Annotated in this window: 53 protein-coding genes (2 of these 53 cut by a window edge); 25 read left to right on the top strand and 28 right to left on the bottom strand. The window is 70.9% G+C overall.

Translation table 11 applies throughout. The features are described from left to right. Positions 1 to 1470 carry the 5' portion of a pyridoxal phosphate-dependent aminotransferase gene (locus tag IEZ04_RS19495; protein ID WP_189218173.1) on the bottom strand. Its footprint begins 210 nt before the window's first position, so the window shows 1470 of its 1680 coding nt (coding positions 1-1470); its start codon is at positions 1468 to 1470; its stop codon lies beyond the left edge, outside the window. 138 nt (positions 1471 to 1608) lie between these two features. Then, positions 1609 to 2124 carry a hypothetical protein gene (locus tag IEZ04_RS34920; RefSeq protein WP_229821128.1) on the bottom strand — a complete coding sequence of 172 codons (516 nt, stop codon included), beginning with the start codon at positions 2122 to 2124 and terminating at the stop codon, positions 1609 to 1611. An 886-nt stretch (positions 2125 to 3010) separates the two neighbouring features. Here IEZ04_RS34920 and IEZ04_RS34915 point away from each other — a divergent pair. Then, the gene (locus IEZ04_RS34915) at positions 3011 to 3205 is read left to right on the top strand and encodes a Scr1 family TA system antitoxin-like transcriptional regulator (protein ID WP_229821127.1); all 195 of its coding nucleotides are present in this window, start codon (positions 3011 to 3013) and stop codon (positions 3203 to 3205) included. A 591-nt stretch (positions 3206 to 3796) separates the two neighbouring features. On the opposite strand, the gene IEZ04_RS19485 is transcribed toward IEZ04_RS34915, so the two are convergent. Then, a complete protein-coding gene (locus IEZ04_RS19485; RefSeq protein ID WP_308429816.1) occupies positions 3797 to 4474 on the bottom strand; it encodes a type ISP restriction/modification enzyme in 678 nt (225 codons plus the stop codon). 509 nt (positions 4475 to 4983) lie between these two features. Between IEZ04_RS19485 and IEZ04_RS19480 the strand changes: the two genes are divergently transcribed. Next, positions 4984 to 5517: an NUDIX hydrolase gene (locus IEZ04_RS19480; protein WP_189218171.1), complete on the top strand. Its 534-nt coding sequence runs from the start codon at positions 4984 to 4986 to the stop codon at positions 5515 to 5517. On the opposite strand, the gene IEZ04_RS19475 is transcribed toward IEZ04_RS19480, so the two are convergent. Next, on the bottom strand, positions 5495 to 6841 hold the full coding sequence (locus IEZ04_RS19475; RefSeq protein ID WP_189218170.1) for an NsdA family TPR-like regulatory protein: 1347 nt from the start codon (positions 6839 to 6841) through the stop codon (positions 5495 to 5497). The genes IEZ04_RS19480 and IEZ04_RS19475 overlap by 23 nt on opposite strands. 124 nt (positions 6842 to 6965) lie before the next feature. Here IEZ04_RS19475 and IEZ04_RS19470 point away from each other — a divergent pair, with 124 nt between their 5' ends. The 3 genes from IEZ04_RS19470 (at position 6966) to IEZ04_RS19460 (ending at position 8798) form a co-directional block, all read left to right on the top strand. Then, positions 6966 to 7196, top strand: a complete 231-nt coding sequence (locus IEZ04_RS19470; protein WP_373296334.1) for a hypothetical protein — start codon at positions 6966 to 6968, stop codon at positions 7194 to 7196. A gap of 251 nt (positions 7197 to 7447) precedes the next feature. Then, on the top strand, positions 7448 to 7891 hold the full coding sequence (locus IEZ04_RS19465) for a glycine-rich domain-containing protein (protein ID WP_189218168.1): 444 nt from the start codon (positions 7448 to 7450) through the stop codon (positions 7889 to 7891). 118 nt (positions 7892 to 8009) lie between these two features. Beyond that, positions 8010 to 8798, top strand: a complete 789-nt coding sequence (locus IEZ04_RS19460; protein WP_189218237.1) for a protein kinase domain-containing protein — start codon at positions 8010 to 8012, stop codon at positions 8796 to 8798. A 207-nt stretch (positions 8799 to 9005) separates the two neighbouring features. On the opposite strand, the gene IEZ04_RS19455 is transcribed toward IEZ04_RS19460, so the two are convergent. The 7 genes from IEZ04_RS19455 to IEZ04_RS19425 form a co-directional block, all read right to left on the bottom strand. Next, a complete protein-coding gene (locus IEZ04_RS19455; RefSeq protein WP_189218167.1) occupies positions 9006 to 10154 on the bottom strand; it encodes an aldose epimerase family protein in 1149 nt (382 codons plus the stop codon). Between the two features lie 53 nt (positions 10155 to 10207). Then, the gene (gene mmsB, locus IEZ04_RS19450) at positions 10208 to 11452 is read right to left on the bottom strand and encodes a multiple monosaccharide ABC transporter permease (protein ID WP_189218166.1); all 1245 of its coding nucleotides are present in this window, start codon (positions 11450 to 11452) and stop codon (positions 10208 to 10210) included. Then, positions 11449 to 12999, bottom strand: a complete 1551-nt coding sequence (gene mmsA, locus IEZ04_RS19445) for a multiple monosaccharide ABC transporter ATP-binding protein (RefSeq protein ID WP_189218165.1) — start codon at positions 12997 to 12999, stop codon at positions 11449 to 11451. Before mmsA ends, mmsB begins: the two co-directional genes overlap by 4 nt. Positions 13000 to 13032: 33 nt before the next feature. Then, the gene (gene chvE / locus IEZ04_RS19440) at positions 13033 to 14145 is read right to left on the bottom strand and encodes a multiple monosaccharide ABC transporter substrate-binding protein (protein ID WP_189218164.1); all 1113 of its coding nucleotides are present in this window, start codon (positions 14143 to 14145) and stop codon (positions 13033 to 13035) included. 190 nt (positions 14146 to 14335) lie between these two features. Further along, entirely contained in the window at positions 14336 to 15304 is a 969-nt protein-coding gene (locus IEZ04_RS19435) for a hypothetical protein (protein WP_189218163.1), read from the bottom strand. Between the two features lie 183 nt (positions 15305 to 15487). Then, complete coding sequence (locus IEZ04_RS19430; RefSeq protein ID WP_189218162.1) at positions 15488 to 16492, bottom strand: zinc-dependent alcohol dehydrogenase; 1005 nt, start codon at positions 16490 to 16492, stop codon at positions 15488 to 15490. Next, entirely contained in the window at positions 16489 to 17652 is a 1164-nt protein-coding gene (locus IEZ04_RS19425; RefSeq protein WP_189218161.1) for a mandelate racemase/muconate lactonizing enzyme family protein, read from the bottom strand. The genes IEZ04_RS19430 and IEZ04_RS19425 overlap by 4 nt, the downstream gene beginning before the upstream one ends. A gap of 278 nt (positions 17653 to 17930) precedes the next feature. Here IEZ04_RS19425 and IEZ04_RS19420 point away from each other — a divergent pair, with 278 nt between their 5' ends. Then, positions 17931 to 18782, top strand: coding sequence for an SCO2400 family protein (locus tag IEZ04_RS19420; RefSeq protein WP_189218160.1), 852 nt, complete (start codon positions 17931 to 17933; stop codon positions 18780 to 18782). 486 nt (positions 18783 to 19268) lie between these two features. Here the strand turns inward: IEZ04_RS19420 and IEZ04_RS19415 are convergent, their stop codons facing one another. Next, positions 19269 to 19703: a MarR family winged helix-turn-helix transcriptional regulator gene (locus IEZ04_RS19415; protein WP_189218159.1), complete on the bottom strand. Its 435-nt coding sequence runs from the start codon at positions 19701 to 19703 to the stop codon at positions 19269 to 19271. Positions 19704 to 19839: 136 nt separating this feature from the next. On the opposite strand from IEZ04_RS19415, the gene IEZ04_RS19410 reads away from it, so the two are divergent. Then, positions 19840 to 20862: an NADP-dependent oxidoreductase gene (locus tag IEZ04_RS19410; RefSeq protein WP_189218158.1), complete on the top strand. Its 1023-nt coding sequence runs from the start codon at positions 19840 to 19842 to the stop codon at positions 20860 to 20862. A gap of 112 nt (positions 20863 to 20974) precedes the next feature. Here the strand turns inward: IEZ04_RS19410 and IEZ04_RS19405 are convergent, their stop codons facing one another. Both IEZ04_RS19405 and IEZ04_RS35620 read right to left on the bottom strand, forming a co-directional pair. Beyond that, positions 20975 to 22189, bottom strand: coding sequence for a serine hydrolase domain-containing protein (locus IEZ04_RS19405; RefSeq protein ID WP_189218157.1), 1215 nt, complete (start codon positions 22187 to 22189; stop codon positions 20975 to 20977). Between the two features lie 22 nt (positions 22190 to 22211). Continuing rightward, entirely contained in the window at positions 22212 to 22346 is a 135-nt protein-coding gene (locus IEZ04_RS35620) for a hypothetical protein (RefSeq protein ID WP_268245677.1), read from the bottom strand. 768 nt (positions 22347 to 23114) lie between these two features. Here IEZ04_RS35620 and IEZ04_RS19400 point away from each other — a divergent pair. Together IEZ04_RS19400 and IEZ04_RS19395 are read left to right on the top strand one after the other, a co-directional pair. Continuing rightward, positions 23115 to 23933 (top strand): hypothetical protein, encoded by an 819-nt coding sequence (locus tag IEZ04_RS19400; RefSeq protein WP_189218236.1) that lies wholly within the window; start codon positions 23115 to 23117, stop codon positions 23931 to 23933. Positions 23934 to 23993: 60 nt separating this feature from the next. Continuing rightward, positions 23994 to 24827, top strand: a complete 834-nt coding sequence (locus tag IEZ04_RS19395; protein ID WP_189218156.1) for an EI24 domain-containing protein — start codon at positions 23994 to 23996, stop codon at positions 24825 to 24827. A 31-nt stretch (positions 24828 to 24858) separates the two neighbouring features. Here the strand turns inward: IEZ04_RS19395 and IEZ04_RS19390 are convergent, their stop codons facing one another. Both IEZ04_RS19390 and IEZ04_RS19385 read right to left on the bottom strand, forming a co-directional pair. Then, complete coding sequence (locus tag IEZ04_RS19390; protein ID WP_189218155.1) at positions 24859 to 26178, bottom strand: PA0049 C-terminal domain-containing protein; 1320 nt, start codon at positions 26176 to 26178, stop codon at positions 24859 to 24861. 80 nt (positions 26179 to 26258) lie between these two features. Then, on the bottom strand, positions 26259 to 26870 hold the full coding sequence (locus IEZ04_RS19385) for a TetR/AcrR family transcriptional regulator (RefSeq protein WP_189218154.1): 612 nt from the start codon (positions 26868 to 26870) through the stop codon (positions 26259 to 26261). Positions 26871 to 27010: 140 nt separating this feature from the next. On the opposite strand from IEZ04_RS19385, the gene IEZ04_RS19380 reads away from it, so the two are divergent. Beyond that, positions 27011 to 29488, top strand: coding sequence for a glycoside hydrolase family 3 protein (locus IEZ04_RS19380; protein WP_189218153.1), 2478 nt, complete (start codon positions 27011 to 27013; stop codon positions 29486 to 29488). Positions 29489 to 29519: 31 nt separating this feature from the next. Here IEZ04_RS19380 and IEZ04_RS19375 read toward each other — a convergent pair whose 3' ends face one another. Next, complete coding sequence (locus tag IEZ04_RS19375; RefSeq protein WP_189218152.1) at positions 29520 to 30401, bottom strand: SGNH/GDSL hydrolase family protein; 882 nt, start codon at positions 30399 to 30401, stop codon at positions 29520 to 29522. Between the two features lie 302 nt (positions 30402 to 30703). Between IEZ04_RS19375 and IEZ04_RS19370 the strand changes: the two genes are divergently transcribed. Then, on the top strand, positions 30704 to 31198 hold the full coding sequence (locus IEZ04_RS19370; RefSeq protein WP_189218151.1) for a DUF3145 domain-containing protein: 495 nt from the start codon (positions 30704 to 30706) through the stop codon (positions 31196 to 31198). A 78-nt stretch (positions 31199 to 31276) separates the two neighbouring features. On the opposite strand, the gene IEZ04_RS19365 is transcribed toward IEZ04_RS19370, so the two are convergent. The 5 genes from IEZ04_RS19365 to IEZ04_RS19345 form a co-directional block, all read right to left on the bottom strand. Then, positions 31277 to 32548, bottom strand: coding sequence for a beta-ketoacyl-[acyl-carrier-protein] synthase family protein (locus IEZ04_RS19365; protein WP_189218150.1), 1272 nt, complete (start codon positions 32546 to 32548; stop codon positions 31277 to 31279). A gap of 118 nt (positions 32549 to 32666) precedes the next feature. Continuing rightward, entirely contained in the window at positions 32667 to 32915 is a 249-nt protein-coding gene (locus tag IEZ04_RS19360) for an acyl carrier protein (protein WP_152787270.1), read from the bottom strand. A gap of 81 nt (positions 32916 to 32996) precedes the next feature. Continuing rightward, positions 32997 to 34028 carry a ketoacyl-ACP synthase III gene (locus IEZ04_RS19355; protein WP_189218149.1) on the bottom strand — a complete coding sequence of 344 codons (1032 nt, stop codon included), beginning with the start codon at positions 34026 to 34028 and terminating at the stop codon, positions 32997 to 32999. Between the two features lie 16 nt (positions 34029 to 34044). Next, the gene (locus IEZ04_RS19350) at positions 34045 to 34992 is read right to left on the bottom strand and encodes an ACP S-malonyltransferase (protein ID WP_189218148.1); all 948 of its coding nucleotides are present in this window, start codon (positions 34990 to 34992) and stop codon (positions 34045 to 34047) included. 89 nt (positions 34993 to 35081) lie between these two features. Beyond that, positions 35082 to 36302: a PucR family transcriptional regulator gene (locus IEZ04_RS19345; RefSeq protein WP_189218147.1), complete on the bottom strand. Its 1221-nt coding sequence runs from the start codon at positions 36300 to 36302 to the stop codon at positions 35082 to 35084. A gap of 117 nt (positions 36303 to 36419) precedes the next feature. Between IEZ04_RS19345 and IEZ04_RS19340 the strand changes: the two genes are divergently transcribed. The 3 genes from IEZ04_RS19340 to IEZ04_RS19330 all read left to right on the top strand — a co-directional run bounded on the left by IEZ04_RS19340 (position 36420) and on the right by IEZ04_RS19330 (position 38587). Then, a complete protein-coding gene (locus IEZ04_RS19340; RefSeq protein WP_189218235.1) occupies positions 36420 to 37085 on the top strand; it encodes a pirin family protein in 666 nt (221 codons plus the stop codon). A gap of 66 nt (positions 37086 to 37151) precedes the next feature. Further along, positions 37152 to 37829: a chemotaxis protein CheB gene (locus IEZ04_RS19335; protein WP_189218146.1), complete on the top strand. Its 678-nt coding sequence runs from the start codon at positions 37152 to 37154 to the stop codon at positions 37827 to 37829. Further along, positions 37826 to 38587 (top strand): Crp/Fnr family transcriptional regulator, encoded by a 762-nt coding sequence (locus tag IEZ04_RS19330; RefSeq protein ID WP_189218145.1) that lies wholly within the window; start codon positions 37826 to 37828, stop codon positions 38585 to 38587. Before IEZ04_RS19335 ends, IEZ04_RS19330 begins: the two co-directional genes overlap by 4 nt. On the opposite strand, the gene IEZ04_RS19325 is transcribed toward IEZ04_RS19330, so the two are convergent. Together IEZ04_RS19325 and IEZ04_RS19320 are read right to left on the bottom strand one after the other, a co-directional pair. Then, positions 38553 to 39374 carry a serine hydrolase domain-containing protein gene (locus IEZ04_RS19325; protein ID WP_189218144.1) on the bottom strand — a complete coding sequence of 274 codons (822 nt, stop codon included), beginning with the start codon at positions 39372 to 39374 and terminating at the stop codon, positions 38553 to 38555. The genes IEZ04_RS19330 and IEZ04_RS19325 overlap by 35 nt on opposite strands. Before the next feature lie 10 nt (positions 39375 to 39384). After that, positions 39385 to 39873 (bottom strand): GNAT family N-acetyltransferase, encoded by a 489-nt coding sequence (locus IEZ04_RS19320; protein WP_189218143.1) that lies wholly within the window; start codon positions 39871 to 39873, stop codon positions 39385 to 39387. Positions 39874 to 39969: 96 nt separating this feature from the next. Here IEZ04_RS19320 and IEZ04_RS19315 point away from each other — a divergent pair, with 96 nt between their 5' ends. Next, positions 39970 to 40437: a MerR family transcriptional regulator gene (locus IEZ04_RS19315; protein ID WP_189218142.1), complete on the top strand. Its 468-nt coding sequence runs from the start codon at positions 39970 to 39972 to the stop codon at positions 40435 to 40437. Next, positions 40434 to 41450, top strand: coding sequence for an aldo/keto reductase (locus tag IEZ04_RS19310; RefSeq protein ID WP_189218141.1), 1017 nt, complete (start codon positions 40434 to 40436; stop codon positions 41448 to 41450). The genes IEZ04_RS19315 and IEZ04_RS19310 overlap by 4 nt, the downstream gene beginning before the upstream one ends. Positions 41451 to 41487: 37 nt before the next feature. Here IEZ04_RS19310 and IEZ04_RS19305 read toward each other — a convergent pair whose 3' ends face one another. Beyond that, positions 41488 to 42345 (bottom strand): DUF4429 domain-containing protein, encoded by an 858-nt coding sequence (locus tag IEZ04_RS19305; RefSeq protein ID WP_229821125.1) that lies wholly within the window; start codon positions 42343 to 42345, stop codon positions 41488 to 41490. A gap of 76 nt (positions 42346 to 42421) precedes the next feature. Continuing rightward, a complete protein-coding gene (locus tag IEZ04_RS19300; protein ID WP_189218139.1) occupies positions 42422 to 43639 on the bottom strand; it encodes an alpha/beta hydrolase in 1218 nt (405 codons plus the stop codon). Positions 43640 to 44028: 389 nt separating this feature from the next. Here IEZ04_RS19300 and IEZ04_RS19295 point away from each other — a divergent pair, with 389 nt between their 5' ends. Then, positions 44029 to 44337, top strand: coding sequence for a small hydrophobic protein (locus tag IEZ04_RS19295; protein WP_189218234.1), 309 nt, complete (start codon positions 44029 to 44031; stop codon positions 44335 to 44337). Positions 44338 to 44495: 158 nt separating this feature from the next. Here IEZ04_RS19295 and aceE read toward each other — a convergent pair whose 3' ends face one another. Continuing rightward, entirely contained in the window at positions 44496 to 47243 is a 2748-nt protein-coding gene (aceE, locus tag IEZ04_RS19290) for a pyruvate dehydrogenase (acetyl-transferring), homodimeric type (protein WP_189218138.1), read from the bottom strand. Between the two features lie 437 nt (positions 47244 to 47680). Between aceE and IEZ04_RS19285 the strand changes: the two genes are divergently transcribed. The 6 genes from IEZ04_RS19285 (at position 47681) to IEZ04_RS19260 (ending at position 52614) form a co-directional block, all read left to right on the top strand. Beyond that, positions 47681 to 48118 (top strand): DUF3052 domain-containing protein, encoded by a 438-nt coding sequence (locus tag IEZ04_RS19285; RefSeq protein WP_189218137.1) that lies wholly within the window; start codon positions 47681 to 47683, stop codon positions 48116 to 48118. A 518-nt stretch (positions 48119 to 48636) separates the two neighbouring features. Then, positions 48637 to 49095 carry a peroxiredoxin gene (locus IEZ04_RS19280; protein ID WP_189218136.1) on the top strand — a complete coding sequence of 153 codons (459 nt, stop codon included), beginning with the start codon at positions 48637 to 48639 and terminating at the stop codon, positions 49093 to 49095. 110 nt (positions 49096 to 49205) lie between these two features. Next, positions 49206 to 49781, top strand: a complete 576-nt coding sequence (locus IEZ04_RS19275; RefSeq protein WP_189218135.1) for a TerD family protein — start codon at positions 49206 to 49208, stop codon at positions 49779 to 49781. 107 nt (positions 49782 to 49888) lie between these two features. Further along, positions 49889 to 50464: a TerD family protein gene (locus IEZ04_RS19270; RefSeq protein WP_189218134.1), complete on the top strand. Its 576-nt coding sequence runs from the start codon at positions 49889 to 49891 to the stop codon at positions 50462 to 50464. Between the two features lie 49 nt (positions 50465 to 50513). Further along, positions 50514 to 51653, top strand: coding sequence for a DUF475 domain-containing protein (locus IEZ04_RS19265; protein ID WP_189218133.1), 1140 nt, complete (start codon positions 50514 to 50516; stop codon positions 51651 to 51653). A gap of 229 nt (positions 51654 to 51882) precedes the next feature. Then, positions 51883 to 52614, top strand: a complete 732-nt coding sequence (locus IEZ04_RS19260; RefSeq protein WP_189218132.1) for a TerD family protein — start codon at positions 51883 to 51885, stop codon at positions 52612 to 52614. Positions 52615 to 52653: 39 nt separating this feature from the next. On the opposite strand, the gene IEZ04_RS19255 is transcribed toward IEZ04_RS19260, so the two are convergent. Beyond that, on the bottom strand, positions 52654 to 53571 hold the full coding sequence (locus tag IEZ04_RS19255; RefSeq protein WP_189218131.1) for a TerD family protein: 918 nt from the start codon (positions 53569 to 53571) through the stop codon (positions 52654 to 52656). 200 nt (positions 53572 to 53771) lie between these two features. Here IEZ04_RS19255 and IEZ04_RS19250 point away from each other — a divergent pair, with 200 nt between their 5' ends. After that, complete coding sequence (locus IEZ04_RS19250) at positions 53772 to 54941, top strand: HpcH/HpaI aldolase/citrate lyase family protein (RefSeq protein ID WP_189218130.1); 1170 nt, start codon at positions 53772 to 53774, stop codon at positions 54939 to 54941. 71 nt (positions 54942 to 55012) lie between these two features. Beyond that, positions 55013 to 56383: the 5' portion of a phosphoribosyltransferase gene (locus IEZ04_RS19245; RefSeq protein ID WP_189218129.1), read on the top strand. The gene runs 1194 nt beyond the window's last position; only the first 1371 of its 2565 coding nucleotides appear in the window; its start codon is at positions 55013 to 55015; its stop codon lies beyond the right edge, outside the window.

The following is a 56383-nucleotide window of genomic DNA, read 5'->3' as shown; positions in this document are numbered from 1 at the left end:
CGCCGGGGCCGGGGCCAGTGGTACGGGTGCGGGCGCCGGTACGGGATAGGGCATCGGTGCCGATGCGGTTGCGGTTGCGGTTGCGGTTGCGGCTGAGGGGGCCGCCGACGGCTCCGGCACGGCCATCGGCCCCGTCAGCGGCTCCGGGCCGGAGACCGGGACCGCCAGCGGTCCCGGACCAGGCACCGGAGCGGGCCCCGGCACCGCTGCCGGGGCCGGCCCCGGCAGTGACGCCGCCTGCGCCGCGAGCCCCCGTGCCCCCGCCCCGTTCGTCTGGCTCATCAGCCGGTCCACGACCGCCGTACCCGAGCCGTGACCGGTCCCGGCGGCCGGCCCGGGTACGGCGGCTCCCCTCCTGGACCCGTACAGCACCGACTCCAGGCCGGACACCAGGCGTCGTACGTCCACCTCGGGCCGGACCACGAGCCGCAGGAAGCGACTGGACGAGCCGATCTTGTTGCCGCACTCCCGGACCAGGATGCGGTGTTCGGTGAGCAGCCGGTCCCGGACCACCGTGCCCTCGGCGCCCACGGGCAGCCGTACGAAGAGGAAGTTGCCCTGCGACGGGTACACCGTCAGACCGGGCAGGGAGGAGAGGCGGCGGGACATGTCGAGGCGGTCCCGGCGCACCTGGTGCAGGCTCTCCAGGTACTCGGCGCCGTGCTCCCTGAGCATGAACACCACGTGCTCGGCGAAGGAGTTGAGGTTCCACTTCGGCAGCATCGAGCGGACTCTCCCGGCGAGCGCCGGGTTGGCGACCAGGTAGCCGAAGCGTATGCCGTGCAGGCCGAAGTTCTTGCCGAGGCTGCGCAGCACGATGACGTTGGGCCGCATCACCGCCTCCTGGACGACGCTCGGCTCGGACTCGGCGTCGGCGAACTCCAGGAACGACTCGTCGACCACGATCAGGTCCAGGTCGGCCAGCGCGTCCATGAACTGCACGACCGCGTGTCTGTGCAGGAAGCCCCCGTCGGGGTTGTTGGGGTTGCAGAGGACGGCGACGCGGGTGCCGCGGGTCCTGATGAACTCGGCGTACTGCGCGAGGTCCAGGGCGAAGCCGCTGGACTCCTGGAGCGGGAACATGTCGACGCGCTTGCCGGTCTCCATCGGCTGGTCGGTCCAGCGGCCGAAGGTGGGGACGGGGACGGCGAGGGACTCCCGGACCAGCAGGTGGTCGATCCAGGTGATGAGCTCGGTGGAGCCGTTGCCCATCGCCACGCAGCTCGGCGGCAGCTGGAGGAGGTCGCACAGCTCGGCGGTGATCGTGTCGGCGCCGCTCGGGTAGTACGTGACGATCTCGCGCAGCCGGCCGGCCAGCTCGTCGAACATGGCCGGGGTGGGGAAGTACGGGTTGCACGGGATGCAGAAGTCGATCGGGCCGGCCCCCTCGCCGCCCTCGCGGGTCAGCGCCGCCATCGACGGGCTGTGCGCTGCCGTGCCGCGGAACAGCGAGGTGGCGTTGCCGGCCATGGGACCTCCGTAGGGGGCGGGCCCGCCGGGGGAGGGCGGGCCGCCCTTGCATACGGATGCCGTGCTGGTGTTGTTCAGCCGGGTGTTCGGCCGGTAACCGGGTCACCCGTCGCGGCGGCGGACCAGGCCGCCAGCCCGTCAGGGCAGCAGCGACGCCGACCCGGACCGCCCGACCTGGGGGCTTCTCGTCCCGATCGACGTGCTGCCGGTGCCGCAGCGGTCGGCTCCGGGCCGCTGACTGGCAGCGGGGGCTCCCAGACCTGGGCGGTGGGTCCGCAGGTCCGCAGCCCGTTGCGGTGTGCTGGCGGTGCATCGAGGGCACAGTGTCTCGTCGCCCACGGGACGGAACAGGCACGGCTGGATGTGACGGTCACCCTCGCACTCGCGCATGGCGGCGAGCCGGGCCGACAGGCGGGGGCCGGGCGCCGGGACCGGGGCAGAGGCCGGGGCCTCCGGAGCAGGCAGCGTTGTGCGTGCGCGTTCCTCCGGCGCTACCGGCCCGACGTCCCGGAGCAGATGTCGGAGCAGGCCGCCGGGCTTGCGGACGGGGCTGCCGTCGGCGGGCAGGCCGCGCAGGATGTGCGCCCGGATGGCGGCGGGCGTGTGCCCGGCCGCGAGCCAGCGGGCGGTGAGGTTCGTCAGTTCCTCCCGCATGGCCCGGGGAACGTGGCGAAGGTCGGGGGAAAGGTGAGGAAAGGACGCGACGAGGACGCGGGCTCCTGGCAGGGCGGGGGCCTCGCGGGTGTGGGCCGCCTCGCTGGCGAGGGCCGCGGGAGTCTCTGGCGCGTGCGGATGGTGGGAGGTGTTTCCCACAGGGTCTTTCTTTGGATGACCGTCGGTGGGCCGAGGGGTCGGAGCACCGACCGCCGGAATGCGGGGACTCGGTGCGGCCTGCGGTGACGTGGGTGACGTGGGTGACGTGGGTGTCCGCGCCAGCATCTTGGCTGCCTCGGCAGAGCTCAACGGGACGTTGGAAATGAGCTGTTGGGTCACCCAGAGACCCCCGGGTACCTGGACCCGGCGCTCGTGCACGAAACCCTCCTCCTTCAGCTGGCGCTTGGCGCGGGTGAAGGCGGTCGCGCCGATGCCGGCGCGTTCGGCGGTGCGGGACAGCGACTCGCGCGCTCCCTCCGGAAGGGAGAGCTGCCAGGTCAGGAGGCGCACGGCGTCGGAGGACAGGCGCGGGTGCCTGATGATGTCGTGGGAGAACTGGGTGTACGCACGTGAGGGCGCGATATGGTGCCGGTACATCACGGTGGAGTCTCGTTCCACTAGTGGTTCAGGCCCTCGCGAACGGTTGGCGCCGTCGCGGGGGCCGTCTTCGTGCTTGTTGTCGGGGCGACCGTACCGCACGGAGGGTGTACGTGTGGACACGTTGTGCTAGCGCCGCTCTTGTGGGCGATGCTCACTCGTACGACTCAACTCGGCTGCGGTGTGAGCGGTTTCAGCGCCTCGGTTTCCCTTATGCGCTCACGGGAAGCGATGCGCGCGGAGTCGAAGAGGCAGGACGGGACCGGGACGAAGGCGGGCGAGGATTCGAGTGCGCACCGGAGGAACTCCGACACGGTTGGACCGGCAGAGGCTTCTCGGGCGTTGCCCCGAGCCGCTCTTGAGCCTCGTCATCGACGAGAACGCCTTGACGGGGCCCCTCGGTGGGTTCGGAGCGCTACGCGCCCAATTGGGGCACCTGCTGCTCAGCGGTACTGGTGTACATACCGCTGTCTCACAGTGTTGATGAAGCCGCTATCAGGTCACAGACGCCCGACTGACGGCGCACGGCGGCACTACCCGAGCTGGCCCACAGGTCATCAACAAGACAGCGTGCGTCGGTCAGCGGGAGGAGCAGACCTCCCGGGCGGCGCCACCCGCATACTCGCAGCCGGCTGGGCATGTCAGGGACCTTCTGATCCGTAGGATCCGGCAGGTCGTTGAGCCGCCGCCTCACCGCCAGCCGGTCTCATCGCTGACGATTGTGATCGTCAGTCTCTGTGTGCCGTCGTTGCCGTCAGTGTTGCCGTCATCTCAGACCGCGTGAGGTTCTACGAGTCGGCTCCTAGCACACCAACGCGGACTCGGGACCGTCGTAACCACAGGCCGAATCCGGAGCGGGCGCCTTACCAGATCAGAACAGGCCAGGACCCTTCTGCTTCAGCGCCCGCTTACTGGAAGCAGGAACTGGAAGCACTCCGGCATGTTGCAGCATGTCGACAGCCAGAAGATCGCTATTGCACACATCATTCAATAGTCCTTCCTGATTATCCTCCTCACGCACCAACAATCCAATCACGTTCAGCAACTCGAGCAGCTCGGTCGTCCATTCAGGGAGTCAACTAGTGGACACCTCGAAGTCCAACACAAGACGCCGCTTACCGGCCGGATCTTTCTTGCGGTACCCGAACCACTTATCGATGACGTTCATGCCGGAGACCGCGTAGTCTCGAACTTCACGCGGGACAGGAGAAATACGCCCCGACCCAACAACCAAACTGCCTGTGCCTTCGTCGTACTCCAACACCTCAGGCATTGCATCAATTGTGTCCGGAATCTCTTCGACACAACGAGACCGCTCACTTAGCGGCAGCTTTGGAGCACCTTTCGGACGACCAGCCGACGGGTCGACGAATCGCTCACCGTACGTGTGGAGCCACAAGACCCTTCGGCCCAGATTCACGCTTCGCTCCCACATAACTCTATCGAGAGTCAACGGAACTCGCGCGCCTGGCACTTCTAGATATTCTCGGAAACGTGACGTATAGGCAGGGTGAGAGGTAATAGCGGCGACATACGCCAACAAGTCTTCCGCGCCGATGACGCATCCAAGCCTACGGCTAAGCTCCTCCAGTAGCCCCGGAGTTACATTCGGTATGACACTTGCTGCGTCACGGAAGAGAGGACGTGCGCATCCAGCCCGACCATCGTAGTAATTCATGTCGGGTATCAAGGCTGTGAAGACAAGCCCCGGGCCGCCCGTTATAGCCTTCGCGTTCTGCTCAACGGTGAATATCTAGTGGACCGCGAAGCTGGTCCTCGGGCCAGCCGGCCCCCCCCCGCAACTTGGGCTTCACCGCCCGTCCGAACTCCGACACTGCTGTGCGGACAGCTTCTTCATACGCCCCATGCGACGGCATGCATCCCCCCACGGACACCGGTCAACTGGCTCGCGGCTTAGTTGAGTCGTGAAGCAGAAGGATAAGACCTCATCGGATCTCAAGGTAGAGGTTGACCATCAACTAGCCACAACAGCAACTGCGGAGTGCACCGGGTCACAGTCGATCGATGCTTCCCGATCGAAGGTCCCCGCCCCTGCGTCGCAGACGCCCGCATGGACAGCAGGTCAGTCAGCAAAAGATGCACCCCTAGCTCGGCCACTCCGCTAACGCGTGGAAGCAAGACATGGGCATGTCTTCGGCAGCCGTGGGCCATTTCGTCAATGTGACATGAACAAGCGTCGAACCTGTACCTCAGCCCGTGCAGGTCTGAGACCCTGGAGACCGATCGAGAGGGGCCGCAGGTATGCAGTGGAAGACCCACGGTGAGCGACAGGTCTACACCAACAAGTGGGTGAATCTGTGTCTGGTCGACGTTCAGCAGCCTGATGGGCGCAGGTGGGAGTACCACGTCGTTCGCCTCCGGCACCTGGCCGTGGCCGCCGTGGTCAACGACCGGCAAGAGGTCCTGATGATGTGGCGGCACCGCTTCATCACCGACTCGTGGGCCTGGGAGTTGCCCATGGGCCTGGTCGAGGAGGGCGAGACCCCGGAGGAGGCGGTGGCCCGGGAGGTTCTGGAAGAGACCGGCTACCGCTCCGGCCCCGTCAAGCCCCTGATCTACGCGGAGCCGGCCAACGGCATCACCGACTCGCAGCACCACGTCTTCCGCATCGACGGCGCGACTTACGCCGGGCCACCCACGGAGAAGAACGAGTCCGATCGCATCGAGTGGATTCCCCTCTCCGAGATCCGGGGCATGATCGACCGCCGAGAAATCGTGAGCAGCGGTTCCCTCGTGGGCCTGCTGTACCTGCTCATGGATGAAGCGATCCGCTGATCGGTGGGAGGAGCTCCCGTAGCCTCGCCTCGAAGGCCAGGGCTACGGGCTCCTGCCGGTGGGGGGTCAGCTGATCGTAGAACTCCCTGAGATGACCTGTGACCCTCTCAGAGGCGACCGTCGACGCGGACTCCACAGCCTGAGTGGCGGTCCGGCACGCCTGATCGAGCTTGCCCTGTTCCAGTTGCGTACGAGCCAGCCAGAACGAGTGGAACGCGCGGCCCCGCTGGTTGGTGCGGTCCTCCCGCCGCAAGGCGTCTGCGATCAAAGGCTCGGCGGTCGCCGCTTCGCCCAAGCGGCCATGGGCAATGCCCGTGTCGACGATCAGCTTCGGCTCGTCGAAGTAGGTCACCCATGACGGGTCCGGGTCGCTCGCCCGGATCTCCTCGAAGTGGCGGTGCGCCTCCCCGATCGCCCGATGAGTCGAGTCCCGGTCTCCGAGCGTGGCGTGCGCGAAGGCTTCACGCATGGAGAGCATGGACAGGACCCGTGGGGTGTTCCCGAGGGCTGAGCGGGCCTGGTCCTGGGCCGCGGTCACGAGTGCCAGAGAGTCTGCGGGCTTGTCCTGGTAGGTGGCCTGCAGGCTCATGCACGCCAGGACGTTGGCCATGAACTGGCGGTCGTCGATCTCCTTGGCCAGTTGGAGCGCCTCAGTGAAGTACGCACGAGCCTGGCTGTACTGACGGGCGTCGAAGTAGGTCCAGCCGGTAAGGCGTGCGAGCTCGGCGGCGATGCCGTACAGACCGTTCTGGATGGACGGTGGTCGGCTCTCCTTCAGTAGACCGACCACGTATCGGAGCTGACCGACGACGGCCGGCCTCAACGCCTCGCCACCGTGTTGGTTGTCTCGCCTCCAGTAGTCCTCGATGGACGACCGGAACGCTGCCAGTGTGGCCGCGCTGAGGCTGGTTCGGGTGGCAAGCTCCAGGATGCTGTCCACGTCCGGGCCCGGCAGGGAAGCGGGTGCCTGCCTGTCCGGCTCGAGTTTCGGGCGTTCCTGGATTTGGCGCTCGGCCACTGCGAGAGCCTGCGGTGTCTCCCAAGACCGTCGGGCGAGCCCGAGCATGTGGCCCGGGATACGTAAGCCGTCCGAGATGCGCTCAATGACGTCCATGTGCAGCAGCTGCCGCCGTCCCGCGATCACTTCACCGACTCGGCTCGGGGTCAGCTCGCATCGCCTGGCGATCATTGACGGGTAGATACCCGCCCTGACCTTGACCAGCCGGAAGACTCTGGCGAAGTCCCGTACCCGACAGGCGTAGATCATCTCGGGATCGGTGAGCAGCCTGGCAGGCAGTTCCTGCGGCCGGTCGGCGTCAGGCATCGGGCGAGCTCCCACCTGCGATGGCTACACAACGTCGCTGGTCTGTACGTGCGGTGATGTTACCCAAGTTGGGTATCCCGCCTGGCCTTTCGGCGACGGTTGCCGGATCGCGATGCTCGTGTGCATGGCGAGCAACCAGCAGACCAGGCCAGGCATCGGTGAACCGGCGGAAGACCGCGCCAGCGGACGCATCGGCGTCGTCATGGGCAAGGTCGGCGGCCGTGTACAGATGAGGCCGATCCGCGGGGGCGTGGAGTGGGAGGCCATGCCGGACAACGTGGTGGCGCTCAGCGCCCAAGAGGCGGCGAACGCACGCCAGACTTCCAAGAGCGGCAGCAACCGGGGCGGGCTGTAATGCGTGCCGTCGGCCGATACGCCGGGATCCTGTTCATCATCTGCATCAGCGGATCGTGCGGCCTGGTGGTCGGCATGTCCCTCGCCATCAACCAGTAGACCGGCCGCCCCGGACGGGTGCCGAATTCCGGGCTCCCCCGGCTCCCCGTCCGGGGCCGGCCTTCAAGCTCGCTTTTGATCGTCTGCCAGCCGAGCGCGGCGATCAGCGCGGGAAGTACGTGCCACGCAACACCTCACACCAGGAGATTGCACATGACGGCAACGGCAAACGATCAGCGGACCGGTCGCGCGGTGGCTGGTGAGGAGCTGTTCGACAGCCTCGCCCACTTCGTGGTCGTCCACAACGGGCAGTCGCCCGAGCGAGCCGAGCGGATCGCGGACCAGGCGGTGGCCTTCCTGGTCACCGCGGCCACGGCCACCACCCCCATGGTCCCGTCGGACGACGTCGACCTCGGGCTCCATGCGCTCATCCTCCACACGAAGGAGTACGGCGAGCTGTGCGCGCAGTACGCGGGCCGCTTCCTCCATCACAATCCGAAGCCGGGTGGGGGAGGCCGTGATCCGCAGATGGTCGCGAGCTCGGCGCGTGCCGTGAAGGCGGCCGGGTTCATGGTCTTCGATGACCTGTGGACCGTGGACGGCGCCAACCTTGCGCAGTGCGACGCGGACTGCGGACGACCGTACGGTCAGCAGTAGTACCCGACGACAGCGACGCGGCCGGTCTCTTCCCGGGGTCGGCCCCGTTTGCCCGGAAGGAGGAGAGAAGTTGCCCGGAGCACCCTCTGAGCTGCCCACCGTGGTACTCAACGCGCTCATGCCGACGGCACGGCATCTGGTCATTGACCGTCGGGGCTCCACGGTCTGGGAGGTGGAGAGCGAGCGGGGTCACTACGCCGTGAAGCTCGGGTACGCGATCGAGGCCACGGCGGACTGGCCTGCCCAGCCCTGGACTGCGCTGGCGCCTGCGAGGGAGGGGTCCGTACTGGATCAGCTGGGCGTCACTGATGTCGGGTATGGCGAGTGGGAAGGCGGGACGTGGAACTTCCAGCCGTGGCGCGAAGGCCCGGATCTGTACAAGCTGTGGGCGCCATGCCGTAAGCCTGACCTGCCTGCCGAGCCACAGATGTCCGTGGCGGTGGAGTGCGCTGACGCGCTGTCCGAACTGCACTCGAAGGGCTGGGTGCACGGTGATGTGCAGCCTGCCCACTTCATCATCGGGCCGGAGCGGACGCATCTCATCGATCTTGCCCTTGCTCGTGGTGGACACGTACGCGAGAGGTACGACTTCCCGTTCCGCGGGTGCCTTGTTCACTACGAGGCACCGGAGGTCGCGCGCAGCGTGCTTGCGATCGGTGAGGCTGAACCGACGCAGGCGGCCGATGTCTACGCGCTCGGTGCCTCCCTGCTCATCTCGGCTACTGGCTGGCGGCCGGTCGAGTATCCGGACGACGCTTCTCGCTCGGTGCAGAGGAAGGCAGTAGCGGAGGGTCGGCGACGGCCCGTGAAGGTGCCTGGCGAACTGGGAGCTCTGATCGACGCCATGCTCAGCCACGCCCCGGAGGACCGACCCACCATCTACGAGGTGAGCAAGATCCTCCGCTGAGTCTCAGTCGGTGCTACTCGCGAGACTGACCCCGACAAGCGAAGACCGGACCACCCGCAGCCTGGACGGCATCGCGGGTGGCCCGGTCACGGAAGCCTTGATCAGGTCCCCGGTGCCGTTGGTACCGGGTCGATCGGCGTGCCCGTATGCAGGTGTAGCGGCAACCCCCGGGCCTCGTCTCACGCTGCCGCGGTGCGGTTCAGGAGCTCACGAACTGAACGAGTGCACCGTCGTCGACCGGTACGTCTCCCCCGGCCGCAGCACCGTGGACGGGAACGACGGCTGGTTCGGCGAGTCGGGGAAGTGCTGGGTCTCCAGGCAGAGGGCGTCGCCCTGGCGGTAGGCGCGGCCGCCGGTGCCGACGAGGGTGCCGTCCTGGAAGTTGCCGGAGTAGAACTGCACGCCGGGCTCGGTGGTGGCGATGCGCAGCGTACGGCCGGACCGGGGGTCGCGCACCGTCGCGAAGTGCTCGGGGCGGGAGGTGATGCCCTTGTCGAGGACGAAGTTGTGGTCGAAGCCCTGCCCGTACAGGATCTGCTGATGCGCCTCGCGGATGTCCTCGCCGATGGTCTTGGCGCGGCGGAAGTCGAACGGGGTGCCCGCGACCCGGGCCAGCTCACCGGTGGGGATGAGGCCGGCGTTCACGGGGGTGTAGCGGGAGGCGGCGATCTCCAGTTCGTGGTCCTCGACCGTGCCGCTGCCCTCGCCCGCGAGGTTCCAGTACGTGTGGTTGGTGAGGTTGACGACGGTGGCCTTGTCGGTGGTGGCCTCGTAGTCGACGCGCCAGTCGCCGCCGCGGGTGAGGGTGTATGTCACCTTCACCCTGAGCGTGCCGGGGAAGCCCATTTCGCCGTCTGCGCTCGTCCAGTACAGGTGCAGGCCGGTGTCGGAGCCCTTGGTGAACGGCTCGACGTCCCACACCCGCTTGTCGAAGCCCCGGTCGCCGCCGTGCAGGGTGTTCTCGCCGTCGTTGACGGAGAGCTGGTACGTGGTGCCGTCCAGGGTGAAGCGGCCCTGGTCGATGCGGTTGCCGTAGCGGCCGATCAGCGCGCCGAAGTACGGGCTCTTCGCCACGTAGTCCTCGAGGTTGTCGAAGCCCAGGGAGACGTTCGCGTACCGGCCCCGGCGGTCCGGTGTCTCCAGGGACTGCACGGCCCCGCCGTACGACAGGACCTTCAGCCGCGTCCCGCCGTTCTCCAAGGACCAGCGGTGCACTTTCGTGCCGTCCGCGAGGGTGCCGAAGACTTCCTTCACCGGTTTCCTGCCTCCTGTGGCGTGCGCGGTCCCGCTCGTCGCGGCGACGGCGACACCCGCTGCCGCCGCTCCCGCCATGACTGTACGTCTGCTCAAGTCCATTGCGGCTCCCGTAAATGAGAGGGGCCCCGCCTTCCGGCGGGGCCCCGTGCTGCCTACGAACCGACCCTGCGCTTGTTCCACACGTCGAACCCGACCGCCGCCAGCAGCACCAGTCCCTTGATGACCTGCTGGTAGTCGGTGCCGATGCCGACGAGGTTCATGCCGTTGTTCAGCACGCCCAGGACCAGACCGCCGATGATGGCGCCGAGCACGGTGCCGACGCCGCCGCTCATCGACGCGCCGCCGATGAAGGAGGCGGCGATGGCCTCCAGCTCGAAGTTGAGGCCGGCCTTGGGCGAGGCCGCGTTGAAGCGGGCGGCGAAGACCAGACCCGCCAGGGCCGCGAGCATGCCCATGTTCAGGAAGACCAGGAAGGTGACCTTCTTGTCCTTCACACCCGACAGCTTGGCCGCGGGCAGGTTGCCGCCGATGGCGTAGATGTGGCGGCCGATGACCGCGTTGCGCATCACGTAGCCGAAGCCGACGACCAGCGCGCCGAGGATCAGCAGGACGATCGGGGCGCCCTTGTAGCTGGCCAGCAGCAGCGTGACGACGAGCACGGCGGCGGAGAGGGCGACCAGCTTGAGCACGAACAGGTTCGCCGGCGGCACTTCGAGGGCGAACTCCTTCTGCCGCTTGCGGTCACGGACCTCCTGGAGCACGACGAACGCGATGAGCGCGAGGCCGAGCAGCAGGGTCAGGTTGTGGTAGTTGGTCTCCGGACCGACCTCGGGCAGGAAGCCGTTGGCCACCTTCTGCAGGCCCTCGGGGAACGGGCCGAGGGTCTGGCCCTCCAGGAAGATCTCCGTCGCGCCGCGGAAGACCAGCATGCCCGCCAGGGTCACGATGAAGGAGGGTATGCCGAGGTAGGCGATGAAGAATCCCTGCGCCGCGCCCGCGGCCGCGCCGATGGCCAGGCAGAGCACCACGGCCAGGGGCCACGCGATGTCGTTGTTCACCATGAACACGGCGGCTATCGACCCGACGAACGCCGTCAGCGAGCCGACGGACAGGTCGATGTGGCCCGCGATGATGACGAGCATCATGCCGATGGCCAGGATCAGGATGTAGCTGTTCTGCAGCACCAGGTTGGAGACGTTGCGCGGCAGCAGCAGGTCGCCCTCGGTCCACACGGCGAACAGCACCACGATCAGCCCGAGGGCGATCAGCATGCCGTACTGCCGCATGTTGCGGCGCATGCCGTCGAGGACCAGCTGCAGCAGGCCGCCGCCCGCGCCCGACCCGCCCTTGCCGGGCGGCGTCGGCGCCGGCGCCTTGGCGGTCACGTCCGTGCTCATCGGGTTACCTCTTTGTCCTTCGTCATCTGACGCATCAGCGATTCCTGTGAGGCCTCGGACCGCGAGAACTCACCGGTCAGCCGTCCCGCGGCCATGGTGTAGATGCGGTCGCACATGCCGAGCAGCTCCGGCAGCTCGGACGATATGAAGACGACCGCCTTGCCCTCGGCCGCCAGCCGGTCGATGACCGTGTAGATCTCGTACTTGGCGCCGACGTCGATGCCGCGCGTCGGCTCGTCCAGGATCAGCACGTCCGGACCCGCGAAGATCCACTTGCTGAGGACGACCTTCTGCTGGTTGCCGCCGGACAGCTTGCCCACCGGCTCGAAGACGGTCGGTGCCTTGATGTTCATGGACCTGCGGTAGCCCTCGGAGACCTGCCGCTCGTCGTGCTCGTCCACCACACCGCGCTTGGCGACCTTGTCGAGGGCGCTGAGCGAGATGTTGCGGTTGATGTTGTCGATGAGGTTGAGGCCGTAGTGCTTGCGGTCCTCGGTGACGTACGCGATGCCGTGCGCGACCGCCTCGGGCACGGTCCTCGTACGGATCTCCTTGCCGTCCTTGAGGACGGTGCCGCCCGTGTGCCGGCCGTAGGTGCGCCCGAAGACGCTCATCGCGAGTTCGGTGCGACCGGCGCCCATCAGCCCCGCGATGCCGACGATCTCCCCGCGCCGCACCTGGATCGACACGTCGTCGACCACCTTGCGCTGCTGGTCGATCGGGTGGTGCACGGTCCAGTTGCGGATCTCCAGGGCGGGCGCGACGCCCTCCTCCGGCTGGTGCGGGGTGCGCTCGGGGAAACGGTTCTCCAGGTCCCGGCCGACCATCCCGCTGATGATCCGGTCCTCGGTGGTCTCCTCGGACGACACGTCGAGCGTCTCGATGGAGCGTCCGTCGCGGATGATCGTCACCGAGTCGGCGACCCGGCGGATCTCGTTGAGCTTGTGGGAGATGATGATCGAGGTGATGCCCTGGGTCTTCAGGTCGAGGATGAGGTCCAGGAGCTTGCCGCTGTCCTCGTCGTTCAGCGCCGCCGTCGGCTCGTCGAGGATGAGCAGCTTCACCTTCTTCGACAGCGCCTTCGCGATCTCGACGAGCTGCTGCTTGCCCACGCCGATGTCGGCGACGCGGGTCTCGGGGTGCTCGTCGAGACCCACCCGGCGCAGCAGTTCGGCGGCGTGCCGCAGGGTGTCGTTCCAGTTGATGAAGCCGCGCGTGGCGTGCTCGTTGCCGAGGAAGATGTTCTCCGCGATGGAGAGGTAGGGCACCAGGGCCAGTTCCTGGTGGATGATGACGATGCCTTGCTGCTCACTGGCCCTGATGTCCTTGAACGCGCACACGTCCCCCTCGAAGAGGATGTCCCCCTCGTAGGTGCCGTGCGGGTGGACGCCCGAGAGGACCTTCATCAGGGTCGACTTGCCGGCGCCGTTCTCCCCGCAGATGGCGTGGACCTCGCCCTGCTGGACGGTCAGCGTGACGTCCGACAGCGCCTTGACGCCGGGGAAGGTCTTGACGATCGAGCGCATTTCCAGGACGGGTCCCGCCATGGTCGTGCCTTCCAATCCGTGTGGTGCCGTCGGTTACTTGAGGTCGCTCTCCTTGAGGTAACCGGAGTCGACGACGGCCTCCTTGTAGTTCTCCTTGTCGACGCTCACCGGCTCGAGCAGGTAGGCGGGCACGACCTTGGAGCCGTTGTCGTACGTCTCCTTGTCGTTGAGCTCGGGCTCCTTGCCGTCGAGCGAGGCCTGGACCATGTTCGTGGCGACCTTGGCGAGCTCGCGGGTGTCCTTGTAGACGGTCATCGACTGCTGGTCGGCGATGATCGACTTCACCGAGGCGAGCTCGGCGTCCTGGCCGGTGACGACCGGCAGCGGCTTGTCCGCGGAGCCGTAGTTGTCCGACTTCAGGGCGGACAGGATGCCGATGGAGATGCCGTCGTACGGCGAGAGCACCGCGTCGACCCGCTCGCTCTTGTAGGACGAGGTCAGGATGTCGTCCATGCGCTTCTGGGCGGTGCCGCCGTCCCAGCGCAGGGTGGTGACCTGGGTCAGCTCGGTCTGGCCGGAGCGGACGACGAGCTGCTTCTTGTCGATGTACGGCTTGAGGACGCTCATCGCGCCCCCGAAGAAGTAGCGGGTGTTGTTGTCGTCGTTGGAGCCGGCGAAGAGCTCGATGTTGAAGGGGCCCTTCTCGCTGCCGTCCTTCAGCCCGAGCTTCTCCACGATGTAGTTGCCCTGGAGCTCGCCGACCTTCTCGTTGTCGAACGACGCGTAGTAGTCGACGTTCTCCGTGCCGAGGATCAGGCGGTCGTAGGAGATCACCGGGATGTCGGCGTCCTTGGCCTGCTGGAGCACGTTGTTCAGCGACTTGTTGTCGATGGCCGCGACGATCAGGGCGTCCACACCCTGCGTGATCATGTTCTCGATCTGGGAGACCTGCTGGTCGGGGTCGTCCTCCCCGTAGACCAGCTTGGCCTCGAAGCCCTTGGCCTCCAGGTTGTCGACGACGTACTTGCCGTCGGCGATCCAGCGCTCGGAGGACTTGGTCGGCATGGAGACGCCGACGACTGCGCCCTCCGACCCGCCCTTGTTCTCCTCGCTGCCGCCCTCGCTGTTCTGGCCGCAGGCGGTGAGGGTCAGGGCGAGTGAGGCGGCGGTGGCCATGGCGGCGAGAGCGGCACTGCGATTGCGCATGATCATCTTCCTTGATGTGGTGGACCGTCATCGGTCCGGTGTGCAACGCGAGGGCAGTACAAGGGAGTTGGATGTCGGTCGGGCCGACGGGCCGACGCAAGTGTGTGGGATTGTGCGCGGCTGTGTCTGCTTCCGTGCGCCGACTTTGTTCGAACGTTATGCAGTGGCGTCCGTTATGCAGACACAGCCGTTATGCGGGGACGTCGAAACGGCGGAGCGGACCCGGCAGCCGGGAGCCCAGGGCGGCCATGTCACCGTCCGCGCCGTGCCGCGCGAGCAGGTCCAGGGCGAGCCGCCCGCGCCGCACCCGCTCCCGCGCGGTGGACAGGGTCAGCTCCCGCATGTGGTGCCCGTACGGGTAGATGCCGGGGGCCTTCGACAGGCCGAACTTCAGGTAGATCGGCGCCCCGCGCCGGATCAGCTCGGCGACCTCGTACATCCGCACGTACCCGCCGAGATCGTCGGGCGCCTCGATGTACATGTCCATCGGGGCGCCGGAGACCCGGCGGATCTCGGTCAGGTGGTCCAGGGTCAGGTCGCTGGGCACGTTGACCGAGTCGGCGCCGAGGTTCTCGTACAGCGCGTACGAGGCCGGGTTGACCGGGCCTATCAGCGCGGACACCTTCAGGGTCGTGTCGGCGGGGATGATCCCGGCGGTGCGCGCCCGGTGCAGCGTCCACAGCACGCCCTCGTCGGCGACGAGCAGGCACTTGACGCCCAGCTCCGTGGCGCGGACGGCGTCCTCGACGCAGCCGGCGACCGCGTCGTGGCCACGGGCGCGCAGGCCCGCGCCGCGCGAGTCGGTGCGGGTGGAGCCGCCGATGTCCCAGGTGCCCCGCGGACCGGTGAACAGGCACAGCTCGATGCCGCGTTCGGCGGTGGCCTCGGCCATCTCGGTGATCTCGGCGTCGGTCAGCATCCAGACGCCGCTGCCCTGGCTGATCCGGTGGATCGGCACATCGAGCCGCGAGGCCTCCTTGAGGACCACGGCCAGTGCCTCGGGACCCTCGCACGAGGGGATCTCGGTGCGCCAGCGGCCGCCGTCGGGGAAGGCGTGCGGCGAGGCGTCGTCGGGGTTCGGGGCGGGCGCGCCCAGGCCGAGCGCGGCGAGCGCCTGCTCGCCGGGTCGACGGGGCGACGTGGCGGAAGCGTCGGTCACAAGCTGTCCTTCGGTTCGGCGGTTGTTCGGCGGTTCGAGATTTCGGACGAGGTTCGCGGCTCTGGGGCTGTGCGGGGGCTGTGCGCGGGTGGAGACGTTGGATGTACGCCGGTACGGAGCGTCAGGGACTCCGTACCGGCGTACGGCTCGCGGGGTGTTCCCCGGCACCGGTCCCCGGTGGGTTCAGGGCCGCAGCAGGACCTTGCCCACCTTCGGGTCCCGGCTCCCCGCCAGCTCGATGGCCTGCGCGAACTCCGCGAGGGGCAGTTCATGGGTGACCAGCGGCAGCGGATCGAGGAGGCCCGCCCCGAAGACCCGCACCGTGTGCGCCCACGCCTCGGGCGGCGCACCGAACACGGTGTGCACCTCGAGCTGCCGTACGACGAGGTCGGTCGGGTCGAGTCCGTCGGCGCCCGGCGCGGGGATGCCGGTCAGCACCAGCCGCCCGCCGCGCCGCAGCAGCCCGGCGGCGACCCGGGCGGCGTCCGCGGACCCGGCGGTCTCGATCACCACGTCGAAGTCGCCGGGCAGCTCCTGGTCCTTGGTGCGGAAGTCCGTGGCGCCGAAGCCCCGGCAGAGCTCCGCTCGGTCCGGGCGGGTGCCCACCACCAGCAGCTCGGCCGGGCTGCCCGCGTTCAGGAACTGAACGGCGAAGACCCCGAGCGTCCCGGTGCCCACGACGGCCACCCGCTCACCGGGCCGGGCGTTCGCCTTGAGCGCGGCGGCCGCGATGCAGGCGGCCGGCTCCAGCAGGGCGGCGGCCGTCAGATCGGCGTCGTCGGGCAGAACGTGCAGCAGACGGGCGGGCAGCGTGAGCGTGGCGGCCATCGCGCCCGGCTGGGTGAACCCGGTCTCCTCGTACCCGGCCGTGCACAGCGTGGTGTCGCCCGCGTGACAGCGGTCGCACACCTGGCAGTTGCGGAAGCCCTCCCCGACGACCTTGCGGCCCACGAGAGTCGAAGGCACTCCCGCCCCGACCGCCTCCACCGTCCCGGACCACTCGTGGCCCGGTGTGAGCGGGTACCGCACATAGCCCTCGGGCCGGTTGCCCTCGTAGACCTCGCGGTCGCTGCCGCAGATCCCGGAGGCGTGCACGCGCACCAGCGCCTCGCCGGCCTCCGGCAGCCGGGGCTCGTGCGGGACGAGCCGGTGCTCGCCCGGCGCCTCGACGACGACCGCGGCGGTCACTTGGTCCCCTTCGGCCTGCGCTGCTCCCAGCCCTCGGCCCACAGGTCGAACCGGGCCTGCTGCTGCGGGAACTCGGCCGCCGCGTCCACGTCCAGCTCGACGCCGAGGCCCGGCGCGTCGGAGAGGTGGAAGCAGCCGTCCTCCGGGTCCACGTACGGCGCGCCCTTGATCACCTTCTTGATCTCCGCGTCCGCGAAGTCGTTGAAGTGCTCCAGGATCTTGAAGTTGGGCGAGGTGAAGCCGACCTGGAGGGAGGCGGCGGTCAGCACGGGGCCGCCCACGTTGTGCGGGGCCACCAGCATGTAGTGCGTCTCGGCGGTCGCGGCCAGCTTCCGGGTCTCCCAGATGCCGCCGATGTGACCGACGTCGGGCTGGAGGATGTCCACGGCCTGGCTCTCGAACAGCTCGCGGAACTCGATCCGGTCGTGGATGCGCTCACCGGTGGCCACCGGCATGTCGACCTTCGCCGCGACCTTCTCCAGCGCCTTGAGGTTCTCCGGCGGCACCGGCTCCTCCAGCCAGGCGGGCTTGAAGGGCGCCAGCTCGTGCGCGAGCCGCACGGCGGTGGCCGGCGAGAACCGTCCGTGCATCTCCAGCATCAGCTCGGCGTCGGGCCCGATCGCGTCCCGCACGGCCTCGATCAGCGAGACCGCGTACAGGGTGTCCTGGTGGTCGAGCTCGAAGTGCCCGGTACCGAAGGGGTCGATCTTCAGCGCCCGGTACCCGCGCTCCATCACGCCCTGGGCGGCCTTGTGGTACGCCTCCGGGGTCCGCTCCGTGGTGTACCACCCGTTGGCGTACGCCTTGACCTTGTCGGTGACCTTGCCGCCGAGCAGCTGCCAGACCGGCACCCCGAGGGCCTTGCCCTTGATGTCCCAGCAGGCCATCTCGATCACCGCGATGCCGGACATCACGATCTCGCCCGCGCGCCCGTAGTCGCCGTACTTCATCCGGCGCACGAGATCCTCGACAGCGAACGGGTCCGAGCCGAGAATGTGGTTGGCCTCCGCCTCCTTCAGGTAGCCGAGGAGAGCGTCGGTGTGTCCCAGCATCCGGGTCTCGCCGACCCCCGTGAGCCCTTCGTCGGTGTGCACCTGGACGTAGGTCAGGTTGCGCCAGGGCGTCCCGACCACGTGTGTGCTGATTCCGGTGATGCGCACGGCAGTGTCCCTCGCTGCTTCGTCGGTGCTGCTATGGCCGTTGGTCGAGTTCTGTGTTCTGTGTTCCGTGTTCGAGATTTCGTCACACGTTCGAAATGCTGGCGTGACAGTAAGGACGGTGTGAGGGGGGTGTCAATGGGTCGAACGCATAACGGTTTCGGCAAGGGGCGCGGTCCCGGCCTGGGTCAACTGACCAAACCGGAACGGGTACTTCCATACACAACATTCACAGCAGCCTGTGTGAGATTTGCAAGTGAAGAACCTAGTCTTCCCGCGTCATGGACTACTGCCACCCGTGCCGCAGGCACCTCGACGGCGCCCTCGCCTGCCCGGGGTGCGGAGCCCGAGCCGACCGTTCCACCCCCTCCGAGGAGGCAGAAACCGCCGGTGCCGCGGGCACCGCGGGCGAGCGTGCCCTCGCCGGGGACCGCTCGCGCCGCCGGGCCGCCCGGAACGGACGGGGCCGCGGTGGCGGGCGCGGCGACGACGGCACGGACGGCCGCGACGAGGACGGCGGCCGTTCCGGACGCCGCGATCGCAAAGCGGCCGCGCACCGCCGGCGCCGTCGCCGGGTCCTGTTCGTCGGCGCGGGGCTGCTGCTGGCGGCGGGCGGTCTGAGCCTCGCCGAACTCGGCATCGAGGCGCCGGGCTCGCACCCCGGCACGCCGACGGCCGCGGACGGCCCGACGGACACCTCGCCCGCCGACGGCTCGCCGTCCCGGCAGGGCGGCACCACGGGCGAGCTCGGCGGCGGGGACGGGGACCGCACCGCCCCCTCCGGCGACCCGGCCGCCCCGACGGACTCGACGTCCCCGGAGGACGGGGGAAGCGACGGGGACGGCAGGGGAGGCGAGGCGAAGAAGGGCGAGGAGGGCGAGGGGAGCGAAGAGCCCGGCGGCGACGGGCGGCAGGACGGGCGGACGGAAGAGGGAGAACACGGCGAACAGGGGGAGCAGCAGGGGGAGTCCCCCTCCGGCGGCTCCGGTCCCGGCCATACGTCTTCGCCGCCGGGAGCCACCGAGGCGCCCGGGACTTCTACGCCCCCCGGCCCCGGACCCACGGCCGAGGAGCCGCCCCCGAGCCCGTCGCCCACGGAGACGTGCGACTGGTTCCTGTGGTGGTGCGACTGACGCGTCCCGCGGCCGGCGTGCCGCCTACTTCTGACCTTGCGAGAGTGCTTCCCCCCTTCAGGGCGGGGGGTGAATCGCATCTCTGGACTGCTCCGACCCCAGCCGTGGGCACGGGTCCGCACTGTCCACCCGCGCCCACGGCGGTCCGCGCTCAGTCCGGGCGCTTCTGTTGCGCGATGTAGTCCTTGACCACCTGGAGCGGCGCACCACCGCACGAGCCCGCGATGTACGGCCCCGAGCCGCTGAACGTCCGTGTGCGGACGTGCGGGGCATGCGGAACCGTCCTCGACCGGGACGTGAACGCGGCGGTCGATGTCGCCAAGGCCGCCGAACCGGCGGTGCCGGCCTGTGGGGCGCAGGTGAGACGGGCACCTGTGCCCGCACCGCGCAGCGAAGCAGGAACCCACCCGAAGCGGACCACACGGCTTGTGCGGGAGCAGGCGGGAATCCCGGTCCTTCGAAACCGGGACCGGGACCGGGAGGATGTCAATGCTCCAGCATCTTGAGGAGCAGCTCCCGCAGACCCAGCCGTTCCTCCTCCGACAGCGCCGCCAGCGGCTCGCGCGCGAAGTCCAGGGACTCCCGCAGATCCCGCGCGACCCGGCGGCCCTCCTCGGTGGCCGCGGCCAGCTTCACCCGGCGGTCGCCCGGATCGGGCCGCCGCTCCGCCAGCCCTCGTGCCTCCAGCCGGTCCACGATGCCGGTGACGTTCGACGGCTCGCACTTCAGCTTCCGCGCCAGCCGCCGCATGGGCAGCGGCTCCAGGGACAGCAGGCTCAGCAGCCGCGCCTGGGCGCCGGTCAGCGAATGCCCGGCGGCGGCCTCCTCGTACTCCTCGTGGTAGCGGGCCACGACGGTGCCGATGAGCCCCACCACCTCCAGGGTGAGTGGGTCGATCGGGGCGTTCTTCCGTGTGGCCATGGGTACCAGGCTACCCACATGTTTGACATGCTGAAATATCCAGGAGCATTGTTGTTTCAGGTACTGAAACAAAGCATCTGAACAACACGACCGAAGCAACACGACCGAAGCAACACGACAGGAAGGTGTCCCCCACATGTCCGACGCCCCCGCCCTCCCCACCACCGGCCGTGAATGGCACCTGCTCAGCCGGCCCGTCGGCTGGCCGAAGCCCGAGGACTTCGACCTGGTCGAGGCGGAGGTCCGGCAGCCCGGCCCCGGCGAGGTCCTGGTGCGGAACGTGTACCTCTCCGTCGACCCGTACATGCGCGGACGCATGTCGGCCGCGAAGTCGTACGCCGCCCCCTACGACCTGAACGCGCCCATGACGGGCGGCGCCGTCGGCGAGGTCGTCGCCTCGAACGCGGAGGGCGTCGAGCCCGGCGACCACCTGCTCCACTCCGACGGCTGGCGCGAGTACGCCACCCTCGAGGCCGGGAAGGCCGCCAAGGTCGACCCGGACGCCGCGCCCCTGTCGACGTACCTCGGCGTGCTCGGCATGACCGGCCTCACCGCCTACGCCGGGCTGCTGCGCGTCGCCTCCTTCAAGGAGGGCGACGCCGTCTTCGTCTCCGGCGCCGCCGGTGCCGTCGGCAGCCAGGTCGGCCAGATCGCGAAGCTGAAGGGCGCCTCCCGGGTGATCGGCTCCGCCGGGTCCGACGAGAAGGTCGAGCTGCTCAAGAAGGAGTACGGCTTCGACGCGGCCTTCAACTACAAGGCGGGCCCCGTCCGTGAGCAGCTCAAGGAGGCCGCGCCCGACGGCGTCGACGTCTACTTCGACAACGTCGGCGGCGACCACCTGGAGGCCGCCGTCGGCCGGCTCAACCTGGGCGGCCGCATCGCGGTCTGCGGAATGATCTCCGGCTACAACGACACGGAGCCGGCCCCCGGCCCGAGGAACCTCATGCGCCTCATCGCCACCCGCGGCCGCATCGAGGGCTTCCTCGTCGGTGACCACTACGACCTGCGGCCGCAGTTCGTCGAGGAGGTCGGCTCCTGGGTCCGCTCGGGTGAGCTGAAGTACCGCGAGACCGTCGTCGAAGGGCTCGAGAACACGCTGGAGGCGTTCCTCGGGGTGCTGCGCGGTGACAACACCGGCAAGATGATCGTCAAGCTCTGACCGGTCGTCGCGGTCGCGTTCCGGTACCGGCACCGGTCGCCGGTTCCGGTTCCGGTTCCGGTCGCCGGTTCCGGTACCGGTCGCCGGTTCCGGTACCGGAACGCGGTGGACGTCAGTACGTCAGCGCCGCCGTGTGCACCGCCCGCACCAGCCGCGCGTTCTCCGGTGCCGCGCCGCCCGGGAAGGCCGTGCGGCGCCGGGTGTACCCGTACGCGAGACCGCTGCGCGGGTCCGCGAAGGCCTGGGTGCCACCCGCCCCGCTGTGCCCGAACGCCCCGGCGCCGAGGAACGGGTACCAGTTCTCGGCCGTGGCCTGGAAGCCGAGCCCGTACGCCTTGTGACCACGCATCACCAGGTCGAAGCCGATCGAGTGGATCTGCCCCACCTCCGCGACCGTGTCCGGCTTCAGCAGCGGCGGCTGCCCGTCCACCTCGCTCACGGCCGCCGCGTACATCCCGGCCAGCCCGCGAGCGGAGGCCACGCCGCCCGCCGACGCGGGACCCGCGGCACGCATGGGGCGCAGGTTGGCGTGGTCCAGCGGCCCCAGCGGGTCCGGCACGTGTGCGTTGAACGCGATCGAGGCGAGGGTGTGCGGGCCCTTCGGGGCGGCGTCCAGGACCGCCTGCTCCTCCGGCGTCGGCGCCATCGGCTGCGCGGGGCGGAAGCGCGGCTCGTGCTCCTCGGGCAGGCCCAGGAAGAAGCCCAGCCCGTACGGGGCGCGCACCCGCTCCTCGTACACCTCCTGGAGCGTCCGGCCGGTCGCCCGCCGCACCACCTCGCCGGTCAGCGCGCCGATGACCAGCGCGTGGTAGCCGAAGGCCGCGTCGGGACGCCAGTACGGGCGCTGCCCCGCGAGCCGTTCGGCGACGATCCGGTCGTCGGCCAGCTCCTCCCGCGTGAACCCGGCGTCGAGGCCCACCAGCCCCGCCCGGTGTGCCAGCAACTGCCGCAGGGTCACCGCGCCCTTGCCCTCGGCCGCGAACTCCGGCCAGTAGTGGGCGACCTCGCGGTCCAGCTCCAGGACGCCGTCCTGCACCAGGAGGGCCACCACGAGGTGGGCGGCCCCCTTGGTCGAGGAGAACACCCCGTACAGCGTGTCGCCGCCGTCGTCGCCGTCGCCGGCGTCCGGGCCCGCGGGCGACGCCCACAGGTCGACGACCCGCCGCCCGTGCACGTACGCGCAGAGCTGCCCCTCGTGGTCCGGCCGCTGCCCCGCGACCACGGCGGCGAACTCCTCGCGCACCGTCTCGAAGCCCTCGGCCACCGTGCCGTGGACGGTCACCGCCCCGGTGCCCGGCTCAGGGCTCCCCGGTGTCTCCCGTGTCATCCCGTACTCCTCACACTGTCGCTCACACTGTCAGCAACGCCCGCCCGGCCTGGGCGAACGCCTGCCCGGCGGCTGCCTCTGGTCCGCCGGTGCCGTCGTCCAGGGGCCGCCAGTGCCCGGAGACCAGCGGATTCCCGGTCCCGTACGACTGTTCCACGCGCACCCCCGGGACGAGTTCGGTGCACCACAGGGGTGCGTGGACGAGGCTGTGGCCGGGCGCCCCGGCCGTGATCCCGCCCGGGTCCTCCCCCCCCGTGATCCCGCCCGGGTCCTCCCCCCGTGATCCCGCCCGGGTTCCGCACCCGCACCACACTGCTGGCGTACGCGTCACCCTTGACCGGCTTCACCGCGAGCGGACCGGCGGCCGCGTTGAACACGGCTTCGGCGGAGCCGCCGCCGACGAACCCGTGGCCGTCCAGGAAGCCCTCCAGCGCGGTGCGCGCGGCCGGGGCCGGTCCGTCGTGGCCGAGCCGAGGGCACCGTCGGCACGTCCACCGAGGACCGGCCGAAGCCCTTGTCCGGGACGTCCGTCGACACCGGGACGACGTCGAAGGCCGTCTCCCGCAGCGCGAACAGCTCACCGGGCGAACCGGCCGGCGGTGGCGGCGACGGTCACGACGGTGAGCAGGGAACCAGGTCTCGCCAGGGGCACGCGTGTCTCCTGGTGGGGGAGGTGCTGACATGCTCGGTACGGCGAGGTCTGCCTGTTCGACTCCCTCGCAACAAGAGGGCTCAGGTACCGCGAAAGCCTCGAACGGGACGTGGCGGGCGGAGCCGACAAGGCATGCTGGGGACGGCACAGGTGAGGCTTCGCGCGAGGCGAGGAGGGCCCATGTCCCCGATACCGCTCCCCCTACCCGGCATCTCCGGCATTCCAGGCATCCTTGGTGTGGCCGGCCTGCCCAGCAGGGAGGACGTGGTGCGCATGGCACGCAGCACCACCGAGATGACCGGCCAGCTCCTCGACACGGCCGGGAACATCACGAGGATCGCGGTCAACACCTTCGACCCGCGCGCCGGTTCGGGCGCCGAGGTGCTGCGCGTCCTGAGCCAGACCACGGCGGACCTGGCCGAGGCCAGTGCGTCCCCGCAGGCGCAGGAGGCCTTCTCCCGCATCGTCGACACCCTGACCCGGCTCGGCACCAGCGGCGCTCCCCTCGCCGTCCACCCCGTCAGCGAACCGGCCCAGGCCCTGCTCACCGCGCTGGGCGACAGCGTGCTCCCGGTCCTCGACGCGGTGGAACCGGCGGTGGAGGAGACGGCGGACGCCCTGGGCGAACTGGTGGAGGCGACGTCACCGCTGATCCCGGCCGCGGCGGGGCTGGCCGCGGGCGCGCTGCTGGTGCTGACCCCGCTGATCCGGGCGAGCGCCGGCATCCTGCGCGACTCGGCGCCCGAACTGCGCCGCATCGCCGACGCGTTGACCGCGACGGTGGCCCCGCTGATACCGCTCCAGGTGACGCTCGCGGAGCGCGCGGCGGCCGCCGGCGCCGGAGTGGTCCGTACGGCCCTGCCCCCGCTGGCCGACCTCACCGAGGCGGCGGCCGCCACCACGAAGGCGGCCCGTCCGGTGCTGATCGCGGGGGAGGAGATCCTGGTCGCCGGTCTGGAGCAGCTCCAGCCGCTCCTGCTGACGACCGCCTCGCGGGCGGGCCGGTTCGCCCGCGAGGCGGCGGTACGGGTGCGAGCCGCGATGTCGCCGGCGGCCGGACCGGGCGTGGTGGTGGCCGTCGCGCCGGCGTGACGGACGGGGCCGTCCGGGGCGACGGGCGGAACACGTTCCCGCCTTGGCTAGAGTGCACGCATGCGCGATCTACGGGTGGGATTCACGTACTTGCTCCGCGGCCAGCGATGGGTCGCCCGGCACGGGAAGCAGTACGGCTTCGGGCTGGTCCCGGGCCTGATCACGCTCGTGCTGTACGTGGCCGCCCTCGTCGCCCTCGCGCTGTGGGGCGCGGACCTCGTCGGCTGGGCGACGCCGTTCGCCGACGACTGGTCCAGTCCCTGGCAGGGCCTCTTCCGCGGATTCCTGACCGTCGTCCTGTTCGCCCTCGGCCTGCTGCTCGCCGTCCTCACCTTCACGGCGGTGACGCTGCTCATCGGCGACCCCTTCTACGAGAGTCTCTCGGAGAAGGTCGACCGCGACGTCTCCCCGGACGGCACCGCTCCGGAGTCCGGCCTGTCGCTCGCCCGTGACCTGTGGATCTCGGCCCGCGACAGCGTCCGCATCCTCGTCCGCGCCCTCGTGTGGGCCGTACTCCTCTTCGCGCTCGGCTTCATCCCGGTCGCCGGGCAGACGGTCGTCCCCGTGATCGGTTTCTTCGTCACCGGCTTCTTCCTCACCGAGGAGCTCACCGCCGTAGCCCTCCAGCGCCGCGGCGTCGAGCTCCGCGAGCGCCTGACCCTACTGCGCGCCCGCAAGACGCTGGTCTGGGGCTTCGGTACGCCGCTCGGCCTCGCCTTCCTGGTCCCGTTCGTGGCCGTCTTCCTGATGCCGGGCGCGGTCGCGGGCGCCACCCTGCTGGCCCGCGACCTGCTCGGCGAGGAGATCCGGGAGGACGGTGACGAGGACGGCGACGAGGACGCCGCGGGCCGGACACGGTACGACGACCAGTCACCGGAGACGGCGACGCCCTGACCCGTGCCGTCCTGACCCGCGGCCCGGTCCGCTACGCCCCGTCCGCCTCCGCGGCCACCCGCACGATCTCCCGCACCTGGTCGATGATGTCCAGCCGGTTCCGTACGAACTCCGGATCGGTGACCGTTCCGGTCTCCGGGTCCGTGTTGTCCGCGCCGAAGTCGAGGATCGGCGTGTGCACGTGGCCGCCCGGCAGTTCGTCGTGGAGTCCCAGACGGTCGCGCAGCAGCGTCGCGCGGTAGGCGATCTCGTTGGACAGGTAGTTGCCGCCGCCACCGGAGCGCGCCGTCGAACCCGGGGTCGGTCCCTCCGGCCGCGTGACGGACTGCGTCCCGCCCGCCGGGATCTCGGTGACGCTCGTGTTGTCGTACACCGGGAAACGGCCCGTCTCCGCCGCCACGATGTCCGCGTACGGCAGGGTCGTGGACGTCCACTGCGGCTGGGACGCGGGGTCGGTCACCGGGACCGTCTCCGCGCGGGAGACGTTCTCGTTGTCGGGGGAGCCGCCGCGCCAGGCGCCGTTGGTGCGCTCGATGTCGAAGCGGCCCGCCCGGCCCTGGCTCACCGTCGTGAACACGTCCACCTGCGGCAGCACCGGCCGCAGCGTCCGCTCCACCTCCCCGGCGGCGAAGTCGTCCCAGCGCACCGGGAAGACGGCCGCCTCGATGCGCGCCGGGCCGTCCGCGGTCCGGATCACCGTGCCGTCGAGGGCGAGCGCGGTGGCGCCGGACGGGTTGGAGATGCGGGCGTCCCGGTCCAGGGTGAACGGGTCGAAGCCGGTGACGAGAACGCGTTTCACGCCGTCCCCGGCCCGCGGGAAGTCGAGGGAGTCCTGCCCGCGCGAGGTCCGCTCCACGGCCTCCAGGAGCCGCTCCCGCTGGGCGTCCGTCAGCCGGAACCTCGCCGGCTCCCAGCCGCGCACCTCCCGCGTCATCCCCAGCCGGGCCCAGTACAGCGGCCGGTCGTCGTCACGGCTGATGCCCGCCCGTCGCCCACCACCACCCTCCAGGGGAGGCGCTTCGCGCTCTTCGTACTGCGCCGGACCGCGCCCCTGCGCCCGGTCCACGGCCCGCTCCCACAGCCGCGTGCCCTCGCGCTCGGCGATCCGCTCGGCCTGGGCGTACGAGCGGGCCTTCGACAGCGCCCGGGCGAACGCCGGCGCCACCGAGTCGAACCCGGAGCGCCGCAGGATCTCCTGGGGCGCGGCCCGGTCGAGACGCTGTTCCTCGACGGTGGGGGAGGCCGCGGAGGAGGGCGGCGCGACCGGGGCCGCGACGGCGGTCGTGGGTGCTGTGATCGCGGTGAGCAGGGCCGTGCCGGCTATGCCGATCCGTGTGCGCAGGGAGGTCAAGGGAGTTCGGCTCCTTCTGTCGCCGTGGCGTGGGGGACGGCGGCAGTATCGCGTGACGGCAGGGGCGTACGCCAGGAAGATCAGTCCGCTGTTTCCTCCTGTTCACAGGGAGCCTCGGCCGCCCCGCCCAGCAGCTTCACGAAGTCCGAGAACGCCCCCGGCATGTCCACCGCCTCCGGATCCAGCAGCCACTGGTACTGGAGCCCGTCCATCACCGCCACGAGCAGCGGGGCCGCCCGCTCCGGAGTGAGCCCGCCAGGCAGCCGCTCCCCGTACCGGTCGCGCAGCACCCCCGTCATGCTGGCGCGCACCCTTTCGTACCGCTCGGTGAAGAACCCGCGCGCGGGATGGTCCTCCGTGACGCTCTCGCCGAGCAGCGCGGAGAACGTCTGTACGATCCCCGGCCGCATGGCGTTGTACTCGACGAGCGCGGCCAGCAGATCGAGCCGCCACGGGCTGTCGGGCACCGCGTCCCACTGGTCCCGCTCCTTCAGCACCGCGACGAGCAGCGCGTCCTTGGTGGGGAAGTAGTGCAGCAGGCCCTGCTGGGTGAGCCCGACCCGCTCGGCGATCGCGGCCATGCTCGCGCCCCGGTAGCCACGCTCGGCGATCACTTCCAGGGCGGCCCGGACGATGTCGGCACGCCGTTCCTCGCTTCTGGCCCTGGTGCTCATGGCGTCACCGTACGGCAACCGGGCGTGGCGCCCTCACGCATGAGCACTCGTGAGATAACGACAAGATAACAAAAGCTAATGCTGTACAGGCTCTGGGTGCAGGATGGAGACCCGCGCGGACGTCACCGCTCCACCGCTTCACCGAGGAGGCACCCCGTATGACGCACCCCCGCTCCGCTCCCGCCGGGAACACCCCCGTGACCTCGGCGGACGAGGCCCGCGAGGCAGTCGTCGAGGCCGCCCTCGGCCGGCTCGGTCTCGACGCGAAGGCACGGCTGCTCGCCGGACAGGACATGTGGTCGCTGCCCGCCCTGCCCGAGATCGGCCTCAAGTCGCTCGTCATGTCCGACGGCCCGATCGGCGTACGGGGCGTCCGCTGGACCGCCGACGACCCGTCCGTGGCGCTGCCCTCCCCGACCGCGCTCGCCGCCGCCTGGGATCCCGACCTCGCCCACCGCGCCGGAGTGCTGCTCGCCCAGGAGGCCCGCCGCAAGGGCGTCCACGTCCTCCTCGCCCCCACGGTCAACCTGCACCGTTCCCCGCTCGGCGGCCGCCACTTCGAGGCGTACAGCGAGGACCCGTACCTGACCGGGCGGATCGGCACCGGGTACGTGCGGGGCGTGCAGTCCGGCGGGGTCGGCACCACGGTGAAGCACTTCGTCGCCAACGACGCCGAGACCGACCGCTTCACGGTGGACAACCTCGTCTCCGGACGCGCACTGCGCGAGCTGTACCTGGCGCCCTTCGAGGCCATCGTCGGGAACGCCCGCCCCTGGGGCATCATGACCGCCTACAACACCGTCAACGGCACGACGATGACCGAACACCACCACCTGGTGAACGAGGTCCTGCGCGGCGAGTGGGGCTTCGACGGCTTCAACGTCTCCGACTGGATGGCCGCCCGGTCCACCGCGGGCGCGATCGAGGGCGGCCTCGACGTCGCGATGCCCGGCCCGCGCACCGTGTACGGCGAGGCCCTCGCCAAGGCGGTCAGGGACGGCGAGGTCGAGGAGGCGAAGGTCGACGAGGCCGTGCGCAACGTCCTCCGCCTCGCCGCCCGGGTCGGCGCCCTCGACGGCGCCGAACCCGCCGTCACCGACCTGCCCGCCCCCGTCGACGGCCAGGCCCTCGCCCGCGAGATCGCCCGCCGCTCCTTCGTCCTGGTCCGCAACGAGGTCCGCGACGGGGCGCCCGCCCTGCCCCTGAGGCCCGGTGGAAAGGTCGCCCTGATCGGGGCCGCCGCCCGCGACGCCCGCGTCCTCGGCGGCGGCTCCGCCACCGTCTTCCCCGACCACGTCGTCTCCCCGCTCGACGGACTCACCGCCGCCCTCCCCGAGGGCACCCTCACCTACGCCCTCGGCGCCGACCCCAACGAGGAACTCGCCGCCGCCGACCGGGGCTTCGAGCTGCGGGCCGTGTGCCGCGACGCCGACGGCACGGTCATCGGCACCGGCTCCGCACCCAACGGACACCTGCAGTGGATGGGCTCCGACCGCCCCGACGGCGTCACCGACGACCGGCTGCACACCGTCGAGCTGACCGGCACGTTCACCCCGCGCGAGAGCGGCGCGCACGCGTTCGGCATCAAGGGCATGGGGGCCTTCACCCTCACCGTCGACGGCACGACGTACTTCGACGACGTCCAGCGCCCGGCCAAGGACGACCCCTTCGAAGCCTTCTTCGGTGCCCCCGTGCCCCGGGCCCGGGTCGAGCTCGCGGCGGGCGAACCGGTCGAGGTCTCCCTGCGTCACGTCGTCGCCCTCCCCGAGGACCTCCCCATGAAGGTGATCACCTTCGAGCTCTGCCACCAGGAGCCGCGGCGCGACCCCGACGAACTGATCGCCGAGGCCGTGGAGGCGGCCCGCGCCGCCGACACCGCCGTCGTCGTGGTCGCCACCACCGACCTCGTCGAGTCCGAGGGCTTCGACCGCGAGGACCTGAGGCTCCCCGGCCACCAGGACGACCTGGTGCGCGCCGTCGCCGCCGCCAACCCGAACACGGTCGTGGTCGTCAACTCCGGCTCCCCGGTGGAGCTCCCCTGGCGGCACGAGGTCGCCGCGGTCCTCCTCACCTGGTTCCCCGGCCAGGAGGGCGGCGCCGCCCTCGCCGACGTCCTCACGGGCGCGCACGAACCGGGCGGCCGGCTCCCCACCACCTGGGGCTCGCTGACGGACGCCCCGGTCACGCAGGTCACCCCGGACAACGGCGAACTCCCGTACACCGAGGGCGTGTTCATCGGCTACCGGGCCTGGGAGAAGGAGGGCCGCACCCCCTCGTACGCCTTCGGCCACGGCCTCGGCTACACCGACTGGATGTACGAGTCGATCGACGTGACCGGCCGGTCCGTCACCGTCCGCGTCCGCAACTCCGGGGAGCGCGCGGGCCGCGAGGTCGTCCAGGTCTACCTGGCACCGGCCGCCCCGGGCGCGGACCGCCCGGCCCGGCAGCTCGCCGGCTTCGCGTCCGTCGAGGCGGCCCCCGGCGAGAGCGTGGAGGCCGTCGTGGAGCTCCCGGCCCGTGCCTTCGAGATCTGGGACGAGGCCGCCGGTGCCTGGACGCACGTGACGGGCGCGTACGAGGTCGAGGCCGGCCGCTCGGTCGCGGACCGCCGTCTGACGGCGACCGTGGTGGCCTGACCGGCACACGCACCTCGTCGCCGCCGCGCGGTCACGGCGCCTCCTCCGCCGTGACCGCGCGGTACGCGATCTCCGCGAGCCGCGCCTGGCCCTTGACGCTCGGGTGGAACCAGTCCCACGGGCTGAGCTCCGCCGTCCCGAACCGGTAGTCGAACACCGCGCCCCCGTCGAAGCGGCACCGCCGGTCCTTCGCGCACACCTCCTCCAGCACCCCGTTGTACGCCTCCACCCGCTCCCGCACCGCGTCGCGCCGCGTGTTCGCCGCCGCGTCCAGGGCGTCCGGATCGGCGAGCATCGACGGGCAGATGCCCAGCTTCCACACCTGCTTGCCGAGCGGATTGGCCCGGCCCTCGGACCACAGCCGCTTCAGGTCCGGCACGCTCGCCACGTACACCTGCGCCTTCGGGGCGTCCTTCCGCAGCGCCGCCATGGCCTCCTCGAAGGAGGACCGGAAGGCGTCCACCGGCGTCATGGCGTCCGTCGTCTCGCGGCACGCGTCGTTCGCGCCGGCCATCACCGTCACCAGCTCCGGCCGCTCCGCCGCCGCCTTCGTCATCTGGGCCGGCAGATCCGCCATCCGCGCCCCGCTCACCGCGTGGTTCCAGCTCCGCCCGGCGGTCCCGTCCGCCCCCAGCAGCCGCACGGCGAGGCTGTCGACCTCGGGGTCGCTCCCGGTCGCCCACGAGGCCTCCGGGCAGTCCGACAGCACCGAGCAGGCGTCGAAGCCCGTGGTGATGGAGTCCCCGACGGCCGCCACGGACCGGGGCGCACGGTCCCACGCGGGCGTCGGGGACGCCGAGCTGCCGCCCGGGGCGGGCGAGCCGCCGCCCGAGGCGTCGCAGCCCACCGCCCCCAGCACGGCCGTCGTCAGGGCCGCGAGCACCGCCCGCGACCGATGGGGTCTTCCGCGCATCCCCAGGTCCCCTCTTTCGTATACGGCACCGCCGGAGCGGCCCGTCCCGGCCCGTGCCGCCGCCACCGCCCGCCACCGGGCCGTCGCGGCCGGTCAGCACGGGTCCGCGAGGACGGCCACCACACCGGGGGACATTTCCGGCCTCCGGCCGGAAACCCGTTCACACGTCTCGCCGGGTGAAACCTCGTCGTTTCCCGGCATCGGCTCCGACGGTACGTCACACTCCTCGGCCCGCCGCACGGTAGCCTCGCCCCGTGGCTGCCCTGCCGCTCCCCGTTCCGCCAAGTTACTAGGGAGGCCCGGTGACGACACGTGGAGTTCTGTACGTGCACTCCGCACCGCGCGCGCTCTGCCCGCACGTCGAGTGGGCCGTGGCGGGCGTCCTCGGGACGCGCGTCAGCCTCGACTGGATCAGGCAGCCGGCGGCACCGGGCACCTGGCGCTCGGAGTTCTCCTGGCGGGGCGAGCCCGGCACCGCGTCCCAGCTCGCCTCCGCGCTGCGCGGCTGGCACCTGCTCCGCTTCGAGGTCACCGCGGAGCCCAGCGCGAACGCCGAGGGCGAGCGCTACAGCTGCACCCCCGACCTCGGCATCTTCCACGCCGTCACCGGCATCCACGGCGACATCCTGATCCCCGAGGACCGGCTGCGCGCCGCCCTGCTCCGCTCCCAGCGCGGCGAGACCGACCTGGAGGCCGAGCTCGCCCGCCTCCTCGGCAAGCCCTGGGACGATGAACTGGAGCCCTTCCGCTACGCGGGCGAGGGCGCCCCGGTGCGCTGGCTGCACCAGGTGGTCTGAGGTCCCGTCAGGCACGCGGAAGGCCCCCACCGGACGGTGGGGGCCTCCTCATGTGCCCAGGCGCGCCTCGCGCGGTCCTCAGACCGTACGGAACGCCAGCACCACGTTGTGCCCGCCGAACCCGAACGAGTCGTTCAGGGCGGCGATACGGCCCTCCACGGGCAGCTTGCGGGCCTCGCCGCGCACGATGTCCGCGTTGGCCTCGGCCTCCGGGTCGAGGTTCTCGATGTTGATCGTCGGCGGGGCGATCCGGTGGTACAGGGCGAGGACCGTCGCCACGGTCTCCACGCCGCCCGCGCCGCCCAGCAGGTGGCCCGTCATGGACTTCGTGGCGGAGACCGCCATGTGGTCCGCGTCGTCGCCGAAGACCTTGCGCAGCGCCTTCAGCTCGGCGATGTCGCCGGCCGGGGTCGAGGTGGCGTGCGCGTTGACGTGCACGATCTCGGCCGGGTCCAGGTCCGTGTTGTCCAGCAGGGCCCGCAGCGCCATCGAGATGCCGCGGCCCTCGGGCTCCGGCTGCACGATGTCGTGGCCGTCGGCGGAGATGCCCTGGCCGACCGCCTCCGCGTACACCCGGGCACCGCGCTTCGCGGCGTGCTCGGCGGACTCCAGGACGACCACACCCGCGCCCTCGCCGAGGACGAAGCCGTCCCGGGCGGTGTCGTACGGACGCGAGGCGCCCTCGGGGTCCTCGTTGTTCTTGGACATCGCCATCATGTTGCCGAACGCGGCGATCGGCAGCGGATGGATGGCCGCCTCGGTGCCGCCCGCGACGACCACGTCGGCGCGGCCGGTGCGGATCATCTCGATGGCGTAGCCGATGGCCTCGGCGCCCGACGCGCAGGCGGAGACCGGGGTGTGCACACCGGCGCGGGCGCCGACGAGCAGGCCCACGTTGGCGGACGGGCCGTTCGGCATCAGCATCGGCACGGTGTGCGGGGAGACCCGGCGTACGCCCTTCTCCTTCAGCACGTCGTACTGGTCGAGGAGCGTGGTCACACCGCCGATGCCGGAGGCGATCACCGCGCCGAGCCGGTCGGGGTCCACGCCGCCGTCGTCGGCGGCCTTCTCGTCGAAGTCGGCGTCGGCCCACGCCTCCTTGGCGGCGATCAGCGCGAACTGCGCCGAGCGGTCGAGCCGGCGGGCCTGGGGCCGCGGGATGACCTCGGACGGGTCCACGGCGGCCGGAGCGGCGATCCTGACCGCCTGCTCGGCGGCCCACTCCTGCGTGAGGGGGCGGACACCGGAACGTCCGGCGACCAGGCCCTCCCAGGTGGTGGCCGCGTCGCCACCCAGCGGTGAAGTTGCGCCGATACCGGTGACGACCACGGTGCGCTTGGTCGAGCTCACGGGAATTCTTCTCCAACGATTACGAGGATTCGTACGGCGCCACCGCCGGGCGGCGGGGCAGGGCACCGGGCCGACCACGGGATCGGACCCGGCGCCGGGGCCCGGGTCGATCCGGGGGTCAGGCCTGGTGCTTGAGGATGTACTCGGTCGCGTCGCCGACCGTCTTGAGGTTCTTGACGTCGTCGTCGGGGATCTTGACGTCGAAGCGCTCCTCGGCGGCGACGACGACCTCGACCATGGACAGCGAGTCGACGTCCAGGTCGTCGGTGAAGGACTTGTCCAGCTGGACGTCCTCAACCGGGATGCCGGCGATCTCGTTCACGATGTCGGCGAGACCGGCGACGATCTCTTCCTGAGTGGCGGCCATGTGGGCGCTCCTTCGTTGTTGTCAGGGGGTATGGCGGTGGTTCCCGTGCCGGACCGTGAAGCGTGGTCCGGCACGGAGTGCCTAGGGGAGGGTAACGACCGTCGCTGCGTACACGAGACCCGCCCCGAAGCCGATGACGAGCGCGGTGTCGCCGCTCTTCGCCTCGCCGGACGCCAGGAGCCGCTCCATCGCGAGCGGGATCGAGGCGGCCGAGGTGTTGCCGGTGGTGCGGATGTCACGGGCGACCGTGACGTGCTCCGGCAGCTTGAGAGTCTTCACCATCGAGTCGATGATCCGCACGTTGGCCTGGTGCGGGATGAAGACGTCCAGGTCGTCCGGGGTGATCCCGGCCGCGTCCAGCGCCTGCTGGGCGACCTTCGCCATCTCGAACACGGCCCAGCGGAACACCGCCTGGCCCTCCTGCGTGATCGCGGGGAACTTGACGTTGCCGGCGCTGTCCAGCGGCAGTGAGCCGAGGTCGCCGATCCGGTATTCGTTCCACGGGATCGTCTGCTTGATCGTCTCGGCCTTGTCGCCCTCGGAGCCCCAGACCGTCGGGCCGATGTGCGGCTCGTCGGAGGGGCCGACCACGACCGCGCCGGCGCCGTCGCCGAAGAGGAAGGCCGTGGCCCGGTCCTCCAGGTCGGTCAGGTCGCTGAGCCGCTCCACGCCGATGACGAGCACGTACTCGGCGGAGCCCTCGGTGACCATGCCCTTGGCGAGCGTCAGCCCGTAGCCGAAGCCCGCGCAGCCCGCCGACACGTCGAACGCGGCGGCCCTGTCCGTGCCGAGCTTGTCCGCGATCTCGGTGGCGACGGCCGGGGTCTGGCTGAAGTGCGAGACGGTCGCGACGACGACCGCGCCGATCTGCTCGGCCGTGATGCCGGCGGCCGCGATGGCCTTGCCGGACGCCTCGATCGACATCGCGGCGACGGTCTCCTCGGGGGAGGCCCAGTGCCGCGTCTCGATGCCGGAGCGGGAGCGGATCCACTCGTCGGACGAGTCGATCTTCTCCAGGATCACCTCGTTGGGCACCACCCGGGTCGGGCGGTAGCCGCCGACACCGAGGATGCGCGCGTACGGGGCGCCCTTGCTGGGCCTGATCTTCGACATGCTCTCGGGCTCCTTGTCAGGCGCCCGCCGCGTCAGCGGCAGGTGTCGACGCCTCTGCGATCAGCTCGCGGGCGGCGTCGAGGTCTTCGGGGGTCTTGAGGGCCACGGTCTTCACTCCGGGCAGGGCGCGCTTGGCGAGACCGGTGAGCGTACCGCCGGGGCACAGCTCGACGAGCGCGGTCACCCCGAGCTCCTTGAAGGTCTCCATGCACAGGTCCCAGCGCACCGGGTTGGCGACCTGCCCGACCAGCCGGGACAGCACCTCGGTACCCGTGGCGACGGCCTGGCCGTCCTTGTTCGACACGTAGCGCACGGCGGGGTCGGCCGGGGTCAGCTCCTTCGCGGCCTCGGCCAGCGCGTCCACGGCGGGGGCCATGTGCCGCGTGTGGAAGGCGCCCGCCACCTTGAGCGGCACCACACGGCGTACGCCCTCGGGCTTGTCCGCCGCCAGGGCGGCCAGCTGCTCAAGGGTACCCGCTGCCACGATCTGGCCCGCGCCGTTCACGTTCGCCGGGGTGAGGCCCAGCGCCTCCAGGTGCGGGACGGTCGTCTCCGGGTCGCCGCCGAGCAGCGCCGACATGCCGGTCTCGGTGACGGCCGCGGCCTCGGCCATCGCCAGGCCCCGCTTGCGCACCAGGGTCAGCGCGGCCGTGTCGTCGAGGACGCCCGCGAGCGCGGCGGCGGTGATCTCGCCGACGCTGTGACCGGCGACCGCGCCGGGGGCGAGCCCGGAGATGTCACCGAGTGCCGCGGCGGACAGCAGGCCGGCCGCGACCAGCAGCGGCTGCGCCACGGCGGTGTCACGGATGGCGTCGGCGTCGGCCTGTGTGCCGTAGTGGGTCAGGTCCAGCCCGATGGCGTCCGACCACGCGCCGAGGCGGTCGGCGGCTTCTGGGAGATCGAGCCAGGGAGTCAGGAAGCCGGGCGTCTGGGCGCCCTGGCCGGGAGCGACGAGTACGAGCACTCTCACACTCTCTCTTGGGGACGGCCGGAGCCGCCCGTGAGGACAGGGACGAAGAACATGGAACCGTTTTGTGGGCCTTCGACAAAACGCTAGGACTGAGGATCTCCATCGACCAGGCGTCCCAGGATCAGCGCGATCCGCAGCGTGAACGCGGAACGCACATCGGAGGGCGACCAGCCGGTGACGTCTGTCACACGTCGAAGCCGGTAGCGCACGGTATTGGGGTGGACGAACAACATTCGTGCCGCCCCCTCCAAACTGGACGCTTGTTCAAGATAAACGCTGAGAGTCTCCAGCAGTGCCGAACCGGCCTCCTCCAGCGGTCTGTAGATCTCCTCCACCAACTGCTCGCGAGCGCTCGGGTCACCGGCGATCGCACGCTCCGGAAGGAGATCGTCCGCCAGAACCGGACGGGGCGCGTCCTGCCACGCGGAGCACGCCTTCAGCCCGGCCGCCGCGGCCTGCGCCGAGCGGGTCGCCGCCAGCAGGTCGGGCACGATCGGCCCGGCCACCACGGGCCCCGCCGCATACGGCCCGATCAGCGACTTCGCCACCTGCAGCGGATCCTGGCTGCCGCCCGCGATGACGACGAGGCGGTTGCCCAGCACCCCGGTGAGCACCTGGAGCTTGGCGTGCCGGGCGGCCCGGCGGATCGCCTCCACGGTCAGCTCGCTGTCGCCGTCGGGCGCGGTGCCGAGGACGACGCACACGTTGTCCGGCGAGTTCCAGCCGAGCGCGGCGGCCCGGGACACGGCCCCCTCGTCGGCCTCGCCGGACAGCACGGCGTTCACCACCAGCGACTCCAGGCGGGCGTCCCAGGCACCGCGTGCCTCGGCGGCCTGTGCGTACACCTGGGCCGTGGCGAAGGCGATCTCGCGGGCGTACACCAGCAGCGCCTCGCGCAGCACCGACTCGTCGCCGGGCGCCGCCACCTCGTCGATGGCGCTCTCCATCACCTCGATGGTGGTGCGCACCATCTCGACGGTCTGCCGCAGGGTGATGGCCCGGGTCAGCTCGCGCGGGGCGGTCCCGAAGACGTCGGTGGAGATGGCCTGCGGGGCGTCCGGATGCCGGAACCACTCCGTGAAGGCGGCGATGCCCGCCTGGGCGACCAGCCCGATCCACGACCGGTTCTCGGGAGGCATCGCCCGGTACCACGGCAGCGTCTCGTCCATGCGCGCGATGGCCTGCGCGGCGAGGCGTCCGGACGACTTCTCCAGCCGCTTCAGCGTTCCGGTGTGCGGATGGGCGTCGTACGGGCGGGCGTCGCGCGGAGGGGGTCCGGAGGAGCCGGCTACGGGTTCGGGCACGGGGACAAGACTGCCTCATCCGGACGGCGGTGTGCGGAGCCGGGTCGCGGGCGGGCTCCGGGAGCCCGCCCGCGACCGGGGGCGCGACCGCGTGGACGGACTACCGTGGAGCCCGTGATGGACGTACGGCGCGCCGCCGAGCGCTACCCGGGAGGCGACCCGGCGGCCGGGATCGAGTCCCGGCACGCCTTCTCGTTCGGCCCCCACTACGATCCGGACAATCTCCGCTTCGGCGCCATCCTCGCCTGCAACGAGGAACGGCTCGCCCCCGGCGCGGGCTTCGACGAGCACCCGCACAGCCACACCGAGATCGTGACGTGGGTGGTCGAGGGCGAGCTCACCCACCGCGACTCGACGGGCCGCGAGACGCGGGTCCGCCCCGGGGACGTGCAGCGCCTCAGCGCGGGCGGCGGGGTCCGCCACGTCGAACGCAACGACGGCGACGCGCCCCTGACCTTCGTCCAGATGTGGCTGGCACCCCGCGAGCCCGGCGGCGACCCCGCCTACGGGGTCGTCCGCTCCCTCGCCGACTCCGCGCCGTACCCGGTCCCGGAGGCGGGCGCGACCCTGCGCGTACGGCGGCTGGACGCGGGGGAGCGCACGACGGTGCCGGGAGCGCCGTACGTGTACGTCCACGTCGTACGGGGACGAGTGCGCTGCGGTGAGGAGGGGCTGGGTCCGGGGGACGCGGCCCGGCTCACGGACGAGCGGGACGTGCGGCTGGAGGCGGCGGCGGACGCCGGGCCGGCCGAGGTGCTGCTGTGGGAGATGACGGGGGACTGAACCGCGTCCGCCGGCGCCTCGCGCCGGGGAGTTCCTCTGTCCGGTGGCGGGCAATAGGCTGGCGCTGTGCCCGGTACCGTGCGAAGGGCCGAAGCCGCCTTCGACGTGGTCTGTCTGGTCGCGTCGCTGGGTGGTGTGACGGCGTACTGCGAGCTGCTGGCGTCGCTTCCCAGGACGTTCCCGGCCGCCCTGATCGTGGTCCAGCACCGTCCTGTACGGGAGTCCGACCAGTTCGTCGAGGTGCTGGACTTCTACTCGACGCTCCCGGTGCGGTTGCTGCGCCACGGGGACCTGCTGACGGCCGGCCAGGTGCACGTGGTCCCGGCCGGGCGCCGGGCGGCCTTCACCTCCGCCGGGGACGTGCTGCTGCACCACGGCGACAGCCGCCGGGTCGCGGACGCGGTCCTCGCCTCGGCCGCCGCCGCCTTCGGCCCCCGGCTCCTCGCCGCCGTCCTCACCGGCCAACTGGACGACGGTGCCCTGGGGACGCGGCACGTCCGGGGCGCGGGGGGACGGGTGCTGGCCCAGGACACCGCCACGGCCAAGGCCTCCGGCATGCCGAGCGCGGCCACGGCCACCGGCTGCGTCGACTTCGTACTGCCCCTGCCGGTACTGGCGCACGCACTGGTCGGCCTGGTGATGGTGCCGGGCGCCGCCGGCCTGATGAGGGTCTCGCTGCCGCCCTGGGCGGCGGTGATCCCGCCCGCGGCCGCCGACACGGCGGTCGAGGAGGACGCGTCATGACGGCCCCCGCTGCCGATCGCCACGACCCGCGCGGCAACCGCGTCCTCGCGGCCCTGCCGGAGGCCGAACGGCAGCGACTGCGGCACGACCTGGAACCGGTCCGCACACAGATCAGGGAAGTGGTCCACCGGCCCGGCCGCCCCGTCGAAGCCGTCCTGTTCCCGCTGCGGGCGGTGTTCAGCATCCTGGCCGACCTGGACGGGGGGACCGTCGAGGTCGCCACCGTCGGCGACGAGGGCATGGTCGGGCTCTCCGCCTTCCTGGGGGTCACCGCGCCGACCGAACGCGCGGTGTGCCAGGTGGCCGGCTGGGGACTGCGCATGGACGCCGACCGCTTCCGGCACGAGATCGGCGTGCTGGACGGGGCGCTGCAGCAGGTGCTGCAGCGCTACACGCAGTTCATGTTCACCCAGCTCGCCCGGAACGCCGCCTGCAACCGCGGCCACCGCATACCCCAGCGGTGCGCCCGCTGGCTGCTGATGACCGCCGACCGCATGCACAGCGACCGGTTCGCCCTCACCCAGGAGTTCCTGGCCCAGATGCTCGCGGTCCGCAGGACCTCCGTCAGCGAGGCGGCCGGCGCCCTGGCCCGGGCCGGCTGCATCCGCTACAGCCGCGGCGTCATCACCGTGCTCGACCGTACCGGCCTGGAGTCCCACGCCTGCACCTGCTACCGCGTGCTCCGTGAGGCCGCCGACACGGTCCTGCCGCCGGCAGCCGACGTCAGCCGCGCAGCTCGGTCAGCACCGCGTCCGTGAACGGTGTCCACGCCTCGACCGCCCACGGCCCGAAGGCCCGGTCGGTCAGCGCCACGCAGGCCGCGCCCGCGACCGGGTCGACCCACAGGAACGTGCCCGACTGCCCGAAGTGACCGAAGGTCCGCGGCGAGGACGAGGTCCCCGTCCAGTGCGGGGACTTGCCGTCGCGGATCTCGAAGCCGAGGCCCCAGTCGTTGGGGTTCTGGTGGCCGTAGCCCGGCAGGACGCCCTTCGTGCCCGGGTACTGGACGGTCATCGCCTCCGCGACCGTGCGCGCGTCCAGCAGCCGGGGCGCCTGCACCTCGGCGGCGAAGCGCACCAGGTCGTCCACGGTCGAGACGGCGTCCTTGGCGGGCGAGCCGTCGAGCGTCGTCGCCGTCATCCCCAGCGGCTCCAGCACCGCCTGGCGCAGGTACTCGGGGAACGGGATCTCGGTGGCCTTCGCGATGTGGTCCCCGAGCTGCTCGAACCCGGCGTTGGAGTACAGCCGCCGCTCACCCGGCGCGGAGGTGACCCGGTGCTCGTCGAAGGCGAGGCCCGACGTGTGCGCGAGCAGGTGGCGGACCGTGGCGCCCTCGGGCCCGGCCGGCTCGTCGAGCTCCACCGCCCCCTCCTCGTACGCGACCAGCACGGCGTACGCGGCGAGCGGCTTGGTCACCGACGCCAGCGGGAAGCGGTGACCGGTCGGGCCGTACGACCCGGCGACGGTGCCGTCCGCGCGGACGACGGCCGCGGCGGCGGTGGGGACGGGCCAGTTCTCGATCTGCGCGAGGCTCTGCAGAGACATGCCTGCGAGCCTAAGTGCCGGACAGCTTCAACCGCATCGAGGGGTCGGGGTGGCGTACGAAGCCGAGGGAGACGTACAGCGGCTCGCCCTCCGCGGAGGCGTTGAGGTCGACGTGGACCGCGCCCCGCTCGCGGAACCAGACCAGGAGCCCCTCCATGCAGGCGCGCGCGTACCCCCGGCGGCGCATCCCCGGGTCGGTGGCGACGCTGAAGACGTACCCCACGGCGCCGTGCGGATTGTCCGCGCGCCCTATCCGGTACTCCAGCGTGCCCGCCGCCAGCGCGGCGAGCGCGCCGGGCCGGTCCGGGTGGTCGACGACGAGCGCGGCGAAGGAACCGTCCGGCTCGGCGAGCCGGGCGCGCAGCGTCGGCAGGGACAGCGCGTGCCAGTTCGCCGACTGCTCGGACGGATCGGCGGAGTGGACCGAGTCGAGCATCACCTGACGCAGACGCAGCACTTCCTCCGCGTCCCCTGGGCCGGCACGGCGTACGAGTGTCATGATCTGCACGGTAGCCACACCCGCCCGTCCGTGTCCCGGCGTTTTCCCCGGCTGCCGCTTGCCTGGAGCGCACTCGAAGGTTCTAGCGTGGGGGCCATGACGGTGATGGACACCACAGGCACCCACGTCGACAGCTGTGCCGGCCCGCCCCACGCCGACCGGCGCCCGGACGGCCAGGACAGGTACACCATCAGCGAGGTCGCCGCCCTGACCGGCCTCACGGCGCACACGCTGCGCTGGTACGAGCGCATCGGGCTGATGCCGCACATCGACCGCTCGCACACCGGCCAGCGCCGTTACAGCAACCGCGACCTGGACTGGCTCGGCCTCGTCGGCAAGCTCCGGCTGACCGGCATGCCGGTGGCGGACATGGTGCGGTACGCGGAACTCGTCCGCGAGGGCGACCACACCTACGGCGCCCGCTTCGAGCTGCTGAAGGCGACCCGGGAGGGCGTACGGGCCCGGATCGCCGAGCTCCAGGACACGCTGGCCGTGCTCGACCGCAAGATCGACTTCTACGGTGACGCCGGGCGGGCCCTGGCGTCGGAGGGAGCTGTGCTGTGACCGGCGACAGGATCGCGACGACACGGCTGGGCGAGACCGGCCCGGAGGTCGGCGTCCAGGGCCTCGGCTGCATGGGCATGAGCTTCGCCTACGGGCCCTCGGACGCGGAGGAGTCACGGGCCACCCTGGAGCGGGCACTGGAACTCGGCGTCACGCTCTACGACACGGCGGACGTGTACGGCGCCGGGGAGAACGAACGGTTCCTCGCGCCGTTCCTCGCGGCGCACCGGGACGAGGTGGTGATCGCCACGAAGTTCGCCATGGCGATCCCGCGGGAGGACGTGACGCGGCGCATCATCCGCAACGACCCGCCCTACATCCGCGACGCCGTCGAGGCCAGCCTGAAGCGCCTCGGCGTGGACGTGATCGACCTCTACTACATGCACCGCCGGAACGTGGACGTGCCGATCGAGGAGTCGGTCGGCGCCATGGCCGAGCTGGTCCGCGAGGGCAAGGTGAAGCACCTCGGGCTGAGCGAGGTCACCGGCGACGAACTGCGGGCCGCCCAGGCCGTGCACCCCATCGCCGCCGTGCAGTCGGAGTGGTCGCTGTTCAGCCGGGACATCGAGGCGGGCGTGGTGCCGGCCGCCCGCGAGCTGGGCGTGGCCCTCGTGCCCTACTCGCCGCTCGGCCGGGGCTTCCTCAGCGGGTCCTTCGCGGACGCCGACAAGGACCTGACCGCCGACGACTTCCGCCGCCGGATGCCGCGCTTCACCGGTGACAACGCGACCGCCAACGCGTCCCTGCTGGAGCCGGTCCGCGCGGTCGCCGAGGCCCACGGCGCCTCGCCCGCGCAGGTCGCGCTGGCCTGGGTGCAGCAGCGGGCGGAGGTCCACCGCCTGCCCGTCGTGCCGATCCCGGGCACGCGGAAGCCCGGCCGGGTGACGGAGAACGCCGCGGCCACCCGCATCGTCCTCGGCGAGGAGGACCTGGCCCTGCTGGAGCCCCTCGCGGACCGGGTGGCGGGCGACCGCTACGCCGACATGAGCTTCACCTCGGCGGGCCGGGAGTAGACACGGGCGACACGGACGAGAGGTTCCCGCGTCCCGGTCACAGCTCCGCCAGCAGCTCGGCCTTCTTCGTCGTGAACTCCTCGTCCGTCACCAGCCCCGCCTGGTGCAGCTCGCCGAGGTGGCGGATGCGGTCGGCGATGTCGGCCGGGTCGCGGCGGCGCGCCGCGGCCGGCCCCACGGCGGGGGCCGGTTCGGCGGCGCGCACCGCGGCCAGCACGGCGGCGGCGAACGGCAGCGACTCGTGCACCGGGCCGTAGCCGAGCCCGAAGACGACGGCCGCCGGGTCCTGGTCGGCCTGCCCGGGCGGCGCCGTCGCCGCGTCGCGGTGCAGCAGCCGCAGATGTCCCTCGAACACCTCGGGTGAACGCCACTCGACCCCGCTCAGCTCATTGACCGGGAAACTCTGGTCACCGGCCTTCCACTTCGCCGAGGACGCCCCCGTCCAGAACCACCGGAACGACACGGACGAACCGTCGAAGGACGCCTTCCCGTCGTACGCCTTGAACTGCCGCGGCCCCTCGGGCGCGGCCACCAGATGGCGTTCGGCCGGGCCGTCCGTCTCCGGCAGCCGTGCCCGCAGCTCGTCCGCGTAGTACTCGGCCAGGACCTCGCGTTCGGCCGGCAGCACCAGCCGGTACGGATCGCCCGACTCCCGCAACTGGCCCGCGGCGGCGTCCATCAGCGGGTCGGCGCCCGGCCGTGGCTCGGCCCGCAGCACCACGGTCCCGCGCCGCCCCGGCGTCAGCGTCACCCCGGCGATCGCCTCCAGGGGGATGCGGCGTTCGCCGAGCGCCTGGAACAGCTTCGGCGTGCGGATTCCCCGTTCGAAGCGGATGAGCACGGAGTCGGACTCGAACTCCCAGGCGGCATGAAATCCGGCCAGTACGTCACCCATGCGGCTCATCGTATGCGTGAGGCGCGTCTTCGTCCCCTCCTCGGGTCGGCCGTCGTTCCTTCGATTTCTACGCGCGTCAGGCGGCGGTGGTGACGGGCAGGTCCTTCCGGCACGCGTCATCCTCGTGTTCGGCGTGTGCGCAGCGGACCGCGCGATACGCGCCAACACCGATCTCGGCGAAGTTGCGCAGGCTCTCCGTGCCGGGCGCGAAGTAGCCGGCGTGCCCGACGGCGCCGTCCGCGGACAGCACCCGCGCGCCGAACGCGGCCGACACCGGATCGGCCCCGTGGCCCAGCCCGCCGACCTCCATGTACGGCACGTCCGCGATCCAGTCGTCGGCGTCCCGCGTCGCCCAGACCCGGGCCGAGGTGCGCAGTTGGGACGCCCGCTCGACGCGCATGCCGGGGCTGCCCGCGACCGCCACGTCGGTCACCCGTGCCGGCAGGCGGGGCGCGGCGATCCCGCACACCACCGAGCCGTAGCTGTGGCAGTACAGCGCGACGGTCGACCGGCCGGGCAGCCCGCGCACCAGCGCGTCCAGCCGGACCGCGCCCCGCTCGGCGCGCAGCGCGGTGGCCGCCTCCATGCCGAGCCCGCTGGGCGCCGTGTAGTCGGCCCAGGCGATCACGGCGGTACGGACCGCGGGGGCGGCCGCGCGCTCCGCCCCGTACAGGGCGCTCGCCATGCCGACGGGCGCCGACCAGGAGCGGTAGGTGCGCTGGAAGGTGAGTACGTCGGTGTCGACGCCGGGCACCACCACCGAGATCCGCTCGGCCCGGTCGAGGTCGCCGAAGACCTCGGCGACCCGGCCCGAACCCTCGGGGTCGAAGGCGAGGATCTGCCGGTCGTGCCGCATCAGGTCCGCGAAGCGGTTCGCACGACGGCCCGCCTCGTACTGGCCGAGCGCGGACAGCCGGGAGTCGCGCGTGCGCTTCTCCTCGGCCTCGCGCTGCTGCGCGAGCGCGACCTGGTTGGCTCTGTACCGCACGGGGGCCGGGACGCCGTTCATGTTGCCGACCGCGAGCGGATAGCGCTCGGCGAGGCCCAGGCGCTGCGCCTCGGTGAGCGAGGAGAAGAACCGCGCCACCCGGTCCGGCGCGGAGCCCGGGCCGGGCAGCGCGCGGCCGTCGACCTGCCCGTGGCTCCAGGCGGCGAGTGACGTCTGCAGGGGAGAGGCCCCGCGGTGGGCGCGGATCGCGGTCCAGCCGGTGGTCGTGAGCATCACGAACACCACGGCCAACGCGAGCAACATGCGCCAGACGTTCAGTTGAGGGGAGGTGTCGAAGGAAGTCACTGGAAGGACACACTAGGAGAACGGAAGGGTCTCGCGTCAATCGAGTGACCGGGATCACGTTTCGTCCGGGCGTGCCGTGAATATCAGGTGCGTTCACCCGCACCTCGAACACCTCGGTGCCTCGAAGACCTCGGCGCCCCGGTGCGTACACGACTCCGCCGCGGGGATCGGATCACTCATCAGGGTGACCGGCCCGCGGAACTCTCGCACTCCGGTGCGCCGCAGGTGACAGTGGGTCAGGTCCTCGTACGACATGGTCGTACGACCGGGGACCGGCGGGTCCTGCGGCGCGCTGCCGGAGGGGACAGCGCGCGTGCAGGTCTAAGGCGGGAAGCCGGGGGTACCCGCGACATCACGGACCCGAACTTACAGCAGTGTTCTGGGAGTTGATGATGGCGGGCTTCGGCAACAGTACGCGCAGGTACCCTCGCTCACGTGGCCGGACGGGGTCACGGAGCGGGCCGGATCGCGCGACCCTGGGCATCATCGGAGCCATCTGCGCGGTCGTGGGTTTCTTCGCCCTGGGCATCATCCTCGGGCCCGTCGCGGTCGTCTGCGGCTGGCTGGCCATGGGGCGCAGGTGGAGCGGCAGCGCCTCCGTCCCGGCACTGATCGCCGTGGTGCTGGGCGCCATCGTCACCGTCCTGAACCTCATCGGGCTCATAGGTCTCGCGTCCTACGGATTCGGCACCTACTGAGAACCGCCCGGCACGGGGAGCCCGGGGAGGTGCGATGCCGGGCGAGAAGGGCCCCTCGGCCAGTGGCCGAGGGGCCCTTCTCGTTCTCAGGGGCGCGGGGAACCGCGCGACCGGCCCCACGCAACCCGCACACGCCCCCGGCAGTCACCCCTGCGGCGCTACGCGTCACCCCCGGCCGGCCCGGGATCCGCGGCCGCCACATCCAGCAGCTGATACCGGTCGATCGCCTGCTTCAGCACCGACCGGTCCACCTTCCCCTCCCGCGCCAGCTCCGTCAGCACCGCCACCACGATCGACTGGGCGTCGATGTGGAAGTGCCGGCGCGCCGCCCCGCGCGTGTCGGCGAAGCCGAACCCGTCCGCGCCCAGTGAGCTGTACGTCCCCGGCACCCACCGCGCGATCTGGTCGGGAACGCTGCGCATCCAGTCGGAGACAGCCACGAAGGGCCCCTGGGCGCCGCTCAGCTTCCGCGTCACGTACGGAACACGCTGCTCCTCCTCGGGGTGCAGCAGGTTGTACTCCTCCACCGCGACGGCCTCCCGCCGCAGCTCGTTCCAGGAGGTCGCCGACCAGACGTCCGCCCGGACGTTCCACTCCTCGGCGAGGATGCGCTGCGCCTCCACCGCCCACGGCACGGCGACACCGGAGGCCATGATCTGCGCCGGGATCTCCCCGCCCGTGCCCGCGCTGAAGCGGTACACGCCCTTGAGGATGCCCTCGACGTCCACGTCCTCCGGCTCGGCCGGGTGCTGGATGGGTTCGTTGTAGACGGTCAGGTAGTAGAAGACGTCCTCGCCCTGCGGGTGCCGCTCGTCCCCGCCGTACATCCGGCGCAGACCGTCCTTCACGATGTGCGCGATCTCGAAGCCGAACGCCGGGTCGTACGCGACGCACGCCGGGTTCGTCGACGCGAGCAGCTGCGAGTGGCCGTCGGCGTGCTGCAGCCCCTCACCGGTCAGCGTCGTACGGCCGGCCGTCGCACCCAGCACGAAACCGCGCGACAACTGGTCGGCCATCTGCCAGAACTGGTCACCGGTGCGCTGGAAGCCGAACATCGAGTAGAAGACGTACACCGGGATCAGGGGCTCGCCGTGCGTGGCGTACGCCGAGCCCGCCGCGATCAGCGAGGCCGTGCAGCCCGCCTCCGAGATGCCGTCGTGCAGCATCTGCCCGGTCGGCGACTCCTTGTAGGCGAGGAGCAGCTCGCGGTCCACGGACTCGTACTGCTGTCCGAGCGGATTGTAGATCTTCGCGCTCGGGAAGAACGAGTCCATGCCGAAGGTGCGGTACTCGTCGGGTGCGATCAGCACGAACCGCTTGCCGATCTCCTTGTCCCGCATGAGGTCCTTCAGCAGTCGTACGAACGCCATGGTGGTGGCGATGGACTGCTGGCCCGACCCCTTCTTCACGGTCGCGTACGCCTTGTCGCCGGGCAGCGGCAGCGGCTTCGACCGTACGACACGCGTCGGCACGTACCCGTCCAGCGACTTGCGCCGGTCGTGCATGTACTGGATCTCCTCCGAGTCCCGGCCCGGGTGGTAGTACGGCGGCAGGCCGGACTCCAGCTCCTTGTCCGAGATCGGCAGGTGCAGACGGTCGCGGAAGCCCTTGAGGTCGGCGACCGTCAGCTTCTTCATCTGGTGCGTGGCGTTGCGGCCCTCGAAGTTGGGGCCGAGCGTCCAGCCCTTGACCGTCTTGGCCAGGATGACCGTCGGCTGGCCCTTGTGCTCCACGGCCGCCTTGTACGCCGCGTAGATCTTCCGGTGGTCGTGCCCGCCGCGGCCCAGGTGCAGGATCTGGTCGTCGGTCATGTTCTCGACCATCGCGCGCAGCCGGTGGTCGTCGCCGAAGAAGTGGTCGCGGATGTAGGCGCCGGACTCGGTGGCGTACGTCTGGAACTGGCCGTCCGGCGTCGTGTTCATCCGGTTGACCAGCACGCCGTCCCGGTCCTGCGCCAGCAGCGGGTCCCACGACCGGTCCCACACCAGCTTGATGACGTTCCAGCCGGCGCCACGGAAGACCGACTCCAGCTCCTGGATGATCTTCCCGTTGCCGCGCACCGGGCCGTCGAGGCGCTGGAGGTTGCAGTTGACGACGAAGGTCAGGTTGTCCAGCCCCTCGCGGGCGGCGATGGAGAGCTGCCCGAGCGACTCCGGCTCGTCCATCTCGCCGTCGCCGAGGAACGCCCACACATGGCTCTTCGACGTGTCCGCGATGCCGCGGGCCTCCATGTAACGGTTCATCCGAGCCTGGAAGATCGCGCCGATCGGGCCGAGGCCCATCGACACGGTCGGGAACTCCCAGAAGTCGGGCATCGAGCGCGGGTGCGGGTAACTCGACAGCGCGTACGGCGCCTTCGACTTCTCCTGCCGGAAGCCGTCGAGGTGCTGCTCGGAGAGCCGGTCGAGGAGGAACGCGCGGGCGTAGATGCCGGGGGAGGCGTGGCCCTGGAAGAAGACCTGGTCGCCGCCGTCCCCCCGGTCCTTGCCGCGGAAGAAGTGGTTGAAGCCCACGTCGTACAGCGAGGCGGAGGAGGCGAAGGTGGCGATGTGGCCGCCGACGCCGATGCCCGGGCGCTGCGCCCTGGACACCATCACGGCGGCGTTCCACCGGGTGGCGTTGAGGATCTTGCGCTCGATCTCCTCGTTGCCCGGGAAGAACGGCTCGTCCTTGGTGGCGATGGTGTTGACGTAATCGGTGCTGCGCATCTCGGGCACGGCCACGCGCTTCTCGCGGGCGCGCTCGATCAGCCGGAGCATCAGATAGCGGGCCCGCTCACGGCCGCGTTCGTCGACGGCGGCGTCGAGCGAGTCCAGCCACTCCTGGGTCTCCTCGGGGTCGAAGTCAGGGACCTGGCTCGGAAGGCCGCCAATGATGATCGGATTGCGATCGGCTCCGGAAACCACGCTGTTCCTTCACTGTCAGAGGGGCACGCTTCTGTCTGTGCCTGCACCGTTTCCCATCGTGTACCTCGGGAAGGCGCACGTCATCTCTACCGTGAGGTAGTGGAAACGTTCGCGCGGGCGCCGGGGACGGGCCCGGCAAAACGCAACGATACGCCCGCTCCATGACGTGTTCCGCAAAGGCATTCGAGTCTCGTACCCTCGGATGACTACTGAATGCACATACCGGGCAGAACGGTGTGGTGTGAGGCACCCTTGGTGGTAATTCCACTGCAGGAGTTGCGGTGACACGGCCGGGATCGTCACCGTTTCGGCGGTCTCGAAGGCTGGGTACTTGCGCGATCCGTCCCGCCCGTGTGGACTACGGCCAATGCCTCGCGTATGCGCGTGGCTGAACTTCCCGGGGGCGACCCCACCCGAACATGATCAGGAGGCAACCCGTGAGCGCGACCGCGGACCACGCGGAGGAGCGGACGAACCCTGCCGCGAGGCTGGGGTTCCAGCCCGAGCAGGTGGTCCAGGAGATCGGCTTCGACGACGACGTCGACCAGGAGCTCCGCGAGGCCATTGAGGACTATGTCGGCAGCGAGCTCGTCGACGAGGACTACGACGACGTGGCCGATGCCGTGGTGCTGTGGTTCCGCGACGAGGACGGCGACCTGACGGATGCGCTGGTGGACGCCACCACGTACATCGAAGAGGGTGGCTCGATCCTGCTGCTGACGCCGAAGACGGGCCGCGACGGCTACGTGGAGCCGAGCGACATCTCGGAAGCCGCGACGACCGCCGGGCTGTCGGCGTCGAAGAGCGTCAGCGTCGGCAAGGACTGGAGCGGCAGCCGGCTGGTGACGCCGAAGGGGGCCAAGTCGAAGCGGTGACGCTCCGCCGGGTGAGCCGGACCGCGCCCGGGGCGACCCCGCCCCGGGCCCGCCCCCGGCCCACCCCGCAACCCCTCTCCTGAGGCGCCCGCCGCCCGGAGACCACCGGACCCACCTCTCCGGAACACCGTCCGAGGCCGCGTCCGGTTCGTCCCGGCCCAAGAGTTCTGGACTGTCCGAAGCGTTCCGGTCCACGGCCCGCGCCCGCGTGCGCCCGTCCGGGCCCTGGTGCCCGCACACGCTCCGGGCCCTCAGGCTGCCCTCCGGCCCCGGAGGGCAGCTTCGAGGCAACGTCGAGGCCGCCTCCGGCTCACCCGGCCGGTCGGGGGCGCCCGGGACGCCCGGGCCCGTGAGTTCTGCGCCGCCCGTGGGAGTCCGTCACCGACACCGGACGTCATGACCGGGCACCTGGGCGGTCCGCGGACCGCGCGCCGTGCGGGTGCCCTGCGGCGTGGGGCGCGTCGGTCGCTGCGTAGGGTGGCTTCACCGGAACAGCCCAGGGAAGGGAACGCAGGGACATGGCGATCCAGGTCGGCGAGAAGGCCCCCGAGTTCGAGCTCAAGGACAACCACGGCGCCACCGTGAGGCTCTCGGACTACCGCGGCGCGAAGAACGTGGTGCTGCTCTTCTACCCGTTCGCCTTCACCGGTGTGTGCACCGGGGAGCTGTGCGAGCTGCGCGACAACCTCCCGGCGTTCGTCAACGACGACACCCAGCTGCTGGCCGTGTCCAACGACTCCATCCACACCCTGCGCGTCTTCGCCGAGCAGGAGGGCCTGGAGTACCCGCTGCTCTCCGACTTCTGGCCGCACGGCGCCGCCTCGCGCGCGTACGGCGTCTTCGACGAGGACAAGGGCTGCGCGGTCCGCGGCACGTTCATCATCGACAAGGAGGGCGTCGTCCGCTGGACCGTCGTCAACGCCCTCCCCGACGCCCGGGACCTCAACGAGTACGTCAAGGCCCTCGACACCCTGTGAAACTCGGGTCATAGGGCCTGCGACGGGCGGGAACCCGTCACTAGGATCGATTCGTTGATCCGACAGCGCACGACGGGGCCCGGCGCCCCAGGACACCAATGGGAGGACCCGTGGGAGTCAGCCTCAGCAAGGGCGGCAACGTATCACTGACCAAGGAGGCCCCGGGCCTGACCGCGGTCATCGTCGGTCTGGGGTGGGACGTCCGTACCACGACCGGCACCGACTTCGACCTGGACGCCAGCGCCCTGCTGCTGGACGCGTCCGGCAAGGTCTCGAAGGACCAGAACTTCGTCTTCTTCAACAACCTGAAGAGCCCCGACGGCTCGGTCGAGCACACCGGCGACAACCTCACCGGCGAGGGTGAGGGCGACGACGAGCAGATCAAGGTGAACCTCGCCGGGGTCCCCGCCGAGATCGAGAAGATCGTCTTCCCGGTGTCCATCTACGACGCCGAGAACCGCCAGCAGTCCTTCGGCCAGGTGCGCAACGCGTTCATCCGCGTCGTGAACCAGGCGGGCGGCGCCGAGATCGCCCGCTACGACCTGTCCGAGGACGCCTCCACCGAGACTGCCATGGTCTTCGGCGAGCTGTACCGCCACGGCGCCGAGTGGAAGTTCCGCGCCATCGGCCAGGGCTACGCGTCCGGTCTGCGCGGCATCGCCCAGGACTTCGGCGTGAACGTCTGATCCCGCAGCACCTCCCGTCCGGCGCCGCACCTCCTCGATCCGTCGAGTGCGGCGCCGGACGGGCTTTCCGGCGAAGAGAGCAGCCCGACTCGGGGAGGAACAGCATCATGGGCGTCACGCTCGCCAAGGGAGGCAACGTCTCCCTCTCCAAGGCCGCGCCGAACCTCACCAAGGTGATGATCGGGCTCGGCTGGGACGTCCGCACCACCACGGGCGCCGACTTCGACCTGGATGCCAGCGCCCTGCTGTGCAGCGGGGGCCGCATCCTCGGCGACGAGTGGTTCGTCTTCTACAACAACCTCAAGAGTCCGGACGGCTCGGTCGAGCACACCGGCGACAACCTCACCGGCGAGGGCGACGGGGACGACGAGTCCCTCCTGGTCGACCTCTCGAAGGTCCGGGCCGACTGCGACAAGATCGTTTTCCCGGTCTCCATCCATGACGCCGACGCGCGGGGCCAGGCCTTCGGGCAGATCGGCAACGCCTTCATCCGGGTCGTCGACCAGGCCGACGGGCAGGAACTCGCCCGCTACGACCTGAGCGAGGACGCGTCCACGGAAACCGCCATGATCTTCGGAGAGGTTTACCGTCACGGTGGGGAGTGGAAGTTCCGTGCTGTCGGACAGGGGTACGCGTCGGGCCTGCGAGGTATCGCTCTAGACTTCGGGGTCAACGTTTTGTAAAGCCGCGCGCGGCGCGGGGGAACCCCGTTTACTTACGATTGGGTAGCCAGTGGTACTGAAAACCTTCGGCTGGTCGTTCGCGGTCACCGCGCTCGGCCTGGTCGCGGCGGTGTTCTACGGAGGGTGGGCCGGCTTCGGCGTCGTGGCCATCCTGTCCATCCTCGAGATCTCGCTGTCCTTCGACAACGCTGTGGTCAACGCCGGAATCCTGAAGAAGATGAATGCCTTCTGGCAGAAGATCTTCCTCACGATCGGCATCCTGATCGCCGTCTTCGGTATGCGGCTGGTCTTCCCCGTCGTCATCGTCGCCATCAGCGCCCAGCTGAACCCGATCGACGCCGTCGACCTCGCGCTCAACAACAAGGACCTGTACCAGCAGTACGTCACCGACGCGCACCCGGCGATCGCCGCGTTCGGTGGCATGTTCCTGCTGATGATCTTCCTGGACTTCATGTTCGAGGACCGCGAGCACAAGTGGCTGGCCTGGCTGGAGCGGCCGCTGGCCAAGCTCGGCAAGGTCGACATGCTCTCGGCCTGCATCGCGATGATCGTCCTGCTGATCACCTCGATGACCTTCGCCACCCACGCCCACCAGCACGGCGGCACCCACGCCGACAAGGCGCAGACGGTGCTGATCTCCGGCCTGGCGGGTCTCATCACGTATCTCGTGGTGGGCGGTCTGTCCGGGTTCTTCGAGCAGAAGCTGGAGGAGGGCGAGGAGCGCGAGCACGAGGCCGAGGAGGAGGCCAAGCGGCAGGGCAGGTCCGTCTCCGCGGTCAAGCTCTCCGGCCAGGCGGCGTTCTTCATGTTCCTGTACCTGGAGGTGCTGGACGCCTCGTTCTCCTTCGACGGCGTGATCGGCGCCTTCGCCATCACCAACGACATCGTGCTGATGGCGCTCGGCCTGGGCATCGGCGCCATGTACGTCCGCTCGCTCACCGTCTACCTGGTCCGCCAGGGCACCCTGGACGACTACGTCTACCTGGAGCACGGCGCGCACTACGCGATCGGCGCACTCGCCGTGATCCTGCTGGTCACCATCCAGTACGAGATCAACGAGATCATCACCGGCCTCGTCGGCGTCGTCCTGATCGGCGCCTCCTTCTGGTCCTCGGTACGCCGCAACCGCGCCGTCGCGGCAGCGGAGGGCAGCGAGGCCACCAAGACGGAGATCTCCTCCGGCGTCTGACCAGGCCCCGGCCCCGGTGGCGCCCGGTCCGGCGCACCGGAAAGACGCACGTGTCAACGGCGCCCCGTCCGTGCGGGTGTGAACCGGACCGGGGTGAGGAACGCTTCGAGCGGGGCGGTCACCGGGGACTGTCCCCCGGTGCCCGCCCCGCGGCGGTCGCCGGACGGACCCGTACGCGGACGGACGCGGACGACGCAGACAGATGCGGACAGCACTGTGAGGGCGGGAGATGGGCTTCCTGGACAGCCTGCGCGGAGGCCGCGCGGCGGAATACGACGCCGGCAGCGCGGCGACCAACGCGATCGAACTCACCAAACGGCACCAACGGGTCTCGCTCACCAAACAGGGCGCGGCCACCGGCCACCTGCGCGTCAACCTCTCCTGGCGGATGCGCACCTCCGACATAGGCGCCCCGCAGCGCCCGAGCCTGCTGCGCCACCCCTTGCAGGCCCTCAAGCCGGACTCGGTGCAGGGGCACTCCCAGAGCATGGTCAACGTCGACCTCGACCTCGGCGTCATGTACGAGCTCGCGGACGGCAGCAAGGGCGTGGTCCAGCCGCTCGGCGACTTCCTGGGCGAGACGAACGACCCGCCGTACGTGAAGCTCAGCGGCGACAACCGGTTCGGCTCCGCCTCCGGTGAGACCGTCTACATCAACCTCGACCACCGCGAAGACATCAAGCGCCTCCTGGTGTTCGTCTACATCTACGACCAGACACCGGCCTTCGACCGCACCCAGGCCTCCGTCACGCTCTACCCGAGCAACGGCCCGCGGATAGAGATCCACCTCGACGAACGCCAGCCGCAGGCGCGTTCCTGCGCGGTGGTGATGATCGAGAACGTCAAGGGCGAGATCGTCGTCCGCCGCGAGGTGAAGTACGTGTACGGCTTCCAGGGGGAGCTGGACCGGCTGTACGGGTGGGGGCTGCAGTGGGGCCGGGGGTACAAGACGAAGGCGTGACGGGCGCCGGCGCTTCGTCCGCTCACCGCCCCGCGCTCCTCAGCGGCCCAGGAACTGCGGTCCCTGCGGCGGCAGGGTGAAGTCCGGGTCGGGCAGGGGATCCGCGGACTGCGGGTAGCCGTACGCCGGGGCCGCGCCCGAGGTCGCGGGCGGCTGCTGCGGGTGCGGGTAGCCGTAGGCGGGGCGGTTCGCCTGCTGGGCGGCGGCCGCCGGCTGCGGGTAGCCGTACGCGGGCAGGCCCGGCGGCTGGGTGGGCGCCGCCGGGGGATAGCCGTACGCCGGCTGCGGGGGCACCCCCGTCGTGGGCGCCTCCGGCGGGAGGGGCGCCGAGGGCTCCGGGGCCTGGAGCTCGAAGGACTGTGAGTCGGTGGCCTGAGCCGAGGTCTGTGAACCGGCGGCCTGCGCGGCGGCCTCGGACTCGTCCACGGAGATGCCGAAGTCCGTCGCGAGCCCCTGGAGACCGTTGGTGTAGCCCTCACCGAGCGCGCGGAACTTCCAGCCGCCACCGCGCCGGTACAGCTCCCCGCAGATCAGTGCCGTCTCCTCACCGGTCTCCGGCACGATGTCGAAGTACGCCAGCGGTTCCGCATCGGCGACGGTGGCGTCGTACAGCAGGATGCGCAGCGAGGTCACCTGGTCGAAGGTGACGTCGTCGGCCGAGGCGACCAGCAGAATCTGTCCGACGGCGGGCTCGACACCCGTGAGATCCGTCTGGATCGTGTCGGTCAGGCCCTCGGCGACGCGTTTCTTGCCGAGCCGCCAGACCTTGCCGGAAGGGTGGCGCGGCTGGTTGTAGAAGACGAAGTCCTCGTCGGACCGTACGCGGCCGTCGGTACCGAGCAGCAGCGCCGAGGCGTCGACGTCCGGGACACCCTGCCCGGGTGTCCAGCGCAGTACGGCGCGTACCGCCGTGGCGTCCAGGGGGACGTTCGATCCCTTCAGCATCGCGTGCGTCATGCGGTCATCCTGCCCTCTCGGTCCTGGTCACGACAACGTGGGTGCGGGTATACCAACGCCGGACCGACAGGCCCACGGCACGGCTGTCCAGGCCCGCGTTACCGGAACTTCATGCCCGGCGGGAACTACGGACATGGACTTCTACGTACTATTACCGGCCACTCGTTCGACAGGCCGACCAGCCGCCACCAGGGACTCATATGCGTCATTTCGGGTACCTCCCCCCTGAGGAGCGCCAGCGCCTCTTCCACCAGGAGCCGGCCGTCTTCACCGCCGACTCCCCGGCCCGCGTCCTCTCGGCGGCCCTCGGGGCCACGCTGTACAGCCCGGCCACCCGCCCCCGGCTGGCCGACGACGTGATCAAGCAGGCCGGACGCGGTGTGGTCTCCATGGTCCTCTGCCTGGAGGACTCCATCGACGACTCCGAGGTTCCGGGCGCCGAGGAGAACCTCGTACGGCAGTTCGCCGACCTCGCCGCCCGGCCCGGCGGCACGGACCTCCCGCTGCTGTTCATCAGGGTCCGCACCCCCGAGCAGATACCGGACCTCGTACGGCGGCTCGGCCCGGACGTACGGCTGCTGTCCGGTTTCGTGCTGCCGAAGTTCACCGAGGAGCGGGGCGTGCCGTTCCTGGAGGCGCTCACCGAGGCCGGGGCGGTCAGCGGGCGGCGGCTGTTCGCGATGCCCGTGCTGGAGTCGCCCGACCTGCTCTACCTGGAGACGCGCGCCGCGACCCTGCAGGGCATCTCCCGCACGGTCGACAAGTACCGCGACCAGGTGCTCGCGCTGCGCCTCGGCGTCACCGACTTCTGCTCCTCGTACGCGCTGCGCCGGGCGCCCGACATGACCGCGTACGACGTGCAGATCGTCGCCTCGGTGATCGCGGACGTCGTGAACGTGCTGGGCCGGGCGGACGGCACCGGCTTCACGGTGACCGGCCCCGTCTGGGAGTACTTCCGGGTCACGGAGCGCATGTTCAAACCGCAGCTCCGGCACAGCCCCTTCCTGGAAGGACGGGCCGCGGACCTGCGCGCGACGCTGCTCGAACACGCCATGGACGGCCTGCTCCGCGAGGTCTCCCTGGACCAGGCGAACGGCCTCCTCGGCAAGACCTGCATCCACCCCTCGCACGTGCTGCCCGTGCACGCGCTCTCCGTGGTCAGCCACGAGGAGTTCAGCGACGCGCAGGACATCCTGCGGCCCGAGCGCGGCGGCGGGGGCGTGCTGCGCTCCGCGTACACGAACAAGATGAACGAGGTGAAGCCGCACCGCGCCTGGGCCGAGCGCGTCCTGCAGCGCGCCGAGGTCTTCGGCGTCGCGGGCGAGGACATCGGCTTCGTGGACCTGCTGGCGGCGGGGCGGCGGGCCTGACCTCCACCGGCCACCGGTCACCGGCCGTCGGGCACCGACCGCCGGCCGCCGGCCACCGAAATAAGGGATCGATGAACAACAACGAGGTCTGGTCCGGAACCTGGGTCGCCGAACGGCTCGGCGTCGAACTGGCGGGTGACGACGGTGCCGGCGGTGACCGGCTGCGCGGCCTGCTCGGGCTCGCGCTCCGGCGCAACCCCAAGCGCGCCCACCTGTTGGTGTCGAACGTGCTGGGCAAGCACGTGCCCCAGTCACCGTCCGTCGTGTACGGGCACGGGGTCGCCCTCGGCCGCCGGGTGCGCGAGCTGCTCGGCGACGAGGAGGCGGCCACGGCCGTGGTCCTCGGGTACGCCGAGACGGCCACCGGACTCGGCCACTCGGTCGCCGACGGCCTGGCCCTCGCCCCGTACCTGCACTCCACCCGGCGGCCGGTCGCGGGCGTGGCCCGCGCCGGCGGTTTCGAGGAGTCCCACTCCCACGCCACCTCCCACCTGCTGCTGCCCGAGGACCCGGCGCTGCTCGCGGGCGACGGGCCGCTGGTGCTGGTGGACGACGAGTTCTCCACCGGCAACACCGTCCTGAACACCATCCGCGAGCTGCACGGCCGCTACCCGCGCGGGCGGTACGTGATCGTGGCGCTGGTCGACATGCGCTCGGCCGCGGACCTCGGGCGCCTGGACGGGTTCGCGCGCGAGATCGGCGCCCGCGTCGACCTGGTGGCGGCGGCCTCGGGGACCGTACGGCTCCCGGAGGGCGTGCTGGAGAAGGGGCAGGCGCTGGTGGCGCGGTACGAGACGGCCGGAGTCCCGGCACCGGCCGTCCCTCCGGCCGCCGCGGTACCGTCCGTCACCCGCGTCGACCTCGGCTGGCCCCATGGCGTCCCCGACGGCGGACGGCACGGTTTCGTGCCCCGGCACCGTACGGCCCTGGAGGGCGCGCTGCCCGCCATGGCCGCCCGGATCGCGGGCGCACTCCCGGCGCACGCGCGGCGCGTGCACGTGCTCGGCTTCGAGGAACTGATGTACGCGCCGCTGCGGCTCGCCGTGGAACTGGAGAGACGGATCGGCGGCGTCGGTGCCGGTGCCGGTGCCGGTGCCGAGGTGCGGTACTCCACCACCACCCGCTCACCCGTCCTCGCGGTCGACGACCCGGGCTACGCGATCCGCAGCCGCCTCGTCTTCCCCGCCCACGACGACCCCGCCGACGGCCCGGGCGAGCGCTACGCCTACAACATCGCCGGCGCCGGCTTCGACGCGGTCGTCGCCGTCGTGGACTCGGCCGCCGACACCCCCGCCCTGCACGCCCCCGACGGCCTGCTGGCCCGGCTGTCCGCACACGTCCCGCACGTCCTGCTCGCGGTCGTCCCGTCGTACGTCCCCGCGCCCGCGCACGTCCCCGCGCAAGCCTCAGCGCACGTCCCCGCGCAAGCCACAGCGCACACC

Source organism: Streptomyces ruber (genome assembly GCF_014648075.1).
Lineage (GTDB): Bacteria > Actinomycetota > Actinomycetes > Streptomycetales > Streptomycetaceae > Streptomyces > Streptomyces ruber.
Note: the sequence above shows the minus strand (reverse complement) of the source record. Positions and strands in the feature narration are given on the sequence as shown.

What these genes read in the sequence shown, in the direction of transcription:
- IEZ04_RS19460 (WP_189218237.1), top strand. Translation starts at nt 8,010, where the DNA reads ATGCCGACGGCACGGCATCTGGTCATTGACCGTCGGGGCTCCACGGTC.
- IEZ04_RS19325 (WP_189218144.1), bottom strand. Translation starts at nt 39,374, where the DNA reads ATGTCTCTGCAGAGCCTCGCGCAGATCGAGAACTGGCCCGTCCCCACC.
- IEZ04_RS19415 (WP_189218159.1), bottom strand. Translation starts at nt 19,703, where the DNA reads ATGGCCACACGGAAGAACGCCCCGATCGACCCACTCACCCTGGAGGTG.
- mmsB (WP_189218166.1), bottom strand. Translation starts at nt 11,452, where the DNA reads ATGAGCACGGACGTGACCGCCAAGGCGCCGGCGCCGACGCCGCCCGGC.
- IEZ04_RS19305 (WP_229821125.1), bottom strand. Translation starts at nt 42,345, where the DNA reads ATGGGTGACGTACTGGCCGGATTTCATGCCGCCTGGGAGTTCGAGTCC.
- IEZ04_RS19355 (WP_189218149.1), bottom strand. Translation starts at nt 34,028, where the DNA reads ATGTCGAAGATCAGGCCCAGCAAGGGCGCCCCGTACGCGCGCATCCTC.
- IEZ04_RS19480 (WP_189218171.1), top strand. Translation starts at nt 4,984, where the DNA reads ATGCAGTGGAAGACCCACGGTGAGCGACAGGTCTACACCAACAAGTGG.
- IEZ04_RS19260 (WP_189218132.1), top strand. Translation starts at nt 51,883, where the DNA reads ATGGGCTTCCTGGACAGCCTGCGCGGAGGCCGCGCGGCGGAATACGAC.
- IEZ04_RS19465 (WP_189218168.1), top strand. Translation starts at nt 7,448, where the DNA reads ATGACGGCAACGGCAAACGATCAGCGGACCGGTCGCGCGGTGGCTGGT.
- IEZ04_RS19470 (WP_373296334.1), top strand. Translation starts at nt 6,966, where the DNA reads ATGGCGAGCAACCAGCAGACCAGGCCAGGCATCGGTGAACCGGCGGAA.
- IEZ04_RS19360 (WP_152787270.1), bottom strand. Translation starts at nt 32,915, where the DNA reads ATGGCCGCCACTCAGGAAGAGATCGTCGCCGGTCTCGCCGACATCGTG.
- IEZ04_RS19340 (WP_189218235.1), top strand. Translation starts at nt 36,420, where the DNA reads ATGGACGTACGGCGCGCCGCCGAGCGCTACCCGGGAGGCGACCCGGCG.
- IEZ04_RS19410 (WP_189218158.1), top strand. Translation starts at nt 19,840, where the DNA reads ATGTCCGACGCCCCCGCCCTCCCCACCACCGGCCGTGAATGGCACCTG.
- IEZ04_RS19475 (WP_189218170.1), bottom strand. Translation starts at nt 6,841, where the DNA reads ATGCCTGACGCCGACCGGCCGCAGGAACTGCCTGCCAGGCTGCTCACC.
- IEZ04_RS19250 (WP_189218130.1), top strand. Translation starts at nt 53,772, where the DNA reads ATGCGTCATTTCGGGTACCTCCCCCCTGAGGAGCGCCAGCGCCTCTTC.
- mmsA (WP_189218165.1), bottom strand. Translation starts at nt 12,999, where the DNA reads ATGGCGGGACCCGTCCTGGAAATGCGCTCGATCGTCAAGACCTTCCCC.
- IEZ04_RS19270 (WP_189218134.1), top strand. Translation starts at nt 49,889, where the DNA reads ATGGGCGTCACGCTCGCCAAGGGAGGCAACGTCTCCCTCTCCAAGGCC.
- IEZ04_RS19380 (WP_189218153.1), top strand. Translation starts at nt 27,011, where the DNA reads ATGACGCACCCCCGCTCCGCTCCCGCCGGGAACACCCCCGTGACCTCG.
- IEZ04_RS19395 (WP_189218156.1), top strand. Translation starts at nt 23,994, where the DNA reads ATGCGCGATCTACGGGTGGGATTCACGTACTTGCTCCGCGGCCAGCGA.
- IEZ04_RS34920 (WP_229821128.1), bottom strand. Translation starts at nt 2,124, where the DNA reads ATGCGGGAGGAACTGACGAACCTCACCGCCCGCTGGCTCGCGGCCGGG.
- IEZ04_RS19405 (WP_189218157.1), bottom strand. Translation starts at nt 22,189, where the DNA reads ATGACACGGGAGACACCGGGGAGCCCTGAGCCGGGCACCGGGGCGGTG.
- IEZ04_RS19280 (WP_189218136.1), top strand. Translation starts at nt 48,637, where the DNA reads ATGGCGATCCAGGTCGGCGAGAAGGCCCCCGAGTTCGAGCTCAAGGAC.
- IEZ04_RS19400 (WP_189218236.1), top strand. Translation starts at nt 23,115, where the DNA reads ATGGCACGCAGCACCACCGAGATGACCGGCCAGCTCCTCGACACGGCC.
- IEZ04_RS19320 (WP_189218143.1), bottom strand. Translation starts at nt 39,873, where the DNA reads ATGACACTCGTACGCCGTGCCGGCCCAGGGGACGCGGAGGAAGTGCTG.
- IEZ04_RS19455 (WP_189218167.1), bottom strand. Translation starts at nt 10,154, where the DNA reads ATGGACTTGAGCAGACGTACAGTCATGGCGGGAGCGGCGGCAGCGGGT.
- IEZ04_RS19255 (WP_189218131.1), bottom strand. Translation starts at nt 53,571, where the DNA reads ATGACGCACGCGATGCTGAAGGGATCGAACGTCCCCCTGGACGCCACG.
- IEZ04_RS19375 (WP_189218152.1), bottom strand. Translation starts at nt 30,401, where the DNA reads ATGCGCGGAAGACCCCATCGGTCGCGGGCGGTGCTCGCGGCCCTGACG.
- IEZ04_RS19330 (WP_189218145.1), top strand. Translation starts at nt 37,826, where the DNA reads ATGACGGCCCCCGCTGCCGATCGCCACGACCCGCGCGGCAACCGCGTC.
- IEZ04_RS19420 (WP_189218160.1), top strand. Translation starts at nt 17,931, where the DNA reads ATGGACTACTGCCACCCGTGCCGCAGGCACCTCGACGGCGCCCTCGCC.
- IEZ04_RS19295 (WP_189218234.1), top strand. Translation starts at nt 44,029, where the DNA reads ATGATGGCGGGCTTCGGCAACAGTACGCGCAGGTACCCTCGCTCACGT.
- chvE (WP_189218164.1), bottom strand. Translation starts at nt 14,145, where the DNA reads ATGCGCAATCGCAGTGCCGCTCTCGCCGCCATGGCCACCGCCGCCTCA.
- IEZ04_RS19315 (WP_189218142.1), top strand. Translation starts at nt 39,970, where the DNA reads ATGACGGTGATGGACACCACAGGCACCCACGTCGACAGCTGTGCCGGC.